Origin of the sequence: Bradyrhizobium sp. 186 (assembly GCF_023101685.1) — a bacterium.
Taxonomy (GTDB): Bacteria; Pseudomonadota; Alphaproteobacteria; order Rhizobiales; family Xanthobacteraceae; genus Bradyrhizobium.
In genome coordinates this window covers 915,806-973,476 of sequence record NZ_CP082164.1, presented here as the reverse complement: position 1 = coordinate 973,476, position 57,671 = coordinate 915,806, and the positions used below count along the sequence as shown (strand labels likewise).

General features: G+C 64.3%; 50 protein-coding genes and 1 pseudogene (1 of these 51 cut by a window edge). 24 read left to right on the top strand and 27 right to left on the bottom strand.

What is annotated here, in order from left to right:
* Window positions 1-269 precede the first annotated feature (269 nt).
* The 8 genes from tkt (at window position 270) to IVB18_RS04340 (ending at window position 9,818) form a co-directional block, all read left to right on the top strand.
* Window positions 270-2,255, top strand: coding sequence for a transketolase (gene tkt / locus IVB18_RS04375; RefSeq protein WP_247988109.1), 1,986 nt, complete (start codon window positions 270-272; stop codon window positions 2,253-2,255).
* Window positions 2,256-2,428: 173 nt separating this feature from the next.
* Window positions 2,429-3,436 (top strand): type I glyceraldehyde-3-phosphate dehydrogenase, encoded by a 1,008-nt coding sequence (gap, locus tag IVB18_RS04370; RefSeq protein WP_247988108.1) that lies wholly within the window; start codon window positions 2,429-2,431, stop codon window positions 3,434-3,436.
* Window positions 3,437-3,572: 136 nt separating this feature from the next.
* On the top strand, window positions 3,573-4,769 hold the full coding sequence (locus tag IVB18_RS04365) for a phosphoglycerate kinase (protein WP_247988107.1): 1,197 nt from the start codon (window positions 3,573-3,575) through the stop codon (window positions 4,767-4,769).
* A 53-nt stretch (window positions 4,770-4,822) separates the two neighbouring features.
* Window positions 4,823-5,890 (top strand): class II fructose-bisphosphate aldolase, encoded by a 1,068-nt coding sequence (gene fba / locus IVB18_RS04360; RefSeq protein ID WP_247988106.1) that lies wholly within the window; start codon window positions 4,823-4,825, stop codon window positions 5,888-5,890.
* A gap of 244 nt (window positions 5,891-6,134) precedes the next feature.
* Complete coding sequence (locus IVB18_RS04355) at window positions 6,135-7,160, top strand: class I fructose-bisphosphate aldolase (protein ID WP_247988105.1); 1,026 nt, start codon at window positions 6,135-6,137, stop codon at window positions 7,158-7,160.
* A gap of 3 nt (window positions 7,161-7,163) precedes the next feature.
* Window positions 7,164-7,832 (top strand): thiamine phosphate synthase, encoded by a 669-nt coding sequence (locus IVB18_RS04350; protein WP_247988104.1) that lies wholly within the window; start codon window positions 7,164-7,166, stop codon window positions 7,830-7,832.
* Between the two features lie 8 nt (window positions 7,833-7,840).
* Complete coding sequence (locus IVB18_RS04345) at window positions 7,841-8,929, top strand: tetratricopeptide repeat protein (RefSeq protein ID WP_247988103.1); 1,089 nt, start codon at window positions 7,841-7,843, stop codon at window positions 8,927-8,929.
* 97 nt (window positions 8,930-9,026) lie between these two features.
* Window positions 9,027-9,818: an inositol monophosphatase family protein gene (locus IVB18_RS04340; RefSeq protein ID WP_148738721.1), complete on the top strand. Its 792-nt coding sequence runs from the start codon at window positions 9,027-9,029 to the stop codon at window positions 9,816-9,818.
* 133 nt (window positions 9,819-9,951) lie between these two features.
* Here IVB18_RS04340 and IVB18_RS04335 read toward each other — a convergent pair whose 3' ends face one another.
* The 4 genes and pseudogenes from IVB18_RS04335 to IVB18_RS51545 all read right to left on the bottom strand — a co-directional run bounded on the left by IVB18_RS04335 (window position 9,952) and on the right by IVB18_RS51545 (window position 15,916).
* A complete protein-coding gene (locus tag IVB18_RS04335) occupies window positions 9,952-13,101 on the bottom strand; it encodes a multidrug efflux RND transporter permease subunit (RefSeq protein WP_247988102.1) in 3,150 nt (1,049 codons plus the stop codon).
* A gap of 6 nt (window positions 13,102-13,107) precedes the next feature.
* Window positions 13,108-14,301, bottom strand: a complete 1,194-nt coding sequence (locus IVB18_RS04330; RefSeq protein WP_247988101.1) for an efflux RND transporter periplasmic adaptor subunit — start codon at window positions 14,299-14,301, stop codon at window positions 13,108-13,110.
* Between the two features lie 232 nt (window positions 14,302-14,533).
* Window positions 14,534-15,561 (bottom strand): annotated as a pseudogene (locus IVB18_RS04325) (cyclopropane-fatty-acyl-phospholipid synthase family protein).
* Between the two features lie 226 nt (window positions 15,562-15,787).
* Window positions 15,788-15,916: a hypothetical protein gene (locus tag IVB18_RS51545; RefSeq protein WP_256476703.1), complete on the bottom strand. Its 129-nt coding sequence runs from the start codon at window positions 15,914-15,916 to the stop codon at window positions 15,788-15,790.
* Here IVB18_RS51545 and IVB18_RS04320 point away from each other — a divergent pair.
* From IVB18_RS04320 to IVB18_RS04310, 3 genes are all read left to right on the top strand, one after another.
* Complete coding sequence (locus IVB18_RS04320) at window positions 15,915-16,937, top strand: flagellar motor protein MotA (protein WP_247988100.1); 1,023 nt, start codon at window positions 15,915-15,917, stop codon at window positions 16,935-16,937. The genes IVB18_RS51545 and IVB18_RS04320 overlap by 2 nt on opposite strands.
* A gap of 23 nt (window positions 16,938-16,960) precedes the next feature.
* Window positions 16,961-17,989, top strand: coding sequence for a peptidoglycan -binding protein (locus IVB18_RS04315; protein WP_247988099.1), 1,029 nt, complete (start codon window positions 16,961-16,963; stop codon window positions 17,987-17,989).
* A gap of 166 nt (window positions 17,990-18,155) precedes the next feature.
* Entirely contained in the window at window positions 18,156-18,596 is a 441-nt protein-coding gene (locus IVB18_RS04310) for a GNAT family N-acetyltransferase (protein WP_247988098.1), read from the top strand.
* Window positions 18,597-18,795: 199 nt separating this feature from the next.
* Here the strand turns inward: IVB18_RS04310 and IVB18_RS04305 are convergent, their stop codons facing one another.
* From IVB18_RS04305 to IVB18_RS04290, 4 genes are all read right to left on the bottom strand, one after another.
* Window positions 18,796-19,386 carry a hypothetical protein gene (locus tag IVB18_RS04305; protein ID WP_247988097.1) on the bottom strand — a complete coding sequence of 197 codons (591 nt, stop codon included), beginning with the start codon at window positions 19,384-19,386 and terminating at the stop codon, window positions 18,796-18,798.
* A gap of 140 nt (window positions 19,387-19,526) precedes the next feature.
* On the bottom strand, window positions 19,527-20,444 hold the full coding sequence (locus IVB18_RS04300; RefSeq protein ID WP_247988096.1) for a hypothetical protein: 918 nt from the start codon (window positions 20,442-20,444) through the stop codon (window positions 19,527-19,529).
* Between the two features lie 227 nt (window positions 20,445-20,671).
* Entirely contained in the window at window positions 20,672-21,790 is a 1,119-nt protein-coding gene (locus tag IVB18_RS04295) for a hypothetical protein (RefSeq protein WP_247988095.1), read from the bottom strand.
* A gap of 694 nt (window positions 21,791-22,484) precedes the next feature.
* Window positions 22,485-24,329: an ABC transporter ATP-binding protein/permease gene (locus IVB18_RS04290; RefSeq protein ID WP_247988094.1), complete on the bottom strand. Its 1,845-nt coding sequence runs from the start codon at window positions 24,327-24,329 to the stop codon at window positions 22,485-22,487.
* Between the two features lie 201 nt (window positions 24,330-24,530).
* Between IVB18_RS04290 and rpmE the strand changes: the two genes are divergently transcribed.
* Entirely contained in the window at window positions 24,531-24,758 is a 228-nt protein-coding gene (gene rpmE, locus IVB18_RS04285; RefSeq protein ID WP_247988093.1) for a 50S ribosomal protein L31, read from the top strand.
* Between the two features lie 160 nt (window positions 24,759-24,918).
* On the opposite strand, the gene IVB18_RS04280 is transcribed toward rpmE, so the two are convergent.
* A complete protein-coding gene (locus IVB18_RS04280) occupies window positions 24,919-25,428 on the bottom strand; it encodes a DUF1465 family protein (protein ID WP_247988092.1) in 510 nt (169 codons plus the stop codon).
* A 551-nt stretch (window positions 25,429-25,979) separates the two neighbouring features.
* Entirely contained in the window at window positions 25,980-26,171 is a 192-nt protein-coding gene (locus IVB18_RS04275) for a DUF1192 domain-containing protein (RefSeq protein ID WP_247988091.1), read from the bottom strand.
* Between the two features lie 114 nt (window positions 26,172-26,285).
* Between IVB18_RS04275 and IVB18_RS04270 the strand changes: the two genes are divergently transcribed.
* Both IVB18_RS04270 and IVB18_RS04265 read left to right on the top strand, forming a co-directional pair.
* Window positions 26,286-27,284, top strand: coding sequence for an NAD(P)H-quinone oxidoreductase (locus tag IVB18_RS04270; protein ID WP_247988090.1), 999 nt, complete (start codon window positions 26,286-26,288; stop codon window positions 27,282-27,284).
* A gap of 139 nt (window positions 27,285-27,423) precedes the next feature.
* Window positions 27,424-30,300: an EAL domain-containing protein gene (locus IVB18_RS04265; protein ID WP_247988089.1), complete on the top strand. Its 2,877-nt coding sequence runs from the start codon at window positions 27,424-27,426 to the stop codon at window positions 30,298-30,300.
* Between the two features lie 117 nt (window positions 30,301-30,417).
* Here IVB18_RS04265 and IVB18_RS04260 read toward each other — a convergent pair whose 3' ends face one another.
* Window positions 30,418-30,681: a hypothetical protein gene (locus IVB18_RS04260; RefSeq protein ID WP_247988088.1), complete on the bottom strand. Its 264-nt coding sequence runs from the start codon at window positions 30,679-30,681 to the stop codon at window positions 30,418-30,420.
* A gap of 140 nt (window positions 30,682-30,821) precedes the next feature.
* Between IVB18_RS04260 and IVB18_RS04255 the strand changes: the two genes are divergently transcribed.
* Complete coding sequence (locus IVB18_RS04255) at window positions 30,822-32,318, top strand: sensor domain-containing diguanylate cyclase (RefSeq protein WP_247988087.1); 1,497 nt, start codon at window positions 30,822-30,824, stop codon at window positions 32,316-32,318.
* Between the two features lie 183 nt (window positions 32,319-32,501).
* Here IVB18_RS04255 and IVB18_RS04250 read toward each other — a convergent pair whose 3' ends face one another.
* The gene (locus tag IVB18_RS04250) at window positions 32,502-33,377 is read right to left on the bottom strand and encodes a UTP--glucose-1-phosphate uridylyltransferase (RefSeq protein ID WP_247988086.1); all 876 of its coding nucleotides are present in this window, start codon (window positions 33,375-33,377) and stop codon (window positions 32,502-32,504) included.
* 204 nt (window positions 33,378-33,581) lie between these two features.
* On the opposite strand from IVB18_RS04250, the gene IVB18_RS04245 reads away from it, so the two are divergent.
* Window positions 33,582-34,967: a lytic murein transglycosylase gene (locus tag IVB18_RS04245; protein WP_247988085.1), complete on the top strand. Its 1,386-nt coding sequence runs from the start codon at window positions 33,582-33,584 to the stop codon at window positions 34,965-34,967.
* A gap of 170 nt (window positions 34,968-35,137) precedes the next feature.
* Window positions 35,138-36,853, top strand: coding sequence for an SGNH family hydrolase (locus IVB18_RS04240; RefSeq protein WP_247988084.1), 1,716 nt, complete (start codon window positions 35,138-35,140; stop codon window positions 36,851-36,853).
* 72 nt (window positions 36,854-36,925) lie between these two features.
* On the opposite strand, the gene IVB18_RS04235 is transcribed toward IVB18_RS04240, so the two are convergent.
* Window positions 36,926-37,300, bottom strand: coding sequence for a CsbD family protein (locus IVB18_RS04235; RefSeq protein ID WP_247988083.1), 375 nt, complete (start codon window positions 37,298-37,300; stop codon window positions 36,926-36,928).
* 137 nt (window positions 37,301-37,437) lie between these two features.
* Window positions 37,438-38,175 (bottom strand): SDR family oxidoreductase, encoded by a 738-nt coding sequence (locus tag IVB18_RS04230; RefSeq protein WP_247988082.1) that lies wholly within the window; start codon window positions 38,173-38,175, stop codon window positions 37,438-37,440.
* A gap of 99 nt (window positions 38,176-38,274) precedes the next feature.
* Here IVB18_RS04230 and IVB18_RS04225 point away from each other — a divergent pair, with 99 nt between their 5' ends.
* The gene (locus IVB18_RS04225) at window positions 38,275-39,054 is read left to right on the top strand and encodes an SDR family NAD(P)-dependent oxidoreductase (protein ID WP_247988081.1); all 780 of its coding nucleotides are present in this window, start codon (window positions 38,275-38,277) and stop codon (window positions 39,052-39,054) included.
* A gap of 96 nt (window positions 39,055-39,150) precedes the next feature.
* Window positions 39,151-40,038 carry a TauD/TfdA family dioxygenase gene (locus IVB18_RS04220; RefSeq protein ID WP_247988080.1) on the top strand — a complete coding sequence of 296 codons (888 nt, stop codon included), beginning with the start codon at window positions 39,151-39,153 and terminating at the stop codon, window positions 40,036-40,038.
* 155 nt (window positions 40,039-40,193) lie between these two features.
* On the opposite strand, the gene IVB18_RS04215 is transcribed toward IVB18_RS04220, so the two are convergent.
* Window positions 40,194-40,838: a YqgE/AlgH family protein gene (locus tag IVB18_RS04215; RefSeq protein WP_247988079.1), complete on the bottom strand. Its 645-nt coding sequence runs from the start codon at window positions 40,836-40,838 to the stop codon at window positions 40,194-40,196.
* 142 nt (window positions 40,839-40,980) lie between these two features.
* On the opposite strand from IVB18_RS04215, the gene IVB18_RS04210 reads away from it, so the two are divergent.
* The 3 genes from IVB18_RS04210 (at window position 40,981) to IVB18_RS04200 (ending at window position 44,410) form a co-directional block, all read left to right on the top strand.
* Window positions 40,981-41,820 carry a protein-disulfide reductase DsbD domain-containing protein gene (locus IVB18_RS04210; RefSeq protein WP_247988078.1) on the top strand — a complete coding sequence of 280 codons (840 nt, stop codon included), beginning with the start codon at window positions 40,981-40,983 and terminating at the stop codon, window positions 41,818-41,820.
* A gap of 212 nt (window positions 41,821-42,032) precedes the next feature.
* Window positions 42,033-43,400 carry a flippase gene (locus IVB18_RS04205; RefSeq protein WP_247991957.1) on the top strand — a complete coding sequence of 456 codons (1,368 nt, stop codon included), beginning with the start codon at window positions 42,033-42,035 and terminating at the stop codon, window positions 43,398-43,400.
* A 185-nt stretch (window positions 43,401-43,585) separates the two neighbouring features.
* Complete coding sequence (locus IVB18_RS04200; protein ID WP_247988077.1) at window positions 43,586-44,410, top strand: sulfite exporter TauE/SafE family protein; 825 nt, start codon at window positions 43,586-43,588, stop codon at window positions 44,408-44,410.
* A gap of 251 nt (window positions 44,411-44,661) precedes the next feature.
* Here IVB18_RS04200 and IVB18_RS04195 read toward each other — a convergent pair whose 3' ends face one another.
* From IVB18_RS04195 to cysG, 12 genes are all read right to left on the bottom strand, one after another.
* Window positions 44,662-45,450, bottom strand: coding sequence for a 3-hydroxybutyrate dehydrogenase (locus IVB18_RS04195; protein ID WP_247988076.1), 789 nt, complete (start codon window positions 45,448-45,450; stop codon window positions 44,662-44,664).
* A gap of 4 nt (window positions 45,451-45,454) precedes the next feature.
* Window positions 45,455-46,630: a patatin-like phospholipase family protein gene (locus IVB18_RS04190; RefSeq protein ID WP_247988075.1), complete on the bottom strand. Its 1,176-nt coding sequence runs from the start codon at window positions 46,628-46,630 to the stop codon at window positions 45,455-45,457.
* A gap of 78 nt (window positions 46,631-46,708) precedes the next feature.
* Complete coding sequence (locus IVB18_RS04185) at window positions 46,709-47,212, bottom strand: CAP domain-containing protein (RefSeq protein WP_247988074.1); 504 nt, start codon at window positions 47,210-47,212, stop codon at window positions 46,709-46,711.
* Between the two features lie 168 nt (window positions 47,213-47,380).
* A complete protein-coding gene (locus IVB18_RS04180; RefSeq protein ID WP_247988073.1) occupies window positions 47,381-48,415 on the bottom strand; it encodes a sulfate ABC transporter ATP-binding protein in 1,035 nt (344 codons plus the stop codon).
* Entirely contained in the window at window positions 48,405-49,316 is a 912-nt protein-coding gene (cysW, locus tag IVB18_RS04175) for a sulfate ABC transporter permease subunit CysW (RefSeq protein ID WP_247988072.1), read from the bottom strand. The genes IVB18_RS04180 and cysW overlap by 11 nt, the downstream gene beginning before the upstream one ends.
* 11 nt (window positions 49,317-49,327) lie before the next feature.
* On the bottom strand, window positions 49,328-50,164 hold the full coding sequence (gene cysT, locus IVB18_RS04170) for a sulfate ABC transporter permease subunit CysT (RefSeq protein ID WP_256476702.1): 837 nt from the start codon (window positions 50,162-50,164) through the stop codon (window positions 49,328-49,330).
* 36 nt (window positions 50,165-50,200) lie between these two features.
* On the bottom strand, window positions 50,201-51,202 hold the full coding sequence (locus IVB18_RS04165; protein WP_247988071.1) for a sulfate ABC transporter substrate-binding protein: 1,002 nt from the start codon (window positions 51,200-51,202) through the stop codon (window positions 50,201-50,203).
* A gap of 124 nt (window positions 51,203-51,326) precedes the next feature.
* Window positions 51,327-52,052: a phosphoadenylyl-sulfate reductase gene (locus IVB18_RS04160; protein WP_247988070.1), complete on the bottom strand. Its 726-nt coding sequence runs from the start codon at window positions 52,050-52,052 to the stop codon at window positions 51,327-51,329.
* Window positions 52,049-52,564, bottom strand: coding sequence for a DUF934 domain-containing protein (locus tag IVB18_RS04155; RefSeq protein WP_247988069.1), 516 nt, complete (start codon window positions 52,562-52,564; stop codon window positions 52,049-52,051). The genes IVB18_RS04160 and IVB18_RS04155 overlap by 4 nt, the downstream gene beginning before the upstream one ends.
* On the bottom strand, window positions 52,551-54,206 hold the full coding sequence (locus tag IVB18_RS04150; protein WP_247988068.1) for a nitrite/sulfite reductase: 1,656 nt from the start codon (window positions 54,204-54,206) through the stop codon (window positions 52,551-52,553). Before IVB18_RS04150 ends, IVB18_RS04155 begins: the two co-directional genes overlap by 14 nt.
* Before the next feature lie 11 nt (window positions 54,207-54,217).
* Window positions 54,218-54,535: a DUF2849 domain-containing protein gene (locus tag IVB18_RS04145; RefSeq protein WP_247988067.1), complete on the bottom strand. Its 318-nt coding sequence runs from the start codon at window positions 54,533-54,535 to the stop codon at window positions 54,218-54,220.
* Window positions 54,532-55,971 carry a siroheme synthase CysG gene (gene cysG, locus IVB18_RS04140; protein ID WP_247988066.1) on the bottom strand — a complete coding sequence of 480 codons (1,440 nt, stop codon included), beginning with the start codon at window positions 55,969-55,971 and terminating at the stop codon, window positions 54,532-54,534. Before cysG ends, IVB18_RS04145 begins: the two co-directional genes overlap by 4 nt.
* A gap of 235 nt (window positions 55,972-56,206) precedes the next feature.
* Here cysG and cysD point away from each other — a divergent pair, with 235 nt between their 5' ends.
* Both cysD and cysC read left to right on the top strand, forming a co-directional pair.
* Complete coding sequence (gene cysD, locus IVB18_RS04135; protein WP_247988065.1) at window positions 56,207-57,001, top strand: sulfate adenylyltransferase subunit CysD; 795 nt, start codon at window positions 56,207-56,209, stop codon at window positions 56,999-57,001.
* A 17-nt stretch (window positions 57,002-57,018) separates the two neighbouring features.
* Window positions 57,019-57,671, top strand: partial view of an adenylyl-sulfate kinase gene (gene cysC / locus IVB18_RS04130; protein ID WP_247988064.1) — the 5' portion only. Its footprint extends 1,264 nt past the window's final position; the window shows 653 of its 1,917 coding nt (coding positions 1-653); its start codon is at window positions 57,019-57,021; the stop codon falls past the right edge of the window.

Below are 57,671 nucleotides of genomic sequence, written 5' to 3'. Positions count from 1 at the left end.
AGCTAGCAAATCGCAACGCCGCCGCGAAACTATGCACCGATAGATCGGCCGCAAGCATACCGACCAGCTGGTTCCGGTCTGCGCCATCTCCGGCTGCAGCTTTTCCGGAGCACACGGCGCGCAACTTTTCGCCCGGGGATGGCGTTTGATTGCCTTGGACTCCCGGAACCGAGATGCTATCCAGCCTCGACTTTAAAAGCGGCCGAAAGGCTCCTTCCCGCGCGGGCGTCCACCGCCATCAAGCGCCTCATTTCAGACGGATTTCAGACATGACGCAGGTCGACCACACCCGTATGGCCAACGCGATCCGCGGCCTCGCCATGGATGCCGTCGAGAAGGCCAAATCGGGTCATCCCGGCCTGCCGATGGGCGCGGCAGACATGGCCACGGTGCTGTTCACGCAGTTCCTGAAATTCGATGCGGCCGCAATCGCCTGGCCCGACCGCGACCGCTTCGTGCTCTCGGCCGGCCACGGCTCGATGCTGCTCTATGCGCTGCTTTATCTGACCGGCAATACCGAGATGACGCTGGACCAGATCAAGCAGTTCCGACAGGTCGATTCGCTGACGCCGGGGCACCCCGAAAATTTCCGCACCAAGGGCATCGAGACCACGACGGGCCCGCTCGGCCAGGGCATCTCGACCGCGGTCGGCATGGCGCTCGCCGAGAAGATGCTTGCGGCCGAGTTCGGCAAGAAGATCGTCGACCACCACACCTATGTGATCGCCTCCGACGGCGACCTCATGGAAGGCGTGTCGCAGGAAGCGATCGCAATGGCCGGGCACTGGAAGCTCAACAAGATGATCGTCCTCTACGACGACAACGGCATCTCGATCGACGGACCGACCTCGATCTCCGATTCCGTCGACCAGGTGAAGCGCTTCAAGTCGGCGGGCTGGGCCGCCGAGAGGATCGACGGCCACGACCAGGCCGCGATATCAGCCGCGATCACGCGCGCCAAGAAATCCAGCAAGCCGACGCTGATCGCCTGCCGCACCACCATCGGCTTCGGCGCGCCGCATAAGGCCGGCACGGCGAAGGCGCATGGCGAAGCGCTCGGCGCCGAAGAGCTCAAGGCCGCCAAGGAAAATCTCGGCATCTCGCTCGAGCCGTTCTCGGTGCCCGACGACGTGCTGAAGGCCTGGCGTGAAGCCGGCAGCCGCGGTGCTGTCGCGCGCCAGGAATGGGAAGGAAGGCTCGGTGAGCTTGGCAGCCGCAAGCGCGCCGAGTTCGAGCGCCGCGTGCGCCATGAGCGTCCGGCGTCGCTCGCGAAGGCAGTGCGAGCCTACAAGAAGGAGCTGCTGGAAAAGCCGATGCTGGCGGCGACGCGCAAATCCTCGGAAGCCGTGATTGAAGTCATCGCCGCCGCCATGCCGATGGAATTCCTGGCGGGCTCGGCCGACCTCACCGGCTCCAACAACAACAAGGCGAAGTCGGCAACCGCCTTCTCCGCCAAGACGCCGAAGGGCCGCTTCATTCATTACGGCGTCCGTGAGCACGGCATGGCCGCCGCCATGAATGGCATCTTCCTGCACGGCGGCTTCGCGCCGAACGGCGCAACATTCCTGGTGTTCACCGATTACGCGCGGCCGGCGATGCGCCTTGCCGCGTTGATGGGCGCCGGTGTCGTCTACGTGATGACCCACGATTCCATCGGCCTCGGCGAAGATGGCCCGACCCATCAGCCGGTCGAGCACCTCGCCGCGCTCCGGGCCATTCCCAACATGCGCGTGTTCCGCCCCTGCGACTCCATCGAGGTCGCCGAGTGCTGGGAGCTTGCGCTGAACCGCATCGACGGCCCGACCGTGCTGGCGCTGACGCGGCAGAACCTGCCGCAACTCCGCACCACCGCGCCGAACGAACCCTCCTGCCAGCAGGGCGCTTACGAGCTGGTTGCCGCCCAGAGCGAAGCCAAGGCGACGCTGTTTGCTTCCGGCTCCGAGGTCGAGATCGCGGTCGCCGCCCAGAAGCAGCTCGTGGAACGCGGCATCCCGTCGCGGGTGGTCTCGGTCCCCTCGCTCGAGCTGTTGTTAGCGCAACCAGAGGCCAAGCGCGCCGCGATCATCGGCGACGCGCCGGTGAAGGTCGCGATCGAGGCCGCGGTACGCTGGGGCTGGGATGCCGTGATCGGCCAGGACGGCGAATTTATCGGCATGCATTCCTTCGGCGAAAGCGGGCCGGCAAAGGACCTTTACAAGCACTTCGGCATTACCGCCGAGGCTGCGGTTAACGCTGTGCTGAAGCGCGTATCCTGAGAGTTGAGCTTGCCAAAAAAAAGGATTACCTAACTTCCTATATGATCAAGCACCGCCCGGCCGAACCGGGCGTCCGCCCTAAAAAAACCCTCGCAGGCGCGCTAAGCGCGTTGTGCGGGATGAACAGACGTTATGGAAACAGACGTCATTGAACGGTCATAAGGAGACGAAACATGGTAGTCCGCGTCGGAATTAACGGTTTTGGCCGCATCGGCCGCAACGTTTTGCGGGCTATCGCGGAGTCCGGCCGCAAGGACATCGAGGTCGTCGGCATCAACGACCTCGGCCCGGTCGAGACCAACGCCCATCTGCTCCGCTTCGATAGCGTCCATGGTCGCTTCCCCGGCACCGTGACCGTCGATGGTGACTCGATCAGCCTCGGTGGCAGCAAGATCAGGGTGACCGCCGAGCGCGATCCCTCGAAGCTGCCCTGGAAGGATCTCGGCGTCGACATCGCGCTGGAATGCACCGGCATCTTCACCTCGAAGGACAAGGCCTCCGCGCATCTGACCGCCGGCGCCAAGCGCGTGCTGGTCTCCGCGCCCGCCGACAGCGCCGACGCCACCATCGTCTACGGCGTCAACCACGACACGCTGACCAAGGATCATCTGGTCGTCTCCAACGGCTCCTGCACGACCAACTGCCTCGCGCCGGTAGCCAAGGTGCTGAACGACCTCGTCGGCATCGAGACCGGCTTCATGACGACCATCCACGCCTACACCGGCGACCAGCCGACGCTCGACACCATGCACAAGGATCTCTATCGCGGCCGCGCGGCGGCGATGTCGATGATCCCGACCTCGACCGGTGCCGCCAAGGCGATCGGCCTCGTGCTGCCGGAGTTGAAGGGCAAGCTCGACGGCGTCGCGATCCGCGTGCCGACACCGAACGTCTCTGTCATCGACCTCAAGATCATCGCCAAGCGCGCCACCGATCCGAAGGAGATCAACGCGGCGATGAAGCGCGCCTCCGAGCAGCAGCTCAAGGGAATTCTCGGCTACACCACGGCGCCGAACGTCTCGATCGACTTCAACCACGACCCGCACTCCTCCACGTTCCACGAGGACCAGACCAAGGTGCAGAACGGCACGCTGGTGCGCGTGATGTCCTGGTACGACAACGAGTGGGGTTTCTCGAACCGCATGGCGGACACCGCCGTCGCCATGGCCAAGGTGATCTAACAGCGCAGGTCTCGTGTCCCGGACGCGGTGCAGCGCGCTTGCGCTGCTCCGCAGAGCCGGGACCCATGCCACACCGTAGGTCCCGGTTCTCGGCGGCACTTCGCGCCGCAGTGCGCCCGGGACAAGAGAGCCAAAGATGACCAAAACATTCCGCACCCTCGACGACGTCGACGTGAAGGGCAAGCGCGTGCTGCTGCGCGTCGATCTCAACGTACCCATGGAGAATGGGCGCGTCAGCGACGCAACCCGGCTCGAGCGCGTCGCGCCGACCATCACCGAAATCTCGGACAAGGGCGGCAAGGTCATCCTGCTCGCGCATTTCGGCCGGCCGAAGGGACGCGATCCCAAGGAGTCGCTCAAGCCCGTTGCCGAGGCGCTGTCGACGGTCGTCAAGAAGCCCGTCGCCTTCGCCGACGACTGCATCGGCGAGCCCGCGGCCACGGCTGTGGCGGCGCTGAAGGATGGCGACATCCTGTGCCTGGAAAACACCCGCTTCCACAAGGAAGAGGAAAAGAACGATCCGGCCTTCGTCGCGGAGCTGGCCAAGCTCGGCGACATCTGGGTCAATGACGCGTTCTCGGCGGCACATCGCGCCCACGCCTCGACCGAAGGCCTCGGCCACAAGCTGCCGGCCTATGCCGGCCGCACCATGCAGGCCGAGCTGGTTGCGCTGGAGAAAGCGCTGGGTTCACCGACCAAGCCCGTCATCGCGATCATCGGCGGCGCAAAAGTCTCGACCAAGATCGACTTGCTCGAAAACCTCGTCAACAAGGTCGACGCGCTGGTGATCGGCGGCGGCATGGCCAACACCTTCCTGCACGCCCAGGGCGTCGGGATCGGCAAATCGCTGGCCGAGAAGGATCTCGCGCCCACTGCGCTCCGCATCATGGAGAAGGCCGAGGCCGCGAACTGCGCGATCATCCTGCCTGTAGACGCCACCGTCGCCTTTCACTTCGCGGCCAATGCGCCGGCCCACGCCTACGGGCTCGATGCAATCCCCGCCGACGGCATGATCCTCGACGTCGGCCCGCAATCGATCGTCCGCGTCCATGCGGCGATCGACGACGCGGCGACGCTGGTCTGGAACGGACCGCTCGGTGCCTTCGAGATGCAGCCGTTCGACCGCGGCACGGTCGCGGCCGCCAAGCACGCTGCCGAGCGTACCAAGGCCAAAAAACTGATCTCGATCGCGGGCGGCGGCGACACCGTCGCGGCCCTCAACCAGGCCCAGGTGGCCGGCAATTTCACCTATGTCTCGACCGCAGGTGGCGCATTTCTTGAATGGATGGAAGGCAAGCCCCTGCCCGGCGTCGAGGTTTTACGCGTCAAGTAATCAGTCGGCCAGTACTTAGCGGCCCTGCAGGCCCAAACGGGAGAAAAAGACAGATGGCTCGGATCACGTTGCGTCAATTGCTCGACCATGCTGCGGAGAACGATTACGGCGTACCGGCCTTCAATATCAACAACATGGAGCAGGCGCTGGCGATCATGGACGCGGCCAACACGGTCGACGCGCCCGTCATCATCCAGGCCTCGCGCGGCGCGCGCTCCTACGCCAACGACGTCATGCTCAAGCACATGATGGACGCGGTGACCGAGATCTATCCGCACATCCCGGTCTGCGTGCATCTCGACCACGGCAACGAGCCGGCGACCTGCATGACCGCGATCCAGGCCGGCTTCACCTCGGTCATGATGGACGGTTCGCTCAAGGCTGACGGCAAAACCCCCGGCGACTGGGGCTACAATGTCGGCGTCACCAAGACCGTGACCGACATGGCCCATCTCGGCGGCATCTCGGTCGAGGGTGAGCTCGGCGTGCTCGGCTCGCTCGAGACCGGCATGGGCGACAAGGAGGACGGTCACGGCGCCGAAGGCAAGCTGTCGCACGACCAGCTCCTGACCAATCCGGAAGAGGCCGTGAAGTTCGTCCAGGAGACCCAGGTCGACGCGCTCGCGATCGCGATGGGCACCTCGCACGGCGCCTACAAATTCACCCGCAAGCCGGACGGCGACATCCTCGCCATGAACGTGATCGAGGAGATCCACCGCAAGCTGCCGAACACGCATCTTGTGATGCACGGCTCCTCCTCGGTGCCGCAGGACCTCCAGGACATCATCAACGAGTTCGGCGGCAAGATGAAGCCGACCTGGGGCGTGCCGGTGTCCGAGATCCAGCGCGGCATCAAGCATGGCGTCCGCAAGATCAATATCGACACCGACAACCGCATGGCGATGACCGGTCAGATCCGCAAGGTGTTCAAGGAGCACCCGGAAGAGTTCGACCCGCGCAAGTACCTGAAGCCCGCCATGGAGGCCATGACCAAGCTGTGCGAGCAGCGCCTTCAGGAGTTCAACACCGCAGGGCAAGCCTCCAAGTTCAAGAAGGTCCTGACCCCGGCCGAAATGGCCAAGCGCTACGCCAAGGGCGAGCTCGCCCCGAAGGTGGCGTAAGGCCTTCAGGCACACCCTCCCGTCATTCCGGGGCACGCGAAGCGTGAGCCCGGAATCCATAACCACAGCCCGGGGTTATGGATTCCGGGCCTGCGCCTTACGGCGCATCCCGGAATGACAGCGAGTTATTGCCCGGACTGCGCTCCCTCCCCCCTTTACCCTGCGACGAACGTTAACTCGGCAATTGCCCGAGAACGGTCTATTTTCACCGGCAAGGGCAGAATCGTTTTGGGAGGACATCTCGATGAATCTGACTGAGCTCAACAGGATCGCAACCGCCATGGTCGCCTCCGGCAAGGGCATCCTTGCCGCCGACGAATCCTCTGGCACCATCAAGAAGCGGTTCGACACGATCGGCGTGGAATCGAACGAAAGCAATCGCCGCGACTATCGCGAGATGCTGTTCCGATCGAACGAGGCCATGAACCAGTACATCTCCGGCGTCATCCTTTATGACGAGACGATCTGGCAGGATGCGAAGGACGGCACGCCGCTGGTCAAGGTGATCGAGCAGAGTGGCGCCATTCCCGGCATCAAGGTCGACGAGGGCACGCAGGCCTTGCCGATGTGCCCGGGCGAGCTCGTCGCCGTCGGGCTCGACAAGCTCGCCGAGCGGCTGAAGAAATATTATGAGCGCGGCGCCCGCTTCGCCAAATGGCGTGCGGTGATCGACATCGGCAGCGGCATTCCCTCGATGACCGCGATCAGCGTCAACGCCCATGTGCTGGCCCGCTACGCCGCGCTGTGCCAAGCCGCGCAGATCGTGCCGATCGTCGAGCCGGAAGTGCTGATGGACGGCGATCATGACATCGACCGCTGCTATGATGTGACGAGCCGCGTGCTCAACAAGACCTTTCAGGAATTGTGCGTGCAGCGCGTCGCACTCGAGGGCATGGTGCTCAAGCCGAACATGGCGATCTCCGGCAAGAAGTGCGCAAAGCAGGCGTCCGTCGAGGAAGTCGCAGAGAAGACGCTACGGCTGCTCAAGGCCTGCGTGCCGGCGGCGGTGCCGGGCATCGCCTTCCTCTCCGGCGGCCAGTCGGACGAGGAGGCAACCGCGCATCTCAACGCCATGCACAAGCTCGGCCCGCTGCCATGGGGCCTGACCTTCTCCTATGGCCGCGCGTTGCAGGCCGCGCCGCAGAAGGCCTGGTCCGGCAAGGCCGAGAACGTCGCGGCCGGGCAGCGCGCATTCAGTCATCGCGCGCAGATGAACGGCCTCGCCTCGAAGGGCGAGTGGCACAACAGCCTGGAAAAGAAGGCAGCCTAGATCTTGTCGAACAAATCGCCTCCGCCGCGACCGGCGCCGCGCCTCTATCTCGTGACGCCGGTCGTCGATCATCCCGCTTCGCTCGTGACCGAGTTGCCGGGTCTGCTCGCATCGGCCGACGTCGCGGCCGTGCTGGTGCGGCTGAAGGAGACCGACCAGCGCAGCATGATCTCGCGCATCAAGGCGCTCGCGCCGATCGTGCAGAACGCTGGCGCTGCGCTGCTCGTCGACGGGCATGCCGAGCTGGTCGCACGCGGCGGCGCCGACGGCGCCCACCTCTCCGGCATTGCCGCGCTGGAAGAGGCGATGCCGTCGCTGAAGCCCGATCGCATCGCCGGTGTCGGCGGGCTTGAGACGCGCCACGACTCCATGGCTGCAGGCGAGATGGGCGCGGATTACGTGCTGTTCGGCGAGCCCGACGCGACGGGACAGCGGCCGTCGGCGCAAGCCATCGCCGAGCGACTGGACTGGTGGGCCGAGCTGTTCGAGCCGCCCTGCGTCGGCTTTGCCACGTCGATCGAGGAAGCCCACGACTTCGCCGCCAACGGCGCCGATTTCGTGCTGGTCGGCGATTTCATCTGGGCCGATCCGCGCGGGCCCAAGGCCGCGCTGATCGAAGCCGATACTGCGATCAAGAAGGCCCATGCGGCTCTCCTCATGGGCCAGGGCTAGCGCCCGACATGAAGCTCCCGCGCATCACCATCCTGGCCACGCTGCTGCTGACGGCGCCCGCGGCCGCGCAGCTCCAGATCACTCCGCCGGCCGCAACGCCGAGCCCGTCGGCCACCAAGGAAAAAGCCAAGGACAAGCCCAAGGAAGAGCCGAAGACCAAGCCGCACACCATCACCAAGAAGAAGGATGCCGCGCCAAAACCATCGGCCTCGCCGAGCCCGGCGCCCGCTGCGACCGTGATCCCCGCGCCCCCGAACGACAATTCCAATGTCGATTTGGTGTTCGGCGCCTATCAGCGCGGCCAGTACAAGACCGCGTTCGATCTCGCCACCGCCCGCGCGCAAGCAGGCGATCCCAAGGCGATGACCATGCTGGGCGAGCTCTATTCCAACGCGATGGGCATCAGGCGCGACTACGCCAAGGCGCTCCAGTGGTACAAGCGCGCCTCCGACGCCGGCGACCGCGAGGCCATGTTCGCGCTCGCCATGCTGCGGATTTCCGGCCGCGGCGGCCCGGTCGACAAGGGCGAGGCGGTCAAGCTGATGGCCTCCGCCGCCAAGCTCGGCGAGCCCAAGGCGGCCTATAACCTCGCTTTGCTCTATCTGGACGGCCAGACCCTGCCGCAGGACGTCAAGCGCTCCGCCGAGCTGCTGCGCCAGGCGGCGGACGCGGGGCTGCCCGAGGCGCAATACGCGCTCGCGACCTTCTACAAGGAAGGCACCGGCGTGCCCAAGGACCCCGAAAGGGCGGTGCGTCTGCTCCAGGCCGCCACGCTGACCGACAATGTCGATGCCGAGGTCGAATACGCCATCGCACTTTTCAATGGCTCCGGCACGCCGAAGAACCAACCGGCGGCGGTCGCGTTACTTCGCAAGGCGTCCCGCCAAGGCAGCGCGATCGCGCAGAACCGGCTGGCCTGGGTGCTGATCAACGGCATGGGCGCGACGGTGGACAAGGTCGAGGGGTTCAAATGGCACCTGGTTGCAAAAACCGCCGGCAAGGGCGACCCGGAGCTCGACAAGCAATTGTCCGATCTGCCTCCCGACGACCGGGCCAAAGCCGAGGCCGCCGCCAGGAAATGGCTCGGGACCAAATGACTTGACGCAATGACTTGACGTTGGGCCCCTCGCAGGGCACCCAATCCCTCAAACGGGCGCGATTTTGCGCCATTTCCCCCGATCAAGACCAGAGCTCATGCTGTATTCCGCCACTATCAACGTCATGGTCAAGGCTGCGCGTCGCGCCGGCCGTAGCCTCAAGCGCGATCTCGGTGAGATCGAGCATCTCCAGGTCTCGCTGAAGGGCCCGGCGAATTTCGTCTCGCTCGCCGACAAGCGCGCCGAGGAGATCCTCTACCAGGACCTCGCCAAGGCCCGGCCCGGCTACGGCTTCATCGGCGAGGAAGGCGGCACGCGAGAAGGCCCCGACAAGAGCCACACCTGGATCGTCGATCCGCTCGACGGCACCACCAACTTCCTGCACGGCATCCCGCAATTCGCGATCTCGATCGGGCTTTCGCGCGAGGGCACGATCATCGCGGGCGTGATCTACAACCCCGCCAATGACGAGCTCTACATCGCCGAGCGCGGCAAGGGCGCCTTCCTCAACGACCAGCGCCTGCGCGTGGCCGGCCGCCGCCAGCTCAACGAATGCGTGGTGGCCTGCGGCCTGCCCCATATCGGCCGCGGCGACCACGAGGAATTCCGCCGCGAGATGACCGCGATCCAGGACCGCGTCGCCGGCCTGCGCCGCTTCGGCGCCGCCTCCCTCGACCTCGCCTTCGTCGCCGCCGGCCGTCTCGACGGCTACTGGGAACGCAACCTCCAGCCCTGGGACATCGCCGCCGGCCAGATCATGCTGCGCGAAGCAGGCGGCACGATCAGCGACATCGACACTCCCGGCGATGCGCTGGTGACGGGACACGTGGTGTGCGGGAATGAGTTCGTGCACGGGGAGCTGGTGAAGATTTTGCGGAAGGCGGCGTAGCGCGAAGGCCGCGCCTCACATACCGCCGTCATCACCCGCGAAAGCGGGTGATCCAGTATTCCAGAGACTTTCGTTGGATACCGAGAAGCCGCGGCGTACTGGATGCCCGCCTTCGCGGGCATGACAGTGTGCCTTACGATTTGACCGGCGCCGGCGGCCCATACATCTCCGCCTCCACCACCTTCTCCCGTTCCCCGCCCAACACGCGCTGCACAGAGACGAAGAACACCGGCACCATCAGCAGCGCCAGGATGACCACCGCGATCATGCCGCCCATCACGACGCTGCCGAGCGATTGCTGGCTGGCGCCGCCGGCGCCGTGGGCGATCGCCATCGGCAGCACGCCGCAGATGAAGGCGAGGCCGGTCATCAGGATCGGGCGGAAGCGCAGGCGGCAGGCTTCGATGGTGGCTTCCACCAGCGGCTTGCCCTCTTTCCGCAGGTCCTTGGCGAACTCGATGATCAGGATCGCGTCCTTTGCGGCAAGTCCGATGATGGTGATCAGGCCGACGGTGAAATAGACGTCGTTGGGCAGGCCGCGCAGCATCGCCGCGATCACCGCGCCGACGATGCCGAGCGGCACGGTCAGCAGCACCGCGAGCGGAATGGTCCAGCTCTCGTAGAGCGCGGCCAGGCACAGGAACACCACGAACACCGACAGCGCCAGCAGGAACGGCGCCTGCGAGCCCGACAGCTTTTCCTGGAGCGACTGGCCGGTCCATTCATAGCCGAAGCCGCGCGGCAGCTTGCCGGAGAGCCGCTCCATCTCGGCGATGGCGTCGCCCGAGGTGAAGCCGGGTTTCGCTTCGCCGGAGATGCGCACCGCCGGATAGTAATTGAAGCCGGCGATCTGCGTCGGTCCGCGCGCCCATTCGATCGTGGCAAAGGACGAGAACGGCACGAGCTGGCCGCGGCTGTTCTTGACGTTGTAGTTGAGGATGTCCTCGGTCCGCATACGGTCGCGGGCGTCGGCCTGCACCACGACGCGCTGCATGCGGCCGCGGTTCGGGAAGTCGTTGATGTAGTTCGAGCCGAGATTGGTCGAGATCGTGTTGTTGATGTCCTCGAAGGTGACGCCGAAGGCACCGGCCTTCTCGCGGTCGATCACGAGATTGACCACGCCCGCCTCGGGCAGGCCCTCGACATAGACCTTCTGAAGCACCGAACTTGCATTGGCCTCCGCGATCAACTGGTCGGCGGCGCGCATCAAGGCCGGATAGCCCTTCTGGCCGCGGTCCTGGAGACGGAACGAGAAGCCCGAGGAATTGCCGAGATTGTCGATCGGCGGCGGCTGCAGCGCAGAGATCTTTGCATCGCGGATTGAAGACGACAAATCGCGGTTGATGTCGGCGACGATCGCAGCAGCGGAGTCCTTCGGCCCGCGCTCGGACCAGTCCTTCAGCGTGATGAAGGCCTGCGCGGTGTTCATGCCCTGGCCCGAGAAGCTGAAGCCGGTGAGGAAGGTGACGTTGTCGACGCCTTGCCGCTGCGCCAGATATTTTTCGACCTTCTCGATCACGGCCTCCGTCCGCGCGTAGGACGAATCCGACGGCGTCTGCACGTCAGTGGTGACGAAGCCCTGGTCGTCGACCGGCAAGAAGCCGCCGGGCAGCCTGACGAAGGCCCAGGACAGCCCGGCGAGCAGCGCGACATAGACCAGCATCAGCCGTCCCGTGCGCTTCAGCGAGAAGCCGACGGTGCGGGAATAGCCTTCCTTGCCGCCCTCGAGCACGCGGTTGAACCAGCCGAACACGCCCCTCTTCGCATGGCCGTGACCGGCCGCGACGGGCTTGAGCAGCGTCGCGCACAGCGCCGGTGTCAGCGACAGCGCCAGGAAGGCGGAGAAGCCGATCGCGGCGACCATGGTGACGGAGAACTGGCGGTAGATGATGCCGACCGAGCCCGGGAAGAACGCCATCGGCACGAACACCGCCATCAGCACCAGCGTGATGCCGATGATGGCGCCGGTGATCTGCGACATGGCTTTCCGCGTCGCTTCCTTCGGCGGCAGGCCCTCCTCGGCCATGATGCGCTCGACGTTCTCGACCACGACGATGGCGTCGTCGACGAGGATGCCGACCGCGAGCACCATGCCGAACATCGAGAGCATGTTGATGGAGTAGCCGGCGAGCAACAGCGTGGTACAGGCGCCCAAGAGCGCCACCGGCACCACGATGGTCGGAATGATGGTGTAGCGGATGTTCTGGAGGAACAGGAACATCACCACGAACACCAGCACCACGGCTTCGACCAGCGTTGTCAGCACTTTCTTGATCGAGGCCTCGACGACAGGCGTGATGTTGTAGGGAATTTCGTAACCGATATTGGCCGGGAAGAAGCGCGACAGCTCCTTCATCTTCTCTTCGACGGCGCTCGCGGTCGCCAGCGCATTGCCGGTCGGCGACATCAGCACGGAAAGACCCGCGGTCGGCTTGCCGTCGAGGCGGGTGTTGAACTGGTAGCTGAGGCCGCCGACCTCGATGCGTGCGACGTCGCGCAGGCGCACGGTCGAACCGTCAGCGTTGGCGCGCAGGATGATGGCACCGAATTCGTCAGGCGAGGAGAGCTGACCCTTGACCAGCACCAGCGAGGAGGTGCGCTGGGTCGCGGTCGCCGGTTCGGCGCCAAGGCTGCCCGAGGCGACCTGCGCGTTCTGTGCGGTGATCGCCTTGTTGACGTCGTCGGCGGTGAGCCCATAGCCGACCAGCTTTGCCGGATCGACCCAGACGCGCAAGCTGCGTTCGGTCGAATAGAGCGTGGCGCGGCCGACGCCGGGGATGCGGCGGATCTCGCCGAGCACGTTGCGGATCATGAAGTCGCCGAGGCCGACCTCATCGAGGCTGCCGTCGGTCGAGTTCAGCGTGATGATCTGGAGCACCGCGCTGGAGGCTTCCTCGATCAGGATGCCCTGCTGGATCACCGCGCGCGGCAGGCGCGCTTCGACGCGCTTGATGCGGTTCTGCACTTCGACGGACGCCGCGCTCGTATCGGTACCCGGCACGAAATTGGCGATGATCTCGACCTGGCCGAGCGAGTCGCTGGTCGATTCGAAGTTGAGGATGCCGGAGGCGCCGTTGAGCTCCTCCTCGATCAGCCGGGTGACGCTGTTGTAGAGGTTTTCGGGCGAGGCGCCGGGATAGCTGGTCGAGATCGAGATCGAGGGCGGCGCGATGATCGGATATTGTGCGATCGGCAACAGCGGGATCGAGATCGCGCCGACCAGGCAGATGAACAGCGCGACGACCCAGGCGAAGATCGGCCTGTCGATGAAGAAGCTGGCCATGGCGCGTTACCGCGTGAGCTTCTGAGCGTGCCGGTTGTCCGCGGTCGCATCCGCCTCGGACCAGGATTGCGGCTTGACCTTGTCGCCGGCCGCGAACTTCTGGAAGCCTTCGACCACGACCTTGTCGCCGGTCTTCAGGCCGTCGGTGACGAACCAGATTCCGTCCTGCACCGAGCCGGCGCGGACCGGCTGCACCGCGATGCGGTTGTCGTCCTTGACGACGAACACCTCGCTGCCGCCGCCGCCATTGCGCTGGATCGCCTGCTGCGGCACCGCGATCGCGTCGGAGTCGAGGCCCTGGTCGATGCGCACGCGGACATACATGCCCGGCAAGAGCTCGCGCTTGGGATTGGGAAACTCGCCACGCAACGTCACCTGACCGGTCTGGGCGTCGACCTTGGCGTCGGAGAACAGCAGCTTGCCGTCGAGCGAATAGATGGTGTTGTCGTCGAGCACGAGGCGCACCTTGGCGGCATCGGCCGCGATGCGCTCGAGATCGCCGCTCTCGAAGGCGCGGCGGAGCTGGTTGAGCTCGTTCACCGACTGGGTGAAGTCGGCATAGATCGGGTCAAGCTGCTGGATGGTGGCAAGATTGGTCTCGTTCTGAACGGCGAGCGCGCCTTCGCTGACCAGCGCCGCACCGACGACGCCGTCGATCGGTGCGCGCACGGTGGCGTAGTCGAGATTGAGCTTTGCGCGTGCGAGCTCGGCCTTGCGTCCTTCGACCTCGGCGTGGGCCTGGCGCTCGGCCGCGAACGCCTTCTCGTTCTCGGCCTCGGGCGCGGCGCGCTGACTGGTGAGCGTGGCGATACGGTGCGCCTGTTGCCTGGCCTGCATCAACGCAGCCTCGGCCTTGGCGACCGCGGCGTCGTTGGCCATGACTTCGACCTCGAACGGACGCGGATCGATGCGATAGAGCGCATCGCCCGCCTTCACCTCGCTGCCTTGGCGGAACAGGCGCTCGACCACGATGCCGGAGATGCGCGGCCGCACGTCGGAGACGCGGGTCGGCGCAATGCGGCCCGGCAGTTCGCGCACCACGGCGCGCGGTTGCGGCTTGACGACGACGATGCTGACATCAGGGTCAACGGGCTGGGCGGCGGAGACGGCGGAGCTGGATTCATTGCAGCCCGCGAGCAGCGGCGCAAAGGCCGCGAGCATCATTGCAACGCATGCCGATCGCGCGCGAAGTCCTGACATGAAGTGGGGTGCCTCGATGTTGTTGAAACTTGGTCACGCTCCACACGGCGCCCGTTCTGGGCGATTCCGCGCAGCTGATGCCGTCAAAATAGAACGGACTTGCTGCAATGCAACGCATTGCGCGGGCGGCTCAATGTCACATGACCCATCGTGCTGAGTTCAGGGCGCTTTTCTCGGCTCACCGGATTGTGAGTCGGGTTCCATCGCAGCGTGCTGCGACAGAAGATCGCAATTACTCGGCGGCCTTCATCCGGTAGTGGCTGACGCCCCATTCGGTCCCATCGGCGTAGCCGAACAGGCCGGCAGTGGCGAGGAAGAACCAGCGCCAGCGCCGCATCCACAGAGCGGTATCCTCGCCATAGACGTTGCGCAAGCTCGCCTCGATCGCGGCGCGATGCGCATCGAAATTGGCGAGCCAGTCGTTCGCGGTGCGCTGATAATGCGTGCCGCTCCAGCACCATTCCTTTTCGATGCGAAGATGTCGTCATATTGCCGGACCAGATGATGGCTCGGCATCACGCCGCCGGTGAAAAAATGCTGCGCGATCCAGTCCTCGCGATTGGCCCGATCGAACAGATAGGAGCCGGAGCGATGGGTGAAGACGTGCATGAAGAAGCGGCCTTCTGGCGCCAGCCATGAGCGCGCGCGCGTCATCAGCTTGCGCCAGTTCATCATGTGCTCGAACATCTCGACCGAGACGATGCGGTCGAACTGGCCGTCAGGCGCGAACACGTTCATGTCGGCGGCGACGACGCGCAGGTTCAGCAAGCCGCGCAACCGCGCCTCCTCCTCGACATAGGCGCGCTGCGACTGCGCGTTCGACACCGCCGTCACCTTGGCATGCGGAAACTGCCGCGCCATCCACAGCGACAGCGAGCCCCAGCCGCAGCCGAGCTCGAGGATGGTCTGGCCGTCGGCGAGACCGGCATGCTCGGCGGTCTGGCGCAGCGCCTCCTCCTCGGCCTCCCGCAAGGTGGTTGCGTCGGTCTTGTAGAAGCAGGACGAATATTTGCGGTTGGGGCCGAGCACTTGCGCGAAGAAGCTCGGAGGCACGTCGTCATGCTGGGTGTTGGCGGCGTCCGCGTGCTCGGTGATCGGCAGTAGCATCATCCGCCCGGCGAAGGCTGCGTCATCGGCCGCATTGAGCGCAGCGAGCCGAGTCGCGGTGCGCGAGCACAGGCGCTGGATCGCGGCGCGGATCACGACGTCCGGCAGCGGTACACGTTCGGCAGTCCCGATGATCGTGGAAACAAAGCTCATGCGACCGCTCCCTTGGCCACGACGTCTTTGGGGACGAAAGAAAAGACAGGGGTTGGGATGGGTTCATCCTGGTCCAAATGGCCGGTGCGCCGTTGCACCCCCGGGCGAACGCCGTCAGGACCGCGAGCCAGAGCGGAATGACGGCTAGTCCCCCCAAGAAAAAACGCCATGCAAAAAATCCGAGCTAAGCCTGTGGAGCGCCGAAATTTTACAAAATACGTGGGTATCAAAGCGCAGTTTCAGCATTGAGTTCCGTGACCCGCCGCGAAATCGGCGCATCGGGCGCTTTTTTTGGGCTGGCGCTGTGCCATAGTGCGGCTGCAAGCAAGCTTTCGTAACGGATGATACTGGCCATGCCGTCAGGCACCTCGCCTCGTTCCACCCTTGACATCGAATATACAAAGCTATCCTCGCCCAGCGTCTTCCTGGTGCGGATGCTGGTCTTCCTGGTGCTCTGCGCGCTGGTGAGCGTGGTGCTCTACAAGCAGATCATCCAGGCCTTCTTCGCCAATCCCGGGCTCAATGCCCTGATCGGCGGCGTGCTGTTCATCGGCATTATCCTGGCCTTCCGCCAGGTCATCCGGCTCTACCCCGAAGTCTCCTGGGTCAACAATTTCCGCATCGCCGATCCCGGTTTGGCGCCGGCCCGACATCCCAAACTGCTGGCGCCGATGGCTGCGATCCTCGGCGGCGAGCGCTCCGGCCGCATGACCATCAGCCAGACCACCATGCGGCACCTGCTCGATTCGATCGCGACCCGCCTCGACGAGGCCCGCGACATCTCGCGTTACATGACCGGCCTGCTGGTCTTCCTCGGCCTGCTCGGCACCTTCTGGGGCCTGATCGAGACGGTCGGGTCGGTCGGCAAGGTGATCGACGGGCTCAAGGTCGGCGGCGATTCCGGCGCACTGTTCGACACGCTGAAGGAGGGACTGGCCGCCCCGCTCGGCGGCATGGGCATCTCGTTCTCGAGCTCGTTGTTCGGCCTCGCCGGCTCGCTGATCCTCGGCTTCCTCGACCTGCAATCGAGCCAGGCGCAGAACCGTTTCTATACCGACCTCGAAGACTGGCTCGCCACCACCGTGCGCGAATACGGCAGCGGCGAGCTTGCCGGCGTTTCCGGCGGTGGCGGCGGGGTTGCCAGCGGCGAGCTTCAGGCCGCCGTCGAGCGGCTGCGCTCCGTGCTCGAGGAAGGCAGCGCCAGCCGCGGCACCACGGCGGCGATGGCGAGCCTCGCCGAAGCCATCCAGGCGCTGGTCTCGCACATGCGGACCGAGCAGCAGATGATCCGCGAATGGGCCGATGGCCAGGGCGAGCAGAACCGCGAGATCCGGCGCTTGCTGGAACGCATCGCGCGCCAGCCCGAGAAGAGTTGAGCATCTAACATCGAGAGACGATCATGGCTCTAGCCCGCGGCCGCCGCAGCGACGGCGCCTTCAACTACTGGCCCGGCTTCGTCGACGCGCTGTCGACGCTGGTGCTGTCGATCGTGTTCCTGCTGTCGGTGTTTTTGGTCGTGCAGTTCTTCCTGTCGCAGGAGGTCACCGGCAAGGACAAGGCACTGGAGCAGCTCAACGCCAAGATCGCCCAGCTCAACGAACTGCTGTCGCTGGAAAAGCTCGGCAAGCTCACGCTCGACGACCAGGTTTCGCAATTGAAGGCCGGGCTCGCCTCGGCCGAGACCGAGCGCGACCGCATCAAGGGCCTCTATGATGGCCTCGCCAGTGCCGGCAATGACGCGCAGGGCAAGACCACCGAGCTCGGCAAGGCGCTGGACTCGGAGAAGGCGGTTTCGTCGCGCGCGCTGGCCCAGATCGAGGTGCTGAACCAGCAGATCAGCGCGCTGCGGCGGCAATTGGCGGCGCTGGAAGAAGCGCTCGACGCCTCCGAGAAGCGCGACAAGGAATCGCAGAACCGGATCGCCGATCTCGGCTCGCGCCTGAATGTCGCACTGGCGCAGCGCGTGCAGGAATTGTCGCGCTACCGCTCCGAATTCTTCGGCCGCCTGCGCGCCATCCTCGGCAACCGCCCCGACATCCGCATCGTCGGCGACCGCTTCGTGTTCCAGTCCGAGGTGTTCTTCGACACCGGACAGGCGACGTTGCTGCCGGAGGGCCGCGCCGAGCTCGACACCTTGGCGGCCGCGCTGATCGAGCTCGACAAGAAGATTCCGAACGAGATCGCCTGGGTGCTGCGCGTCGACGGCCATACCGACGTGCGGCCGGTCAACGGCCCGAACTTCAAGTCCAACTGGGACCTGTCGGCGGCCCGCGCGATCTCGGTGGTGCAGTACCTGATCTCGCTCGGTGTCCCGGCCCAACGCCTGGTCGCAGCCGGCTTCGGCGAATTCCAGCCGCTCGACATCGCCAACACCGAGGAAGCCTACAAGCGCAACCGCCGCATCGAGCTGAAGCTGACGGAGCGGTAGTGATGAGGGTCGCACAACACTCGCCGCATCGTCATGGCCGGGCATGTCCCGGCCATCCACGTCTTTGCTTCCGCGCGTGCGGCCTTTCGTGGATGCCCGGGCATAGGCGAGCGGAAGCGACGCCGTCCTTCGGACGGCTATGCCCGGGCATGACGACCTTCGCAAGATGACCCACCTCCGCCCCTATCGCCCTGAGGACGAAGCGGCCACGATCGATCTCTGGCATCGCACCTGGCAGCAGGCCTATCCGCAGATCGACTTCGCGACACGGCTCGAATGGTGGCGGGAGCGCTGGCGCAAGGACCTTGTGCCGAAGGCCTCGATCGTCGTCGCCGAGCAGAACGGCGCACTGACCGGCTTCGTCACCATCGACGGCGACGGCTATCTCGACCAGCTCGTGGTCGATCCCGCGCATTGGGGCTCGGACGCGGCAAGGCTGCTGGTCGACGAAGCCAAGCGCCTGTCGCCGACCGGCGTCACCCTGCTCGTCAACAAGGACAACGCCCGCGCCATCCGCTTCTACGAGCGCAACGGCTTTGCCCATGCTGGCGACGATTTGAACCCGACCTCGGGACGGCCGGTGCTGAAGATGATTTGGCGGGCGTAAGGCGCTTCCAAAACCAAAATCTCGAAAACAACCCCATGCACAGTAGCCGATGATAGCGAAATCAACGGCTTACGCAGGGGCCGTTTGACACGTCGGGCAAAACAGGAGCATCGGATTTGCAAGGTTTTGGGGGCGGGGATGGCGGATTTCTGAGGCGTCGTTGGCTTGAGTTCGACGGAGGTCAATCAGAAGCCAGGATTCATTTCTGAAGCGAGGGGAGCGAGTATCCCCATCCCTTCTCGATCGATTCCCTAATCTGATGCGCAAGCTGGATGGACGGTCCCTTCAGGGCGTTCTGCGTCTCATCGCAGCTACCTCCCTTGTCGATGCACTTTTCGAGTTCATTCAGGCCATTGCCGAATTGCACCATAGCCCTCGCCACTTCGGGACTCTCTACAGCTGCGAGCTCACCCCAATAGAGCTCCCAGAACCTTCTGCGTGCCCAGTCCCAATCCTCAGGAGGCGGTTGGTCTTGATTGGCTGAAGATTTGGCGGGGGTGGAAGTAGCCAGCTTGGCCGTCACCTTCGCGGCCTCGAAGTAGAATGCCAATTGCCGTTCCAGGAACGGCTTCTGCGACTCCCGTATCGCGATTTGGGTAGCCTGCTCCCTCCGGGATGTCTCAGCGGCGGCCGCATCCGACGCCTGCTGGTGCTGAATGTAAAGCCAGGTCCCGGCCGTCCAAAGGCCGGCAATGATCACTGCGATGCCGGCTCCATGCGTTATAACGAAGCGCCACGCCCGACGGAGCGCATCATTTCGTTCAGTGGCTATTTGATGTTCGTCCACCATGGATGGTCTCCTTCGAAAGACCGCCGTCGAGAACATCGTAAGTGACCAAACTGACCCACCTTAACGCGATGATCTGGCCCCACAGGTGAGGCAATTCACAAATCGCTTCTTGGCGGGCCGCCAACTTTCCTCAGCCGCCGCTACAATTCGAACGGGTCGCCGCCAGGAAGCGGATCGACGACGCGGCCTTGACGACCGCGTCTGGCCAACTCAAATGGATCATCGCCGGGCAGCGGGTCTACCATTGCCGCCAGCTCCGACAGAAGTCGCCCGGCGTGATGGAGAACAGCCGCGCGGGGCCTTCTCGTGTCGGCCGCCGCCCCGCTTTCGCCAGGATATGTTGTGGTGCCCGCCCGCTTACCTGCGATTTCCTTGCGATACTCGCTGCGATGCATGGTGCGGACTTCGACCTCACGGAAGTGGCGTTCCTTGCGGCGCGAGCCGAAGATCTCCCGCGCTGATGAGCCGTTGCTCACAATTTGATAGCCGTTCGCCAAGGTCTGGAACGGCCGAGCCACCTTTCCGAGGTGGTCGAACCGCACCGACCGCGGCTTGTGCCAAGATTCAAAGAACGACGGATAGACGAAGTTGCTTACCGCGATGCTATCGATTTCATACTCCCCGTCCTCCACTGCATCACACATCTCGTAAGCGTAAAACACGCCCTTGCTGTCTTGGGCCCACATCTGCGCACCGGGATCGATCAGCATTTCGAGCAACTCATGCGAGGTGGTCACACTTATCTTCTCGCCGGCTCCAATAGTGCTCTTGACGAAGACCTTCGATACAGGTTGCCCGTCCTTGGTTAAGTCATGATAACCAAGGGCATTGGCTTCATCGGTATCATCCAGGAACACAATTTGCCATTCGTCGGGCTTTGGCTTGTCGCTTATACGCAATTTTGCCGGGTACCCCCATATGGGTACAAAATCGCGCTCCAGTTGCTTCTCCAGGGCCGACACCAGTTTGCGGAGATCGACGCCGAGAGACTCCTTCGCCAGATTCGTGAAAGCGATGGTCGGAAATTTTCCCTGGTTGAAAGCAGCTGCCCTAATCATCACGAAGCTCCTTCGGTTTTAAAATGTGATGTGAATGCCGTGGAAGTCACAATTCAAATGGATCGTTGCCGGGCAGTGGATCCATCGTCCTGCTCGTCCGATTGCTCTTTGCTGGCCGCTTTTTGGCTCTTGTTGTCTTGGCTTTCTTTGCCGACCTGCCAGTACGGGGTGACGACCGCTTTTGGGCCTGTCGTGAGGCGGATTTTGCCATGCGGAGCACTCCTTGATCATGGAGAACGTATGAGCTGAAGCTCTCGACTTTTCAGCTGATCGACTGCGTTGGCAGCCAGCTCCTCAGCCGAGGTGCGAGCCTGCGCAGTAAGGGTGTTTCCAATGAAAATACCACTTGGGGGCACCCGTGCCGTGCGCACAGTCCGGCTCGCGGGCACCCTCGCCGAGCGTACTGGGGGCGAAGCGACGGAAAAGCCAGCGCTTCGTTCCCTTGAGAATAGGTAACCGCGAAGCGAACCGAGAGACGCTACAACCTCCTTATCTAGCGCAAGGCCTACGGTGACTTTGTGTGTGTCCGTCCGGGTTGCCGAGCCTGTAACCGAAGCATCTGCGAGCTGGAAGCCGGCGCCGACAGGGGTGAAAATGATTTTGGGCGTCAACGTCGCGTCGATGGTTGTGGTGAATGTCAGCTTGTCGGCTATGGTCGGAGGGCCGATCGCGCCGGGGTCGCCGTCCTTAACGGACAAGCCCCCGAGATAGACCAGTTGAAAGAAGGTCATCACGAGTTCGTCGACGCCGATATGACCCGCGATAGGATAGACATAATTGGCTTGAACAATCTGGCCGTCGCAGTACCGACGACCGCGAACCGGCGTATTGACGGTCATCAAGAGGTCACCGAATGTGTCCGTCACCGTAAATGACCGTTCGTTGGTTCGTGCCCGGTTCACATCCCCGGTTACTCCAAGCGTAAATTTCCGCGCCCACGGACCCAGCAGGTTGATGGTGGTGCCGAGGTCGTTGTTTTCGGTCATGGTGAGATCAAAATTGTAAGCGATTGCGGTGGAATAGATCACTCGATAAAAGTTGCGGACCTGTTCGTATTTCGGACCACGAAACCGCTCGGGCGTGAACTTGCTGATCGAGTCCGGGTTGGCTTCGTATTCATCCAACACTTGCCGTGCGATCGGGACCGCGAGTTGGTCTTCATGGTCCGTGGCAAGCCGCCTGAGTTCCCTCAGCAGAAACTGCAAGGCGGCCTCGCGCGTCTCACAGCGGATTTGCCGTGCAATATGGTATGTGTTCACACCGGTGACGTCTTCCGGCACCGGGTGGATTGCGCAATTCGATAATAAGAATGCAGCCGCGCTTGCGGCAATTAATCGAACAAACATCGGATGCCCCCGCACCGAAAATAACCTAAGATTGTATGCACATTTAGGTTGCTGCGTATGTGACATTCACGCCACACGGCCGAATATTCTGTTCCCTGGAGCGAGCGAGTAAAATGCAGTTGCGACTTGTTGCACGTCCGTGGCTTTGGTCGTTCACTGGTGAAACCCACGTGAAACGAGCGCCGGGGAAGAGCAGCAGTCGCCGCGACGTTACTTCTTGTCCAGGCGCTGGCGGATTTCGCAGAGGCGTGCGCGGGTGATCCTTCCACCACGGCTGCCGGTGTGTGGCCCAGCTCTTCGAATTTCGCTGCCAAGCTGGTGTATTCGGTGATGCCTTGCTTCATCAGCTTGCGCATTGCTGCGTAGATGACGCGAGCGTGCTGTCGCCTTTGCGCGGTTCGTCCTGATTCCTTTTCTTTGACGCTTTCGGCTTGACGGTGGGGTGGGTGATGGTGGTGGTGGTGGTCGGTGTGGCGTCGCCGCGCCCCTTCTCTGCGCGCGAGTCGGGCCGGGGTGCATCGACCGACTAGCGCATCCCGGCGCGTTGTTTCAGCGCGTCGATGTCGACGTTGCCGGGTACGCCGCGCTTATCGATTGATTACTAAGTCTCGGAGTACTGGATCACCCGCCCCAGTGCGCAAATGCGCACAAGGCGGGGTGATGACACCGCGAAGGGGGCGACAGCCGAAACGCCTCACGCCCCCTCGAACTGCAACCTCGCCAGCCTCGCGTAAAGCCCGTTCACAGCAACCAGCTCGGCATGCGTGCCCTGCTCGACGATCCTGCCCTGGTCCATCACCAGGATGCGGTCGCAGGACAAGACGGTGGCGAGGCGATGCGCGATCACCAGCGTGGTGCGGTGGCGCATCAACTCCTCCAGCGCGGTCTGCACCAAGGTCTCGCTTTCAGCATCGAGCGCGGAGGTTGCTTCATCGAGCAGCAGCAGCGGCGCATCGCGCAGGATCGCGCGCGCAATCGCGATGCGCTGGCGCTGGCCGCCGGAGAGCGTCACGCCGCGCTCGCCGAGCGGGGTCTCAAAACCTTCAGGCATGCGGCGGATGAACTCGGCGGCGTGCGCGAGCTCGGCGGCGCGCTCGACCTCGGCATCGGTCGCGCCGGGCCGGCCGAAGCGGATGTTCTCGCGGGCGGTGGCGGCGAACACGGTCGATTCCTGCGGCACCAGCGCGATGCGCGCGCGGAAGTCGCGCGGATCGGCCGATCTGACCGGTACGCCGTCGAGCGAGATCGCGCCGTTGCGCGGATCGTAGAAGCGCAGCAGCAGATGAAAGATCGTGCTCTTGCCGGCGCCGGACGGACCGACGATCGCAACCTTCTCGCCGGGACGCACGGTGAACGACACGGCGTCGAGCACGTTGGCGTCGGGCCGCGCCGGATAGGAGAAGCTGACGTGATCAAATCCGACCTCGCCGCGCGCCGGCACCGGCAACGCACGCGGAGACGCAGGCGCGCTGATCTCGGGCTCCACATGCAGGATCTCGAACAGGCGCTCGGCGGCGCCCGAGGCGGCCGAGACCTCGCCCCAGACCTCGCTGAGCTGGCCAAGGCCAGCCGCGGCGAAGGCCGCATACAGCACGAACTGGCCGAGCCGGCCCGGCGTGATGGTGCCGATGAGCACGTCATGCGAACCGATCCAGAGGATCGCGACCACGCTTGCGAACACGATGAAGATGATGATGGCGGTGAGCACCGCGCGCGCTTGTGTCGAGGTGCGCGCGGCCTCATAGGCCTGCTCGACCTCGCCGCCGAAACGCTTCGCGGCGAACCCTTCGCTGGTATAGGCTTGCACGGTGCGGATCGAACCGACCAGCTCGCCCGCATAGGCGGAAGCGTCGGCAAGCGTGTCCTGCGCATTGCGGGACAGCCGACGCACCCAGCGCCCGAACGCAACCAGCGGCAGCACGATCAGGGGAATGGCCAGCAGCACGAAGCCGGAGAGGCGCGGGCTCGTGATCACCATCATCGCGGCGGCGCCGAAGAACATCATCAGGTTGCGCAGCGCGATCGACACGGATGCGCCGACGGCGGATTTGATCTGGGTGGTGTCGGCCGTGAGCCGCGACACCAGCTCGCCGCTGCGCGCGGAATCGAAGAAGGCCGGCGAGAGCGACAGCAGATGCGCGAAGACGTCGCGCCTGAGATCTGCGACGATGCGCTCGCCGATCGTCATCACGAGGTAGTAGCGCGCAGCGCTGGCCAGCGCGAGCACGGCGACGACCGCGATCATCACCGAGAAGTAGCTGTTGATCAGCGCGATGCCTTCCGGCGTGAGGCCGAAATCGATCATCCGCCGTACTGCGATCGGCACCAGCAGCGTGGTCAGCGCAGCGATCGTCAGCGCGACGAAGGCGAGCGCCGCACGGCCGCGATAGCGGGCCACATAAGGCGCGAGCGCCAGCAGCGGCCGCAACCGCGCACGGCTCTTCGCCGGCGCCTCGATCAGCGCGGCTTCGATCGACTCGGCGGGCACGTTTTGGCCCTCGTCGCGGTATTGGTCGTCAAGCCGTTCCACAGCGCTCATGAGATTGGACCCAATGGGACAAGTGTCCACCAGATAGGCCGGGGGAGCGGGCGTGGCAAATCCGGGATGTCCCTTAGGGGATCGCCCGGTTCTCAAGGCCCGCAATGACTTGTTTTACGCGGTCCCGTGGGGTATAGACCCGGCCAAATCCGTCATCGATCATCACTCAAGCGAGCGGCGCCGGTCGCCCTAGGAATTGCCATGAAAGCCGAGATTCATCCGAATTATCATATGATTAAGGTCGTGATGACCGACGGAACCGAGTACCAGACCCGCTCCACCTGGGGCAAGGAAGGCGACACGCTGAACCTCGACATCGACCCGAAGTCGCACCCGGCCTGGACCGGCGGCAACGCGCAGCTGATGGATCGCGGCGGCCGCGTCTCGCGCTTCCAGAAAAAGTTTTCGGGCTTTCTCAAAAAGGATTGATCCGGCCGTATCGGTCGCGAACGAAAAACGCCTCCGGGAGACCGGGGGCGTTTTTGTTTTTTCGGCCGTCATTCCGGGGCGATGCGTGAGCATCGAACCCGGAATCTCGAGATTCCGGGTTCGGTCCTACGGACCGCGCCGGAATGACAGCGAGTAAACCTTACCGCTCGAACGCCGCCTTCAGCGCGTTGAGGTGCGGCACCAGCGGGTTGCCGATCGCGGGGAGATCGGCCGGCGGGGTGTGGATGGTGGTGTCCAGTCGGCGCACGCGGGTCTGGAGGCTCATCGAGCGATGGATCAGGTCCTGCAGCTGCGAGGGCAGCTTCTCGATGATGTCGCTGGATCCGGGATCCGCGGCCGAGAGCTTGACCTTGGTCTTTTCGCGACTGGCCTGGCCCAGCGTCATCTCGCCTTCCTTCACCGCGCGATGCAGCAGCAGCCACGAAGCGAGCTGCATCAGGCGGGTGGTAAGACGCATGCTTTCGGTCGCATAGGTGAGGCTGACGGCACGATCGAGCGCCTTGGCCTCGGTACGGCCGGCGCCGTCGAGATAGGCGGCGGTCTCTTCGACGAGATCCATGCCCTCGCGGAACAGGGTGCCGAATGCCGCAGAATTGGTGAACCGTTCGCTGAGTTGAACGAGAGCGCCGTCGGCCTGCAAACGTTCCATGGTTAACGCCCCTTACGCAACTGTTTACCGATCCGGCTTTGGCGCCGGCTTATGATGAACAAATCATTGCGCGGGCGGGACGCGGAGTCCAGCGACAAGCGCGGATATGGTTTCCGCGCGTCTTTCCTCGGAATTCAACCGGAATGAGAGGCAAAAAAGAGCCGCCGGAAAACCGGCGGCTTTGAAAGTTGATAACAGGGAGGCGTCAAACAGAGTGGACAGGAGCCACTCGGTGTCCAAACGAGGACAGTTCCAGTCATAAACCCGAAAGCTTAATCGGGAGTAAACGAGCGATTATTTTGAGGGTTCGTTAGCCATGTCGGTCAGTGGCCGAGTGCGTTGCGGCGCGTTTCTCTATCCCGTCGTCATTCCGGGGCGCGACGAAGTCGCGAGCCCGGAATCCATAGCCACGAGCGGATGCAATGGCCCGGTGCTGCCAGCCTGCCCGCTTCAACGGCTTGTGGTTATGGGTTCCGGGCTCGGCGCTGCCGCGCCGCCCCGGAATGACGCGGGGAAAGTTCGGCGCCACATGTCCGGGACACGACCGCGGTCTACGACTTGAACACGCTGTTCGCCGCGTCGCGCGAGGCGCGCTTCTTTGTTGCGGCTTCCTCCAGCCGCGCGATCTCGGTCTTGAGCAGAGCGATGCGCTCGCTCAGTTCCTCGACCGACAACAGTGAGAGGTCCTGTCCAATCTCGTGGCTGACCTTCTTGCGCGGGCGGTCGTCGTCTTCCATTGGCATGGTCGATCCTCCTGCGTTCGCACGGCCAAACGAGGCCGAAGTGGTTGCCAGCTTGGACCGCGCTGGCTAATCAATGGCCCCGTTCCAGCTCTTACCCCTGCTCAAGGACAAATCATGGAAAAGCTGCCCGCGCAAATGACCGTGGTCGCCATCTCCAAGCCCGGCGGACCGGAGGTGCTGGTGCCGGAACAGCGGGCGCTGCCGCAGCCCGGCCCCGACGAGATCCTGGTCAAGGTGCAGGCCGCGGGCGTCAACCGGCCCGACGTGGCGCAGCGCTCCGGCGCCTATCCGCCGCCGCCCGGCGCCAGCGACCTGCCGGGCCTCGAGATCGCGGGCGAAGTGGTGGCGGTGGGCAGCAACGCCAAGCGGCACAAGATCGGCGACAAGGTCATGTCGCTCGTCGCCGGCGGCGGCTATGCGCAATACTGCATCGCCCAGGACGCCCAGGCGATGAGCGTGCCGCCGGCACTGTCGATGAAGGAAGCCGGCGCGCTGCCGGAAACGCTGATGACGGTCTGGCACAATGTGTTCGAGCGCGGCGGCCTGAAGGCCGGCGAGACGCTCTTGATCCACGGCGGCTCCTCCGGCATCGGCACCATGGCGATCCAGCTCGCCAAGGCGTTCGGCGCGAAGGTGATCGTCACCGTCGGCTCGCAGGACAAGATCGACGCCTGCCTCAAGCTCGGCGCCGACCGCGCGATCAACTACAAGAACGAAGACTTCGTCGCCGTGGTCAAGGCGGAGACCAGCAATGCCGGCGCCAACCTGATCCTCGACATGGTCGCCGGCGACTATGTCGACCGCAACTACGATGCAGCCGCGGTCGACGGCCGTATCGTCCAGATCGCAACCCTCAACGGCCCCAAGGTCAGCGTCAACATCGCCAAGGTGATGGTGAAGCGGCTGACCCATACGGGGTCCACGCTGCGCCCCCGTACTAATGCGGATAAGGCGGCGATGGTCGCGGCGATCGAGGACAAGGTCATGCCCCTTTTGCGCGAAGGACGCGTAAAACCGCTGATGGACAGCTCATTCCCGCTGGAAAAAGCCGTCGACGCGCACCGGCGGATGGAGACCAGCGCCCATATTGGCAAAATTGTGTTGGAAGTCTAGGCCTCTGGCCCACAGGGCAAGCCGGAAACCCTTTGATTTTCCTCGCTTTCGTGGCATCTATCGCGACGCACCGAACCACTTCCGTCCGGTCTGAAATCGCCTTGCACTCAGAGTTTGCGTCGAACGCGGAGAACTGACCTTGGGTCTGATCAGGTGCCTCGCGCCCTTCGCGCTGGGCCTCATGATTCTTGTCGCCGTGTCGCCTGCACGCGCGCTTGACGCTGTCAGCGTCCGCGGCGACGCGCCCGCGATCGACCTCACCGGCGTGCTCGAGCACCAGCGCAGCGATGCCGACCGCATCCAGGTCTCCACCGCGCCCGGAACCGATGGCATCGTCCGCCGCATCGAGGTGCGCGCCCGCGAGGGCGGCCAGAACTGGGTGGTGTTCGCGCTCGCCAACAACACCGACGACCAGCTCGACCGCCTGATCGTCGCCCCGCACTACCGCATCGTCTCCTCCGGCCTGTTGTGGCCCGACCTCGGGCTGTCGCGGATCGCGACCATCACGCCCTCGACCGGCGACCGGCCCGAGCGGCAGGAAAGCCCGACCGCCGACGTCTTCCGCATCACGCTCGACCCCGGCGCCGTCATCACCTTCGTCGCGGAACTGCGCACCGACAAGCTGCCGCAGCTCTATCTGTGGGAGCCGGAGTCCTACAAGGACAAGGTCAACTCCTTCACGCTCTACCAGGGCATCGTGATCGGCATCTCCGGGCTTTTGGCTCTCGTTCTCACAATCCTGTTCGTCGTCAAGGGAAGCATCATGTTCCCGGCGGCCGCGGCGCTGGCCTGGGCGGTGCTGGTCTATATCGGTGTCGATTTCGGCTTCTGGGGCAAGGTGCTCGACATGTCGAACAACGCCGAGCGCATCTGGCGCGCGGCGGGTGAAGCGATCCTGGCGGCGACGCTGCTGGTGTTCCTGTTCGCCTATCTCAACCTAAGCCGCTGGCACGTGCGCTATTCGCACATCACGGTGGGCTGGCTCGCGTTCCTGGGCTCGCTGGTGGCGCTCGCCTTGTTCGACCCGGCCGTAGCCTCCGGCATCGCACGCATATCGCTGGTGTTGATCGCCTTCGCCGGCTTTGGGCTGATCGTCTATCTCTCGACCCACGGTTTCGACCGCGCGGTGCTGCTGATCCCGACCTGGTTCCTGCTGGTGGTCTGGGTGGTCGCGGCCGGCATGGCGGTCGCGGGCTCCGTCACCAACGACATCGTCGGCCCCGCGCTGCTCGGCGGCCTGGTGCTGATCGTGATGCTGATCGGTTTCACGGTGATGCAGCACGCTTTCGCGGGCGGCGGCGCCACCACCGGCGTCGTCTCCGACATCGAGCGCCGCGCGCTGGCGCTGGCCGGCTCCGGCGATTTGATCTGGGACTGGGACGTCTCCGCCGACAAGGTTTTCACCAGCCCCGAGACCGAAGCCCTGCTCGGCCTGAAGCGCGGCACGCTGGAAGGCCCAGCCGCATCATGGCTCGAAGTGCTGCATCCGCTCGACCAGGACCGCTTCCGCGCCGCGCTCGACAGCGTGCTCGATCAGCGCCGCGGCCGACTGGTGCAAGACTTCCGCCTGCGCACGCCCGACGGTCATTTCATGTGGTTCGCGCTGAAGGCGCGCCCCGTGGTCGGCTCGGACGGCGAGGTCTCGCGCGTGGTCGGCACGCTCACCGACGTCACCGAGCTGCGTAACGCCGAGGAGCGCCTGCTGCACGATTCCGTGCACGACAACCTCACCGGCCTGCCCAACCGAAAACTGTTCATGGACCGGCTCGGCGCGGTCGCGCATTTCGCCAAGACCATGCCGACGCTGCGGCCGACGCTGATGGTGATCGACCTCGACCGCTTCAAGCAGGTCAACGATTCCGTCGGCATCGCGGTCGGCGATTCCATCCTCTTGACGCTCGCCCGCCGCCTCACCCGCATCCTGAAGCCGCAGGACACGCTGGCGCGGCTCGCCGGCGACCAGTTCGGCCTGATCCTGCTCTCGGAGCAGGACCCCGCCCGCATCACCGCCTTCGCCGAGACCATCCGCAAGACCATCCGCGCGCCGATCGCCTTCAACGACCGGGAGATCTTCCTGACCGCCTCGATCGGTCTCGCCCTCTCCGATCCGCAGACCCAGCTCACCGACGAGATCATCAAGGACGCCGAGCTGGCGATGTATCATTCCAAGCGCATCGGCGGCGACCGCATCGACGTCTACAAGCCGGCGATGCGCGCGCGGAAGACCGACCGCCTGACGCTGGAAAGCGAGCTGCGCCGCGCCATCGAGCGCCAGGAGCTCACGATCCTGTACCAGCCGATCGTGCGGCTGGAAGATCGGTCGATCGCCGGCTTCGAGGCGCTATCGCGCTGGGATCATCCCAAACTCGGGCGCATGGCGCCGTCGGAATTCATCACCATTGCAGAAGAGACCGGGCTGATCATCGACCTCGGCATGTTCGTGCTCGACCAGACCGCCAAGCAGCTGTCGATCTGGCAGCGTGCGATGCGCTCGCGCGAGCCGATCTTTGCCTCCGTCAACGTCTCGTCGCGGCAATTGCTGCGCCACGATCTGATCCACGACATCCGCACCGTGCTGTCGCGCTCGTCGGTGGCGCGCGGCACGTTGAAGCTTGAATTGACGGAATCGCTGGTGATGGAGAACCCCGAGCACGCGGCGCAGATGCTGACGCGGATCCGCGAACTCGGTACCGGGCTCTCGCTCGACGATTTCGGCACCGGCCATTCGTCGCTGGCCTATCTCCAGCGCTTCCCGTTCGACACCATCAAGATCGACCAGTCCTTCGTGCGCACCACCAACCGCGGCACCCGTCCGGTGATCCTGAAGTCGATCATCGCGCTTGCGCACGACCTCGGCATGGACGTGGTGGCGGAAGGCGCCGAGACCGATTCCGACGCGGTCGAGCTCTACCAGATGGGCTGCGAATACGCGCAGGGTTTTGCCTTCGGCGAGCCGATGGACGCCGACGCGGCGATGCGGCTGCTTACGGAAGTGCGGCTGGAGGCGGCGAGCTAGTCTCGCTTATGCCCTCTCCCCTTGTGGACTCCATTTCCATTTGAATGCGCGGAGACAGACCCCTCATCCGGCGCTTCGCGCCACCTTCTCCCACAAGGGGAGAAGGAAGAAAGAGCGCTAACGCCGCCGCTCACTGGGCTTCCGCCTGAATCTTACGCTCCGGCCGTCGGGCATCCGGGTCGCCACGAAGCCCGCGGCGAGGCAGGCCTCGCGCTGCGGCATCTGGATGTCGGGGCTGCGCAGGCTGTCCCACCACGAGGCACGATGCGCCGCGCGCGGCAGGGCAGCGCCGATGATCTCCTCGATCTGTTCATAGCTCAGCACGAATTCCGTCTGCTTCTGCCGCATCAGATAGTCGCGCAACGCGTCGTAATCGTTCACCGTCGTCCTCTCGTCCGAAGCCCTGGTTTGCTGAAAACCGGGAGCTCTATAAACCGTTTCTTAACTCATTGCGGCAACGCCGTCCCGGCTTAAACACTACTCAAGTTTTCGGGCGCATCCACTCATGTCGGGAGCAACCGATGTTGTCTGGATGGCGCGAAGTCACGGCCCGGCGGCCGTGGCGGATTTCGGCGAAGCTGCTGATCATCTCGTCCGTGGTGACGGTGATCGGCTTTTCCGCCATTTGCGTCAACGTCATGCTGGACATGCGTCGCGGCGAGGAGGCGCTCGCCCGCCAGACGCTCGAGAACCTGGCAACGACGATCGAAGCCGACATCAGCCGCAATATCGAGATCTACGATCTGTCGCTGAAGGCGGTCGCCAGCAACATGCTGCTGTCCGAGATCGGGACGGTTTCGAAGCCTATCCGCCACCTCATCCTGTTCGATCATTCGACCACGGCGAGGCATTTCGGCGCCATCCAGGTGTTCGATGCCGACGGCAGGCTAACCATCGACGCCTCTTCGCTCGATCCGCTGCCGGAAACCCGCGGCGACGAGGACTATTTCAAGGTTCATCGCGACAACGCGGCCGCAGGATTGTTCATCAGCCGCCCGATGCTGTTCCGCGGCGCCTATTCCATCGTGCTGAGCCGTCGCATCAGCGACACCGACGGCGGCTTTCTCGGCGTCGTCGCCGGCTCGATCCGCTTCAGCTATTTCCACGAATTGTTCGAGCGGCTGAGCCTCGATCCCGAGGACACCATCACCGTGCTCAAGCGCGACCGCACCGTCATGATGCGGCGGCCGTTCGATCTCGACGTGATCGGCAAGAACCTCGACGAACGGCCGGTCTGGAAGGCCGACAATCTGAAGGTCGGCAGCGCGTTCGCCGGACAGGGGCCGATCGACGGCACACCGCGGCTCTATGTCCGCAGCGGCGGCACCAATCCGCTGTTCGTGGTGGCGGGCAAGCCGCTGAGCGCGGTGTTCGCGTTGTGGCAGAAGGAGGCGCTCCGCATCGGCGCGGTGGTCCTGGTGCTCGCGCTGTTCGTGCTGGGGACGGCGATCGTGCTCGCCCGCGAGATCGGCCGGCGCGCCGCAGCCGAAAGCAAGCTCGAGGAGATGGCGACGACGGACGCGCTCACGGGCTTACGCAACCGCCGCAAGTTCGACCATGCGATCGAGATCGAGTGGCGGCGCGCGATGCGCCAGAAGACGCCGGTTGCGCTGCTCATGATCGATGCCGATCACTTCAAGGCCTATAACGATACGTTCGGCCACCAGGCCGGCGACCAGGTGTTGGTCGGCATCGCCATCTGCATCTCGGATTCCGTGCGTCGCGCCGGCGACTGCGCCGCGCGCTATGGCGGCGAGGAATTCGCGGTGCTGCTGCCGGACACCTCGGCCACCGACGCTTTCAAGATCGCCGAGACGATCCGCGGCAAGGTGCAGGGCTGGTCCGACGATCAGGCGACGTCGACCGTCTCCTGCGGCATCGCCAGCCTCGTCCCTACGGCAGGTATGGACTGGTCGATCCTGGTCGCCGCCGCCGACAAGGCGCTCTATGCGGCCAAATCCGGCGGCCGCAACCAGTCCGTGCTCGCGAGCCTTCCGAAGCTGTCGCTGGTGGCGTGAGCGGCTGTCGTTTGAAACGACGCAATCACCACATCCTCGTGTCGTCCCGGCGAAGGCCGGGACCCATACCGCGGAATCCATCGACAGTTGAGGGTAGGAGTACCGAACGACGAACCTTCGCCAAACTACTCCCTGTGATTATGGGTCCCGGCCTTCGCCGGGACGACATCGGGGGAGAAGGCTCTACTGCCCCAGATATTTCTTCATCTCTGCGATCAGCCCGTCGCGCAGCTCGGGGCGCTTCAGGCCGTAGGCGATGTTGGCGCGGAGGAAGCCGGGCTTGGAGCCGCAATCATGGCGCTCGCCCTCGAACTCGACGCCGTAGAATTTCTGCGATTTGGCGAGCCCGATCATGGCGTCGGTGAGCTGGATTTCGCCGCCGGCGCCGCGCTCCTGGGTCTCCAGGATCTTGAAGATTTCCGGCTGGAGGATGTAGCGCCCGGTGATCGAGAGGTTGGAGGGCGCGGTGCCCTTGGCCGGCTTCTCCACCATGCCGTCGACCTCGAACGTCCTGCCGGTGCGCTTGCCTACGCCGCAGATGCCGTATTGGTGGGTCAGATGGTCGGGCACGGCCTCGACCGCGATGACATTGGATTTTTCGCCAAGCTTGCCGGCAGTCTCGATCATCTGCTTCAGGCAGCCGGGCGAGTTGAGCACGAGCTCGTCGGGCAGCACCACCGCGAACGGCTCGTCGCCGACAATGTCGCGCGCGCACCAGACCGCATGGCCGAGGCCGAGCGGCGCCTGCTGGCGGGTGAAGCTGACGGCGCCGGCTTCGGGCTGGTTCTGCGCGAGAACTTCCTGTTCGGCCTTCTTGCCGCGCGCGGCAAGCGTGGCGTCAAGCTCGAACATCCGGTCGAAATGATCTTCGATGACATTTTTGTTGCGGCCGGTGACGAAGATGAAATGCTCGATGCCGGCTTCCCTGGCCTCGTCATAGACGTACTGGATCAGCGGCTTGTCGACGATGGTCAGCATTTCCTTCGGCATCGCCTTGGTGGCGGGCAGGACGCGGGTGCCGAGGCCGGCGACGGGAAATACGGCTTTGCGGATTTTCATGGGATTGATCGAATACCTTGAGAGGCGCGTGAATGAAGCAATGGCAGCTTGCTAACCGGTTTGCAGCCGGTAACAAAGGCGGATGTAGGGCCCTGCCCCTTGGGAATGAGAAAAAGGCCGCCCACAAAATTTCACCTTTGTTAAGCTATTGGCAACCGTAACGAGGCCTCCTGAAGGCGGATTTTTGGCCAGACAGGTGGGGACATGATGCAATCAGTGGCAGGGCTGGCAAAACGCGCTGGATCTCTGACCGGCGCAACGATGATTGCGGCCGTCCTGTTGCTCCCTGTCGCCGCGCGCGCCCAGGCGCAAAACGGCCTGTCGAACTTATTCGGCGGTATTTTCTCCGGCTCGAGCCAGGCCCCCTCGCAGCCTGCGCCCGGCCCCGGCGGCGCGCAACCTTGGAGCGGCGAGGACGGCGCGTCCGGCCATCCGCTGATGACCGCATCGGCAATCCGCGAGGCGGCTTCCAATTTCAGCAATTGCGTCGCGGCGATGTGGCCCGATGCCGCACGGCGCGGCATCACCCAGGAGAACTTTCAGCGTTTCACCGCAGGGCTCGCACCCGATCTGCGCATCATGGATCTGATGGATTCGCAGCCGGAGTTCACCAAGTCGATCTGGGACTATCTCGACATCCTCGTGAACGACAACCGTCTCGCCAAGGGCCGCGAGGTCCTCGCCAAGTACAAGGCGCAGTTCGACGCCACCGAAAAGGCCTATGGCGTCGATCGCTACATCATCGCTTCGATCTGGGGCATCGAGTCCAACTACTCGACGCAGATGGGCGACCGCAGCGTGCTGCAATCAACCGCGACGCTCGCCTGCATCGGCCGCCGCCAAGCCTATTTCAAGGACGAATTCCTCTCAGGCCTGGAAATCCTCAACCGCGGCGATTTGCAGCCCGAGCAGATGCGCGGCTCCTGGGCCGGCGCCTTCGGCCCGACGCAGTTCATGCCGACCGCGTTCAAGCGCTTCGCCGTGGACGGCGACGGCGACGGCCGGCGTGACGTCGTCGACAATCCCACCGACCTGATCGCGTCCACCGCCAACAATTTGAAGAAGGACGGTTGGCAGACCGGCCAGACCTGGGGCTACGAGGTCGTGATGCCCCAAGGCTTCAATTACATGCTGGCCGATCGCGCCAAGGCGATGACGATCGCGCAGTGGGAGAAGCTCGGCCTCAAGCGCCCAGCCAACCAGCCCTTCCCGCAGCCGGCGGAGAAAGCCTACCTGCTGGCGCCGGCGGGCGCGCAGGGACCGGGCTTCCTGATGCTGCAGAATTACCGGGTCATCATGAAGTACAATCCGGCGGAAGCCTATGCGCTGGCGATCGGGCATTTCGCCGACCGCCTGCGCGGCGGCCAACCCTTCGTTCAGCCCTGGCCGCGGCAGGAACGGGAACTGTCCCGCACCGAGCGGCTGGAATTGCAGCAACTGCTGGCCCAGCGCGGCTTCTACAAGGGCACCCCGGACGGCCAGTTCGGCGGCCAGACCCGGGAGGCGCTGCGCAACTTCCAGGCCTCGATCGGGGTGCCGGCGGATGGTTTTGCCTCCTCCGACGCACTGGAACGGCTGCGCGGACGGTAAAATCGCGCCGAAAGTAACCCTGAACATGGATTTTGCCTGATGGCCTTGACGGGGGTGACTGATCCTCGATGTATGGGTCAAGAATCTGCAAGAGAATTTGCCCGTTTGCGGCCGGATTCCGTTATTATATTGAGCCTGTTCCGATCCCTGTTGCGCGTGCCCGAGATCGCATGTCGAAGCCAAAGTCCCTGTTCAAGGTGCTGACCGAGACCGGCCCGTTGATCGCGCTGGGGACGGCGCTTGCGATCCTGGTGTCGGTCGCGGGGCCCGCCTCGGCGCAGTTCTTCAACTTCCCCGGCTTCGGCGGCCCGCCGCAGCGCGCGGCCCCACCACCACCATCCCGGGGCGGCGGAGGCGGCGGCGGATGGTTCGGCGGCGACTTCTTCGCGCCGTTCCAGCAGCAGCAGCCGCAAGCGCCGCGGCAGGATTTTTCGCGCGCGCCTGCGCCGGCCAAGCGTGATGCGATCCCGGACAAGAACGTGCTGGTGATCGGCGACGCCATGGCCGACTGGCTCGCCTACGGCCTGGAAGACGCCTACACCGAGCAGCCCGACATGGGCGTGATCCGCAAGCACAAGACCACGTCCGGCCTGATCAAGTATCAGCCGCGCGGCGAGCCCTCGGACTGGGCGACTGCTGCGAAGGGCATCCTCGAGACCGAAAAGCCGGACGTCATCGTCGTCATGCTCGGCCTCAACGACCGCATCGCGATCCGCGAGGCCATGCCCGACAAGGCCGCGGACAAGGACAAGAAGAACGACAAGGGCGCGCGCGCCAAGCCGCAAGGAAAGCCCGGCGAGGCCAAGTCCGGTGACGCCAAGCCCGGTGATGCCAAACCGAACGGCACCGACACCGCCGCCAAGCCGGATGACAAGCCGGCCGACAGCGACCTGCCGCAGGATGATGCCGACAACGCCGATGCGCCGCCGATCGCAGCGCCCGAAAAGAGCGCGCGCTCGCCGAACGGCCTCTACGAATTCCGCGACGACCGCTGGGTCGAGCTCTACAGCAAGAAGATCGAGGAGCTGACCAACGTCCTCAAGAGCAAGGGCGTGCCGGTGCTCTGGGTCGGCCTGCCCGCCATCCGCGGACCGAAGGGGACGGCGGACATGCTGTTCCTGGATTCGCTCTATCGCGAAGGCGCGGCCAAGGCCGGCATCACCTATGTCGATGTCTGGGACGGTTTTGTCGACGAGGCCGGCCGCTTCCTCCAGAAGGGCCCGGACTTCGAGGGCCAGATCCGCCAGCTGCGCAGCTATGACGGCGTCTATTTCACCAAGCCCGGCGCCCGCAAGCTCGCGCACTATGTCGAGCGCGAGATCACCCGCCTGCTCGCGGGACGCTCCGGCCCGATCGCACTGCCGAGCGAGCCGGCCACCCCCGATACCAGCGCCGAGCCCGGCAAGCCCGCGCCGCGGCCGTTGGCGGGCCCGATTGTGCCGCTGGTTGCGGCCTCGATCTCGACCGATAAATTGCTGGGGGGCCCGGGCTCGCGTCCCGCCGCCGTCGATGCGCTCGCTGCGAAGACAATGGTGAAGGGCGAGCCACTGGCAGCGCCCGCGGGCCGCGCCGACGATTATGCCTGGCCGCGCCGCGAAGTCGGCCGCGAGCAAGCCAAGGGCGATACGCCGATGGCGGCGACCACGCCTGACGGCAATGCATCCGGTGCAGCCGCAGCGAGCGCGCCGCCAAAGCTCGCGCCGAAGAGGCCTCCGGTGCAGCAGCAACCGGCACAGGCGACGCCATCAATGCGCGATTTCTTCGGCTTCGGCTCTCCGCCGCCACCGCCACGTCAATTGGCGCCGGCGCCGCGCAATCCGAACCCCAACCCCGCGATCCCGCGTCCGCCGGGCAATGTCGGGCGATCGGCGGAAGTGTTCCGGTAATTTTTTCTGCGTTGAATTGAAGTGTCATTCCGGGGCGCGCGAAGCGCGAACCCGGAATGACACGTTGGGCTGCTAACCGTAATAGCGCCAGCGCGGCGGCGGGCGGCGCGAAGGCCGCGACATCAGCAGGGCGAGCGCGAAGCCGATGCCGCCCGCAACGAGCAGCGCGCCGAGCGGGTTGTCCTGCACCTTCCGGGCGATCGCCTGCGTACCGTCGCGGAATGTATCTTCGCCCGCTTCGTAAGCATCCTTGGCGTAGCTCGCGGCAGTGTCAGTGGCATCGCGCGCGGCATCCTTGGCCTGGCCGTAGAGATTCTGCACCGTGCCTGCGGCTTCCCGCGCCTTGCCTGACGCCTGCGTCTTCGCATCGTCCGCGAGATCGCCGATAGCGCCTTCCGCGCGTCCGGCGAATTCCTTGGCTGATCCGACAATCCGATCGTTGTCCATGATGGTCCTCCTCAGGGATCAGCCCAAGTAACCGATCAGGCGCGGCGCAGTTCCCTTGGCATATTGGTTGAGCATGATCTTTTCGGAAAACCGCTGCACACTTTGCGCTGACGCAGCCCTTCGGTCCGGATCATGCTCTACAGAATGAGCCCGCCATCGACCACGAGGGTCTGGCCGACGATGTAGGACGACAGCGGAGACGCCAGGAACAGCGCCGCACCCGCCATGTCAGCCGGCGTGCCCAATCGCCGCAGCGGAATGCGCGACAGCGCGCCTTCGAGCCGCTTGGGATTGTCGGTCGTCACCTTCGTCATCTTGGTATCGACGAGGCCGGGCGCGATGCCGTTGACACGGATGCCGTCCTCGGCCCAGGCCTCGCCCAGCGTCCGCGTCAATCCGACCGCGCCGGTCTTCGACGCGTTGTAGGCGGGATTGCCCATGGTCGAATGATAGGCTGCGGTCGAGGACACCATGATCAGCGCGCCCTTCGCATCCCGCAGCATGGAATGAAAACGCGTCGCGCAGGCCATCAGGCTCATGAGGTTGATCTCGACCACCTTGCGAAAGCCCGCCATCTCGAATTCGCCGCGGCGGTAGAGCACCGCGCCTTGCGCGAGCACTAAGATATCGAGGCGGTCGAAGGACGGCGTGAATGCCTCGATCGCACCGGCATTGCTGACATCGAGCTGGGCATAGGAAAGACCGGTGAGGTCAGAACCTTCCTCCGGCGAATAGTCCTCGGCGTGAGCACGCGTGCCGCAAACTGCGACATGCGCGCCCTTGGCGTGAAAGGCTTGCGCAATGCCGTTGCCGATGCCGCTCGAACCGCCGACGACCAGCACCTGCTTGCCTGAGAAATCGAGTTCGTTCGCCATCGCGGCCTCCCGTTTTGTTTTGCTTGTTTGACCTGTCTGCGGATCGATGCCAGCCTTGTCAATCTCACAACAAGAAAAAAAAAGCCCTGAGGAAACTGCATGTCCGAGTTCAAACAGCTCAGCCGATCCGTGAAGGGCCTGACCGTTCTCGTCACCGGCGCGGCCAGCGGCATGGGCCGCGCGACCGCCTGTGTGTTCGCGGCCGAAGGTGCGAACGTCGCCGTCACCGACTATGACGAGCAAGGTGCGCAAGCGGTCGCGAACGAGATCGTCGCAAGCAACGGTTCGGCAAAAGCCTGGAAGCTCGACGTCGCCGACGGCGGCGAGATCAAGCGTGTGGTCGGCGATGTCGCGGCGCATTTCGGCGGGCTCGACATCATCGTCAACAATGCCGGGATCTCCGTGCGCGTTGCGATTGACGATGACGCCTACGAGGACGCCTGGGCCAAGGGCATCGCCGTGATGCTGACGGCGCATCCGCGCATCATCCGTGCCGCGCTGCCTCATCTGCGCAAGTCGAAGAGCCCGCGCATCGTCAACATCGCCTCGACCGAGGCGCTCGGCGCCACCGCGCTGCATAGCCCCTATTCGGCGGCGAAGGGCGGCGTGGCTAGCTTCACCCGCTCGCTCGCGGTGGAGCTCGGCCGCGAGGGCATCACCGTCAACTGCATTTGCCCGGGCCCGATCCGCACCGGGATCACCGACCGCATCTCCGAAGAGCACAAGACCATCTACGCCAAGCGCCGCACCGCACTGGGCCGCTACGGCGATCCCGAAGAGGTTGCGCATATGACGCTCAGCCTGTGCCTGCCCGCGGCCTCGTTCCTCACCGGCGCGGTGATCCCGGTCGATGGCGGCCTGATGGCCCGCAACGCGTAAGAGCCATGCGCGCCCAGCGTTGACATCGGCGAGTGCGGGCGTAGCCTTTTCGTCAACAGAGCGGACCAATCGCTCGCGGTTCGCGGGAGAAATGCCATGACGGTCGCCATCCGGCAGCTTCACAAACATTTTGTCGGCGAGGTTTCCGGCCTCGACCTGCGAAAGCCTCTCACCGAGGGCGAGGCGCGCGAGATCGAGGCCGCCATGGACAAATATGCGGTGCTGGTGTTCCACGACCAGGACATCACCGACGACCAGCAGATGGCCTTCGCGCTCAATTTCGGCCAGCGCGAGGACGCGCGCGGCGGCACCGTCACCAAGGAGAAGGACTACCGGCTCGCCTCAGGGCTCAACGACGTCTCCAATCTCGGCAAGGACGGCAAGCCGCTGGCGAAGGACAGCCGCGCGCATCTGTTCAATCTCGGCAACTGCCTTTGGCACTCCGACAGCTCGTTCCGCCCCATCCCGGCAAAATTCTCGCTGCTGTCGGCGCGCGTGGTGAACCCGAAGGGCGGCAACACCGAATTCGCCGACATGCGCGCGGCCTATGACGCGCTCGACGACGAGACCAAGACGGAGCTCGAGGATCTCGTCTGCGAGCACTCATTGATGTATTCGCGCGGCTCGCTCGGCTTCACCGAATATACCGATGACGAGAAGGAGATGTTCAAGCCGGTGCTGCAACGTCTGGTCCGCACCCATCCCGTCCATCGCCGCAAGTCGCTCTATCTCTCATCGCATGCCGGCAGGATCGTCAGCATGAGCGTGCCGGAGGGACGGCTGCTGCTGCGCGATCTCAACGAGCACGCGACAAATGCAGAGTTCGTCTACGTCCACAAATGGAAGCTGCATGATCTCGTGATGTGGGACAACCGCCAGACCATGCACCGCGTCCGCCGCTACGACCAGTCCCAGCCCCGCGACATGCGCCGCGCCACGGTGGCGGGGACGGAGCCAACAGTGCAGCAGCAGGCGGCGGAGTAGGCTTCATCCTCCGCTGTCGTCCCGGACAAGCGCAGCGCAGATCCGGGACCCATAACCACAGGATCATGTTTGGCGAAGACTGGCGGTTACCAGCCTGCCTCAAACCACTCCCTGGGGTAATGGGTCCTGGCCTTCGCCAGGACGACGGCCAAGCGCTACGCGTGCCCTGCCTCGTTCGAGAGCATGCCGGGATCGATGCCGATCTTGCGCAGGGCGCGCGAATATTTGTCGTCGACGTCGTCGCCGAAGATCAAATCCACGTCCGCATCGCAATGCAGCCAGCCATTGCTCTGGATCTCGGTCTCCAGCTGGCCCGGCGCCCAGCCGGCATAGCCCAGCGCAAGGATGGCGTGCTTCGGCCCGGAGCCCTTGGCAATCGCCCGCAAGATGTCGACGGTCGCGGTCAGGCAGACGCCGTCGTCGATCCTGAGCGTCGCGTTCTCGATGTAGAAATCGCTGGAATGCAGCACGAAGCCGCGCCCGGTATCGACCGGGCCGCCGCGCAGCACCTTCATGCTTTCGGCGTTTTCCGGCAGCTTGATGTGCTCGCCCTTATTGATGATGCCGAGCTGCATGAGGAGCTCGGGAAAGTCGATGCTGCCGGCCGGATGATTGACGATGATACCCATCGCGCCTTCCGCCGAATGGGCGCAGAGATAGATCACCGAGCGTTCGAAGCGGGAATCACCCATCACGGGCATCGCGATCAGGAGCCGGCCGTCGAGATATCCGGCCGAGCTGGGTGGCGCCGGGCCCGCGCTCCGGGTGCTGTCGCCAGTCGTCTTGCCTGCGGAAGCCATCGCTGAAGCACTCCGGTTTCAATTCCTATCCTGATGTCGGGCCTGGCCGCTGTCAAATCAAGGCTTGCGGCGACCCGATTCCAGTGCATCCATCACAAGCAATTCAATGGTTTGCCCTCGGGGGACCCTGTAAAGACGTACCATGCTCACCAGAGTTCCAATGCGTGCGGCGATTGGCGTCGCGACAACCCTGCTTGCGTCGTCGCTGGCGATGGCGGCCCGTGCCGGCGACTCTTCGCCCTGGCAGCGCGACGGACATTCCGCAGTGCAGCTGCTGGCCGGTTCGCGGAGCGGCGCGGTCCTGCTCGGCGGCATCGCCTTCGAGCTGCAGCAGGGATGGAAGACCTACTGGCGGACGCCCGGCGATTCCGGCGTTCCACCGCGGTTCGACTTCTCGAAGTCGGACAATGTCGAGGCAGTGACGGTATTGTGGCCGGCGCCGCTGAAATTCGACGACGGCGCGGGCGGCCATTCGATCGGCTATCACAACAAGATCGTGCTGCCCCTGCGCATCGTCGCCAAGGCGGCCGACAAGCCGGTGACACTGCGCGCCGAGATCAACTACGCGGTGTGTGAAAAACTCTGCATTCCCGTCGAGGCCAGCGCCGAGCTCGGCTTCAACAGCGTCGCCTCGACCGAGGACGCCAATTTGTTTGCGGCACTCGACACCGTGCCCAAGCCCGCCAATGTCGGCGATCCCAATCCGCTGACCATCCGCGACGTCAAGCGCGACGGCGCCAAAAAGGTGATCGTCGACGTGGTCGCGCCGGATAGCCGCAACGTCAATTTGTTCGTGGAAGGGCCGACACTCGATTGGTCGCTGCCGATCCCCGCGCCGGTCGAGCACAGCCCGCCCGGCGTCAAGCGTTTCTCCTTCGAGCTCGACGGACTGCCGCCGGGCGCCAAGCCCGACGGCGCGGCGCTGAAGTTCACGCTGGTCGGGCCGGAGAAGTCGTACGAGTTCAATACGAATTTGGAGTGACCGGTCGTCGTCGTCCCGGCGAAAGTAGACGACGGCGAGTAGGTTGCATTGGTGTCGCCTACTCTCAGCTGTCGTCCCGGACAAGTGCGCCACAGGCGCGCGCAGATCCGGGACGACAGCGCGATTGGGGCAAACACCCAACCGAATCTTAACGAATGGTTGCTAATCCCGAACGCTGCCGCTGCATGCGGGACGCCCTGGGGTTTTTCGACGTGGCCGTGATGGATTCAGAACCCGCAACGACCGTACCGGCCGGGCTGATCGCGCGGCTGCGCGGCAAGTTGACGGGCGGGTCGAGCGAAGCGTCGCTGACGCGGCGGCTGGCCGGCACCATCTTCATCATCCGCGTGATCAGTGCAGGCCTTGCCTATTTCTCGCAGGTTCTGCTCGCACGCTGGATGGGCACGTCCGACTACGGCATTTATGTCTATGTCTGGACCTGGGTGCTGCTGCTCGGCAGCATGATGGATTTCGGCATCTCGGCTTCCGCGCAGAAGATCATCCCGGAGTACCGCGCCAGCGGCGAGCATGCGCTGCTGCGGGGCTTTCTCTCCGGCAGCCGCTGGCTGACCTTTGCAGTTTCCACGCTGGTGTCGCTCGCCCTCGCCGGCATCGTCAAGCTGCTGTCGCCGTGGATCGATCCGGCCGAGGAGCTGCCGCTCTATATCGGCTGCATGACGCTGCCCGCCTTCGTCGTCGCCAACACCCAGGACGGCATCGCCCGCTCGCACGACTGGATGCAGCTCGGACTGATGCCGCAATTCATCATCCGCCAGGCGCTGATTATCGGCATTACGGCCTGCGCCTTCCTGCTCGGCTACCATCTCGGCGCTGTCGCTGCGATGGTGGCGAGCGCTGGCGCAGTCTGGATCGCGATGACAGGCCAGATGGTGGTGCTGAACCGCAAGCTCGCCGACCACATCGAGCCCGGCCCCAAGGCTTATGACGTCAGCGGCTGGCTCGCCGTCTCGCTACCGATCCTGTTGGTCGAGAGTTTTTACCTGCTGCTCTCCTACACCGACGTGCTGGTGCTTCAGCAATTTCGCCCGTCCGACGAGGTCGGCGTCTACTTCGCAGTGGTCAAGACGCTGGCGCTGGTCTCGTTCATACACTACGCGATGTCGGCGACGACGGCGCACCGCTTTGCCGAATACAACGCGCTCGGCGACAAGGCGCGCCTGTCCGCCTATGTGGCGCACGCCATCAACTGGACGTTCTGGCCGTCGCTGGCCGCGACCATGGTGCTGCTTGCGCTCGGCAAGCCGCTGCTCTGGCTGTTCGGGCCGCAATTCGTGGTCGGCTACGACATCATGTTCGTCGCCGCCATCGGGCTCGTGGTGCGCGCCGCGATCGGCCCGGTCGAACGCCTGCTCAACATGCTGGGCCAGCAGAAGATCTGCGCGCTGGCCTATGCACTGGCCTTCCTGATGAACCTCGTGCTCTGCATCGCGCTGGTGCCGCGCTTCGGCGGCCACGGCGCCGCGGCCGCGACCTCGATCTCGCTCAGCTTCGAGACGGTGCTGCTGTTCTGGATCGTGCGACAGCGGCTGGGATTGCACGTGCTGGCGTTTGGCAAATAGGCCGTGCGGCCGGCCTGCGGGGAACAGCGATCTCGCGGACGGCTCGCGAAAGCAGAAAATCGGCTATCTAGGCCCACTTCTACAGCATGATTTTTCTTATTTGGTTCAAACGGTTGCGCCGCAGGGAAATTTTATTCTACGTCGTATTGTCTGACTGACAAGATGAACCTAAGATTTCCGCTGACATGATTGATCCGCTCTACGTCGCCTCGGGATTCGGCGTCGGCCTGCTTGTGGGCATGACCGGCGTGGGTGGCGGGTCACTGATGACGCCGCTCCTGATCCTGCTGTTCGGCGTCCATCCATCGACGGCCGTCGGGACTGACTTGCTCTATGCCGCCGCGACCAAGACCGGTGGCAGCATGGTCCATGGCTGGTCGCGTAGCGTGCACTGGCCAGCGGTACTGCGGCTTGCCTGCGGCAGCATTCCGGCAAGCGCTCTGACGCTGCTCGTGCTCTGGAAGCTCGATCTCCAGAGCGATGCCGAGCGCAGCCTGATCAATCTGGTGTTGTGCTTTGCGCTGATACTGACCGCGACCTCGCTGATCTTCCGCAAGGCGATCATGGAGCGCTACCGCAGCAAACTGGAGCGCGTGGACGACCGTACAACCGCGATTGCGACCGTGGCCACAGGCGCCGTGCTCGGTGTGCTGGTGTCAATTTCGTCCGTCGGTGCCGGCGCGGTCGGCGTGACCGTGCTGCTGCTGCTCTACCCGCGCCTGCCGATGGCGACCATCGTGGGCTCCGACATCGCGCACGCGGTGCCGCTGACGCTGCTCGCAGGGACCGGACATTGGGCGCTTGGCGACGTGGATTGGGCTCTGATGGGCGTGCTGCTGCTGGGCTCGCTGCCAGGCATCATCGTCGGCAGCTACAGCGCCACGCGCGTTCCCGAAACGGTGCTGCGCCTGACGCTCGCCAGCGTCCTCTTCGTGGTCGCCGGCAAGATCATGTTCACGGAATTGAACCTGTCATCCGCCATCGTGACGGCTCTGGCCTGGAGCCATTGAACGAAAGCCCGCACCTTCTCTCAGTCATCGCCCGGCTTGCCGCCTTCGCTAAAGCTTCGGCGGCCGAGCACCCTTGTGGCCCGGCGTAGCCTTGGCAGCGCCGGGACCGGGCGATCCAGTACTCCGAGGCGGCTGTGTTTGAATCGATGGGCCGCGGCATACTGGATGCCCCGCCGGAGCCAGTCATCGGGCTCGCCGAAGGCGAGACCCGGTGGCGGGGCATGACAAAGAGCCAGTTGAAATAACGTCGACTACTCCGCGGTCCAGCCGCCGTCGATCGACAGGTTGGTGCCGGTGATCTGCGCGGCATCGTCGCTGCACAGGAACAGCGCCAGCGCGGCGACCTGCTCGGAGGTGACGAACTCCTTGGTCGGCTGCGCGTCGAGCAGCACGTCGTTGATGACCTGCTCACGCGTGAGGCTGCGCGCCTTCATCGTATCGGGGATCTGCTTCTCCACCAGCGGCGTCCAGACATAGCCCGGGCTGATGCAGTTGCAGGTGATCTTGTTGGTGGCCACTTCCAGCGCCACGGTCTTGGTCAGACCGGCGATGCCGTGCTTGGCCGAGACGTAGGCCGACTTGAAGGGCGAGGCGACCAGCGAGTGCGCCGACGCCGTGTTGATGATGCGGCCCCAGCCCCTCTTCTTCATACCGGGGACCGCGGCGCGGATGGCATGGAAGGCCGAGGACAGGTTGATCGCGATGATCTGGTCCCACTTTTCCAGCGGAAATTCCTCGATCGGCGAGACGAACTGGATGCCGGCGTTATTGACGAGAACATCGACCGAGCCGAAGGTCTTCTCGCCAAGCGCGATCATCCCGGCGATTTCCGCAGGCTTGGTCATGTCGGCGGGCGAGTAGATCGCCTTCACCTTGAAGTCGGACTCGATTTTCGCGCGTTCCTTCTCGATGTCTTCAGGAGAGCCGAAGCCGTTGATGACGACGTTGGCGCCGGCGCCGGCGAAGGCGCGCGCATAGGCGAGCCCGATGCCGCTGGTCGAACCGGTCACGACGGCGTTCTTGCCTGACAGACTACCCATATTATCAGCTCCTTTTTGGCGGGGGCGCGGTGACGTCCCCCGTGAGATCGTAGGTCACCATGGTCTCGCCGGACTGCGGCCGCTCGAGCCAGTCCTTGTGGCGCATCGACAGGTGGACGTCGTGCACCCCGGCTTCCCAATGCTCGACCATGCCGACATGCGAGAAATCGTAATCCTTGGACGAGGATTCGTAGTTCTTGCTGCGATAGATCAGGTGCACCACGGTCACGGTGCTTTCGCGCGATGCCTTGGCGAGGTATTCGACGGACGGATCGTTCTTCAGATAATCCGGCAATTTACCGATCAGGTCGCGCACGGCCCTGCGGGCATTGTGCAACTGCTTGTTCTTGTCGGTGTTCATCCGCGTGCGGCTGGAAAAACGGATGTCCTTCTCGCGCTCGGCGGCCTCGAGCAGCGATGTCGGTAAATCGCCGCGCGCGCTGAACAGATCGACCTGGAAGATCAACAGGTCGCGGTCGAGCTCCGCATCCAGCACGTAGTCGAGCGGCGTGTTGGAGGCGATGCCGCCGTCCCAATAATGCTCGCCGTCGATGACGACGGACGGAAAGCCGGGCGGCAGCGCGCCGGAGGCCATGATGTGCTCGGGGCCGATCTTCTTGCCGAGCTTCTTGAACTCGAAATTGTCGAAATATTTGAAGTTGCCCGAGGTGACGCCGACGGCGCCGACGGACAGGCGTGTCTTCAGATCGTTGATGCGGTCGAAATCAACCAGCCGCTCCAGCGTCTTCTTCAGCGGCGCGGTGTCGTAATAGCTTTCCGCTTCCGGATGGCCGGGCGGCCAGAGCGGCGCGGGCGGAATGCGCGGCGTGAAGAAGCCGGGCACGCCGAAGGTCGCAATCAGCGCGGCGCTGGTTGAATTGAACAGCTCGCGGCTGTGTTCGCTCTTGCCGATCGGCTTCCAGGGCACCGGCGCCGAGACCATCTCCCAGAATTCTTTGAGCCGCTTGACGCGGGTGTGGCCCTCATTGCCGGCGATGATGGCGGCGTTGACCGCGCCGATCGAGATGCCGGCGACCCATTCGGGCTCGAAGCCATAGCCGCACAGGGCCTGATAGCCGCCGGCCTGATAGGAGCCGAGCGCGCCGCCGCCCTGCAACACCAGGACACGTTGCGCATTCGCGGGGACGCTGGCGGATTCCGGACTGGTGTGATCGGTCATGCGGGAACAATAGCAGATGGCGAGCAACCGTGGCGACAGTTCGCCGCGGCGTCAATGCATCCCGGGATCAAGTCTGGCTTATCGAGGGTCCGTCGACGCCAGGATCATGGTCCAGAACACCTTGTACTTGGTGCCTGGAGCATAGCCCGCCGCTATGCCCAATTTTGTGACACCGCTCTTGAGCATGTTGGCCCGGTGCGGGGGCGAGTCGCGCCAGCCGGAAAACGCTTCCGCCAGCGTATGATAGCCGGCCGAGACGTTCTCGACCGCCACGCTCGCCGGATAGCCGCCGGCACTGAGCCGCTTGGCCAAGGGCGCGCGGACGTCATGGTCCATCTTGTTGGCGGCTGCCATGGCCTGGGACTGGGATTCCGCGAGCAACATCAACTCGGGATCGATGACGACGGTGCCGAGGCTGTTGTTCTGGCGGTATTGCGAGATCATCACCGCGGCGGCCTGCGCATCAAGCTTCGAGCCCGGGACCGCCATGTCGGCATACATGGACGGCTGCTGGACCGGCGCTTCGTTGCCGGCACAGCCGGCAAGCAGCAAAGTGATGAGTATCGCGGCCGCAGCGCGCATGAATCGGAGCCCCCAAATGAGGGGCCGTTGTTGCATACCAACCGTGGCTGAAAGGTGAATTTTGCGGAAAATCGACGCAAGTCGTTCCGGGGCAGTGCGCAGCACTGAACCCGGAATCTCGAGATTCCGGGTCTGGTCCTTTGGACCATCCCGGAATGACAGCCTCCCCTAGCCCGCAAATATCCGGTAGCGCCGCGGCTGGAGCCCGACCGTGTCGCCGGCGCGCAGTTCCTTGTTGCGGGGGGCGTCGATCTCAATGGTTTCGCCGCCGGACAACGCGACCTCGGCCCGCTGCACCGGCCCGAAATTCCGGACGTGCTGCACGGAGCCCTCGAAGGCGCCGCTGCCGGGCGGGCCGACCAGCATGTCATGTCGCCGCACGAATAGTTTTGACGCGCCAGGCGTAAGCCCATCTACCGCAAGAGCGAGCGGCCGGTCACCGAGCCGGACCGCGCCGTCGGCAACATGGACCGGAAGCTCGATGGATTCGCCGATGAAGCCGTGGACGAAGGCCGTCGCCGGGCTTTCATAGACGTCCTCGGGCGAGCCGATCTGCTCGATCTTGCCCTTGTCCATCACCACGACACGGTTGGCGACTTCCAGCGCCTCCTCCTGGTCATGGGTGACGAAGATCGAGGTGACGTTGATCTCGTGATGCAGTGAGCGCAGCCATTTACGCAGCTCTTTTCGCACCTTGGCATCGAGCGCGCCGAACGGCTCGTCGAGCAGCAGGATGCGCGGCTCGATCGCGAGCGCACGGGCCAGCGCGATGCGCTGGCGCTGACCGCCGGAGAGCTGGCTTGGATAGCGGTCGGCGAGCCAGTCGAGCTGCACGAGATCGAGCAACTCCTTGACCCGCGCGCGGATCGCCGCCTCTTCCTTCCGGACCGCGCGCGGCTGCACGCGGAGGCCGAAGGCGACGTTCTCGAACACCGTCATATGACGGAACAACGCGTAGTGCTGGAACACGAAGCCGACATGACGCTCGCGCGCGCCTTGCGCCAGCGCATCCTCGCCATTGAAGGCGACCTCACCGGAATCGGGCCAGTCGAGCCCCGCGATGATCCGCAGCAGCGTGGTCTTGCCCGAGCCGGACGGCCCGAGCAGCGCCAGCAGTTCGCCGTTGTCGACCTTGAGGTCGACGCCGTCGAGGGCTGCAAAGCTGCCGAATTTCTTGACAAGATTCCTGACTTCAATGGTCACGGGCGTCGTGTCCTTCGTCGAGATGACGTTCGAGAACGGTCTTTGCGATCAGCGTGATCAGCGCCAGCGTCGCGAGCAGCGAGGCGATCGCGAATGCGGCGACGAACTGGTATTCGTTGTAGAGGATCTCGACCAGCAGCGGCATGGTGTTGGTCTCGCCGCGGATGTGGCCGGAGACGACGGAGACCGCGCCGAACTCGCCCATGGCGCGCGCGTTGCAGAGCAGCACGCCGTAGAGCACGCCCCATTTGATGTTGGGCAGCGTGACGCGGAAGAAGGTCTGAAGTCCGGAGGCGCCGAGCGAGATCGCGGCCTCCTCTTCCTGCGTCCCCTGCTCCTGCATCAGGGGAATCAGCGCGCGCGCGACGAAGGGAAAGGTCACGAAGGTGGTTGCCAGCGCAATGCCGGGCACCGCGAACAGGATCTGGATGTCGTGATCGCGCAGCCAGCCGCCAAAGTAACCCTGCGCGCCGAACAGCAACACGAAGACGAGGCCCGAGATCACCGGGCTCACCGAGAACGGCAGGTCGATCAGCGTGATCAGGAAGGTCTTGCCCTTGAACTCGAACTTGGCGATAGCCCAGGCCGCGACCAGGCCGAACACGAGATTGAGGCCGACCGAGATCGCCGCCACCAGCAGCGTCAGCTTGATCGCGGACAACGCCTCCGGCTCGGCGAGCGCCGCGAGATAGGCAAGGACGCCCTTCGAGAAGGCTTGCGCGAACACGACCACCAACGGCAGCACGACAAAGACGCTGAGGAACAGCACCGCCAGCGCGATGATGGTGATACGCACCGCCCTCGGCTCGGTGCGAAGGTTGTCGCGCGCGGCCGCCGCATGCGCGCGCGCCTTCGCATCCGGCGACGAGAGCGAAACGGAATCTGCGATCTGCATCGTCATCGCATCCGACCTCAACGCGCCGGGATCCGGCTCTGCGCCCAGCGCTGGAGCCGATTGACCGCGAAGATGATCACGAACGACACGACGAGCATGACGACCGCGATCGCGGTCGCGTCGGCATAGCGGAATTCGGAGAGCCGGATCACGATCAGGAGTGGCGCGATCTCGGAAACGTTCGGCAAATTACCGGCGATAAAGATCACCGAACCGTATTCACCGACCGCGCGGGCGAAGGCGAGCGCGAGTCCCGTGAGCAGCGCCGGCGCGAGCGAAGGCAGGATCACGCGAATGATGGTCTGCCAGCGGCTGGCGCCGAGACTGCCAGCGGCTTCTTCAATCTCGGGATCGAGGTCTTGCAGCACGGGCTGCACCGTGCGCACAACGAAGGGGATGCCGATAAAGATCATGGCGACGAAGATGCCGAGCGGCGTGAACGCCACCTTGATGCCGAGCGCCGCCAGCGGCGCGCCGAGCCAGCCCTTCTCGGCGAACAGCGCGGTCAGCGCGACGCCGGCAACGGCGGTCGGCAGCGCAAAAGGTACGTCGACAATGGCATCGAACATGCGGCGGCCGGGGAAGCGGTAGCGCACCAGAGCCCAGACGATGATGCTGCCCATCACCAAATTGACGCAGGCCGCCGCGAAGGCGAGGCCGAAGGAGACCCTGAGCGCGTTCAAGGTGCGGCGACTGGAGAGGATGGCCCAGAACTGTTCGGGGCTCAGCTCAAACGATTTCAGGAACAGGCCGGCGAGCGGAATCAGGATGATGACGGACAGCCAGGAAAGCGTCAGTCCCATCGTGAGACCGAAGCCCGGCAATGTCCGGCGTCGTGCTGCGATTGCGCTCACCACGCCCCCTGCTAAAGCCCCTCCGACAGCGCCCGATCAGTTCTTGTAGATCTGATCAAAGACGCCGCCGTCGGCAAAATGTTCCTTCTGCGCCTTTGTCCAGCCCCCGAACAATTCGTCGATCGTGAACAGCTCGACCTTGGCGAAGGAGTTTGCATATTTCTTGGCGATCTCGGGATCGCGCGGACGGTAGAAATTGCGCGCGGCGATCTCCTGACCTTCCTTGGTATACCAATATTGAAGGTAGGCATCGGCGGCGTTGCGGGTGCCCTTTTTATCGGCAACCTTGTCGACGATCGTCACCGGCGGCTCGGCCAAAATCGATTGCGGCGGCGCCACGATCTCGAATTTCTCCGGTCCGAACTCCTTCAGGGCGAGGAACGCCTCATTCTCCCAGGCGAGCAGGACGTCGCCGACGCCGCGCTCGACGAAGGTCACGGTCGCACCGCGCGCACCGGTGTCGAGCACCGGCACCTGCTGATAGAGTTTTGCGATGAAGTCCTTGGCCTTGTCGGCCGAGCCGAGCTTCTTCTGGGCATAGCCCCAGGCGGCCAGATAGTTCCAGCGCGCACCGCCCGAGGTCTTCGGGTTCGGCGTGATCACCGCGACGCCGGGCTTGAGCAGGTCGTCCCAATCCTTGATGCCCTTGGGATTGCCCTTGCGCACCAGGAACACGATGGTCGAGGTATAGGGCGATGAATTCTGCGGCAGCCGCTTCTGCCAGTCGGCCGTGGTGAGGCCCTTCGCGGCGATGGCATCGATGTCATAGGCAAGCGCGAGCGTCACCACATCGGCCTGCAATCCGTCGATCACCGCACGCGCCTGCGAGCCACTGCCGCCATGCGACTGCTTGATCTCGACGCTCTTGCCGGTCTCCTTCTGATAGGCGCTCGCGAACGCCTTGTTGAACTCGGCATAGAGTTCGCGGGTCGGATCGTACGACACGTTCAGAAGATTGATATCAGCAGCGAAAACCGAGCTTGCCCAGAAGCCCGCCCAGAGCAGGCCTGCCGCGAGCGGGACGATACGGCGCATCATGTCCATCTCCATTCACCTCGACGACATCGGCGTCATCGATGGCATGCGGGCATAACTCGGGTCGAAACGCTCCTAAGTCAACGGAACCGGATTTTCTTGTTCGCGGCGCGACAGCCTGACTGTGCTACGAAGTCTTCATCGTGTGAATGCCGCATTCTGTCTTGGCCCGGCCGCGCCACCGACCGGCGCGCTCATCCTCGCCTTCGGCCGTTCTGCTCGTGCAAGGCATACACCCAACCGACAGGAAACCAGACTCCGTCAGTGGATGACGCGGCAATTTGGCGCGGACGAAAATCGCCTCGATCTCCTCGCGCGAGACATTGGCGAAGGGATTGAATTTCAATCGCACGCCGTCGTCCTCGACGACCGGAATGTCGGCGCGCGCGTTACCCTGGAAGCGTTTACGGCCGTTGATCCAGGCCGCGAACGGCTTGAGCGCGCGCGCCAGCGGCTCCACTTTACGGATGCGACAGCAGGCGTCGGGATCGGAGAACCACAGATCGCGGTCGGGATCTTCGCGCGACAGCGTCTGCTCGGCCGGCTTGATTGAGCGGACGTCCTTCAACCCCAGCGTCGCGATCAGCGTGTCGCGATAGGCCAGCGTCTCCTCGAACAGCCAGCCGGTGTCGAGGAACACCACGGGGATCGCCGGATCGACATCCGCCATGACCTTGAGCAGCGTCGCCGATTCCGTGCCGAAGGACGACACCAGTGCAAGCTTGTCGCGGCCGACCGCCTTCAGGGCCGCAGCGATGACTTCCGCGGGCGAGGCATCGCGCAACGCGTGGTCGAGCTCCTCCGCCGAGGGCAGCTCAGAGACCGATGAAACCTGAGGTGCGATTGCGTTCACGTGCCGACACCTTCGGAGTGACGCAACTGCATGCGCCGGTGCAGCGCCGTGATGCGGCCGTCGCCGGTCGGCTGGTAGAACACCGAATAGCGCTTCGCGGTCTGCATGAACGCTTCCGCATCGGCCTGCTTCTTGACCTCGAAGGAATCGAAGCCGGCGCGCAGCATGAACACGAACTGGTCACGCAGCACCTGGCCGGTGGCACGCAAATCGCCGCGATAATTGTAGCGCTCGCGCAGCAGCCGCGCCTGACTATAGGCGCGCCCATCGCGGAAGGTCGGGAACACCAGCGCGACGGCGGCGAGTTTTCCGAGATACGGCGCCAGCTCGCCGATGTCGCGATTGTTCGGCCAGATCACGCCGACCTTGCCGCCGCGCGCGAGCAACGCTTCCGCATCGCTCAGGAAGCGCTCGGCCGGCACCAGGATGTCGCCGCCCTCGGGCAGCGGCGTATCGACGGCGAGCTTGACGAAGCTGTCGTCGACGATCTTTCCGCCATTAACGAGTGGCATAGACGCGCTCCTTGAAGGGCTCGACGCCGAGGCGCTTCACCGTGTCCATGAAAAGCTCTTCGGGCCGTTCGCGCAATGCCAGATAGGATTCCACGATGTCCTCGACGACGTCGGCAACCTCGTCGAACTTCACGCCGGGGCCGATCAGATTGCCGAGCGCAGCATTCTCGTCGGCGCGGCCGCCGATGGTGATCTGATAGACCTCCTCGCCGTTCTTCTCGACACCGAGAATGCCGATATGGCCGACATGGTGATGGCCGCAGGCATTGATGCAGCCGGAGATGTTGATGTGCAACCGGCCGATCAAATTGGCGAGCTCGTGATTGGCGAAGCGCCGCGTCAATTCCTGAGCGATCGGAATCGAGCGCGCATTTGCCAGCGAGCAGTAGTCGAGCCCCGGGCAGGCGATGATGTCCGTGATCAGATTGACGTTCGGCGTCGCAAGGCCGAGCTTGTCGAGCGCCTTCCACAGCGCCGGCAGGTCGCGCTTGGCAACATGCGGCAACGCCAAATTCTGCTCGTGGCCGACGCGGATCTCGCCGAAGGAGTATTTGTCGGCGAGATCGGCCAGCGCGTCCATCTGCTCGGCCGTGGCGTCGCCTGGAGGCGCACCGATCGGCTTCAGCGAGATCGTGACGATGGAATAACCCTGGTTCTTGTGCGGGGCCACCGAGTTCTTGCGCCACGCTTCGAAGTCGGCATCGGCCGCGGCCTGACGCAGCTCGTCCGGCATGTGCGGCAGCTTCTCGTAAGCCGGATAGGTGAAACGCGAGCGAATGTCCTCGATCACCTCGTCGTCGATCTGAAGCGAGGAGTTTTGGATATGCTGCCACTCATCCTCGACCTCGCGGGAGAATTTCTCGATGCCGAGCTCGTGCACCAGGATCTTGATGCGCGCCTTGTAGATGTTGTCGCGGCGGCCGTACTGGTTGTAGACGCGTAAGATAGCCTCGATATAGCTGAGGATGTCGCGGCCATGGACGAAATGCTTGATGGTCTTGGCGATGAACGGAGTACGGCCGAGGCCGCCGCCGACCAGCACCTCGAAGCCGGTTTCGGCCTTCTCGTTCTTGATCAGCCTGAGGCCAATGTCGTGGATCTTGATCGCGGCGCGATCGTGATCCGACGCGGTGATCGCGATCTTGAACTTGCGCGGCAGGAAGGAGAATTCCGGATGCAGCGTGGTGTGCTGGCGGATCAGCTCCGACCAGATGCGCGGGTCCTCGATCTCGCCGGGCGCGACGCCGGCCCACTGGTCCGAGGTGACGTTGCGCATGTTGTTGCCGGAGGTCTGCATTGCGTGGATGCCGACCTCGGCGAGATCGGCCAGCGCATCCGGCAGTTCGGCAAGCTTGATCCAGTTGAACTGGATGTTCTGCCGCGTGGTGAAATGGCCGTAGCCCCGATCGTATTTGCGCGCGACATGGGCAAGCTGCCGCAACTGGTTCGACGCCAGCGTGCCGTAGGGGATCGCGACACGGAACATGTAGGCGTGCAGCTGCAGATAGACGCCGTTCTGCAGGCGCAGGATCTTGAACTCGTCCTCGGTGAGCTCGCCGGAGAGGCGCCGCTTCACCTGGTCGCGGAACTCCGAGACGCGCTCGTTGACGAGCGTGCGGTCGATTTCGTCGTAAGCATACATGAGAGAGTGCCTTAAACCTGGACCGGCGACCCGATTGTCACGCCGGTGCGGCGGATCTGTTCGCGCAGATTGCCGGGTTCGATTCTGCCGTCCTCGCCGATCTGCACCGGCGCGATATAGGGGCCGATCGCACCGACGTCATCGGCCACGGACTCGGCAAGCAACGCTTTCGCCTCATCGGAGTTGCGCACGATCGCGGCTTCCGACAGGTCCGCGGACCAGCCCTTGGCGGCGGTCCGATAGACCACGATGCCGTCCCAGGTGCGGTTGGCGGTCACGACCGAGGGGCCGGCGATTTTGATCTTCTTCTGTTCAAGCGGGGAGGTCATTCGGCTGCATCCAGGAGGTCAGAGATAATTTGCTTTGGAGTTTTCTCGGCGGTTTCGCGGCGAAGGGAACCGGCATGCCGGACCACATCGCCGATGATGAGGATGGCAGGACCACCATTGGTCCGCCGCACGAGCTCGGGCAGGTCGCGAAGCATGCCGATGGCGCCTTGCGCATCGGGACGCGTGACGCGGGCGAACACGCCGACCGGCGTTTCCGGCGAGCGGCCGGCGGCAAACAGGCCGGCGCGCACGGCAGGCGCCGCCGTCATGCCCATGTAGACGACGACGGTCATTTTGGTGTCGGTCAGCGTCGACCAGTCGACCGTCTCGGCATCGCGCGCCTTGTGCGCGGTGAGGAAGGTGATGCGGGTCGCTTCGTGACGGTAAGTGAGCGGCACCTCGAAATCGGCGGCGCCGCCGAGCCCAGCGGTGATGCCGGGAATAATCGAGTAGGCGACGCCCGCCGCGCGCAAGGCTTCAATCTCTTCGCCGCCGCGGCCGAACACGAAGGGATCGCCGCCCTTCAGCCGCACCACGCGCTGGCCGGCTCGTGCCGCCTCGATCATCCGCCGGTTGATGGCGTCCTGGCCGATGCCGGGCTTGCCGACGCGGCGGCCGACCGGAACGCGCGTGGTGTCACGGCGGATGCGGTCGAGAATTTCCGGCGAAACCAACTCGTCATGAAAGACGATATCGGCATCCTGCAACGCGCGTAGCGCCTTGATGGTGAGAAGATCTGGATCGCCGGGGCCGGCACCGACCAGCGCGACGGAGCCTTCCGGCTTGCCGGCACGCGCGAAGGCGGACGGATCGGATATCTGCTTAAGCGCGGCTTCCGCCTCGCTCTTGCGGCCGGCGAGCACGGAGGCGCCGATCGAACCGTCGATGACGCGCTCCCAGAAGCGGCGGCGCAACGGAAACTCGGTGATGCGCTCGTTGATGGATTTGCGGAAGCCGCCGATGAACTCGGCGAGCTCGCCGATGCGCGACGGCAGCAGCGCCTCGATCTTCTCACGCACGCGCCGTGCCACCACCGGCGACGTTCCGCCCGTGCCGACCGCGACCACGACGTCGCCACGATCGACAATCGCCGGGAAAATGAAGCTGGAGTGTTCGAGATCGTCCATGACGTTGACGGGCAGGCCCAGCGCCTTTGCGCGAACCGACATCGCAACACCGATATCGCCCGCGCCCGCGCAGACGATGGCGATGACGCCGGCAAGATCGGCGGTCAGCGGATCGCTATCGGCGAATTCGACACGGGCAGCATCATCAGTGCCGAGTCCGCCAAGCTCCTGATCTCGGTCGATCGCATGCACGCGAATGCGCGCCCCGGCGGCGGCGAGCACGCGCAGCTTGGCGCGCAAAAGCTCGCCCGCGCCGATGAGGACCACCGGACCGGCCGTGAGATCGAGGAACACCGGCAGGAACCGCATGCGATACTCGCTTCCCCCACATACGGGGTTGACTGGAATTATTTTCTATATATGTGTCGTTTCGAGCGCGCAAAGAGAAAATTTTTCTTCTCTTCCGCGCTGCAACTATAGAATTTTCGCCTCCAAACGCAAAGTGGCAGAGATGCATATTCTTAGGACCGATTCCGGCGCAAATGGACGGAGCTTTGCGGCTCCCGTTTCCCAGCAAATTCCGGTCGAGCCAACCGCCCCCAGCATGGATCATCTCGACCAGCTCGAGGCGCAGAGCATCTACATCTTCCGCGAGGCCTTTGCCCGCCTGAAGAAGATCGCCCTGCTGTGGTCGCTCGGCAAGGACTCCAACGTCATGATCTGGTTGGCGCGCAAGGCGTTCTTCGGCCGATTGCCGTTCCCCGCCCTCCATGTCGACACCGGCAAGAAGTTTCCGGAGATGTATCGTTTCCGCGACCACTACGGGAAGGAATGGGAGCTCGACCTGCGCGTCGAACCCTGCCCGCCGATCGATGCCGTGGACCCAACGCTTCCCCCGGCCGCCCGTTCCGCCGCGCGCAAGACCGAAGGTCTGAAGATGGCGCTCGCCAAATTCGGCTTTGACGGCCTGATCGCCGGCATCCGCCGCGACGAAGAGGCGACGCGCGCCAAGGAGCGCGTGTTTTCGCCACGCGGACTCGAAGGCAATTGGGACGTGCGCGACCAGCCGCCGGAGTTTTGGGACCATTTCAACGCGTCGCCGCCGCAGGGCGCCCATTTGCGCATCCACCCGATCCTGCATTGGACCGAGGCCGATATCTGGGCCTACACCAAGCGCGAGAACATCCCGATCATCCCGCTTTATCTATCTCAAAACGGCAAGCGCTACCGCTCGCTGGGCGATCAGGACATCACCAACCCGGTGAATTCGACCGCGTCGAACATCGACGAGATCCTGATCGAGCTCGAACAGACCAAGGTGCCGGAGCGTGCGGGCCGCGCGCTCGACCACGAGACCGAGGACGCCTTCGAGCGCCTGCGCGTCGCCGGCTATCTCTGATCTAGGATGCACGCGGTATGAACATGATCGTCACCACGGCTTCGCCCGCCACCCCGAACGGCACGACGCGACCGCAAGTCCGCATCGTCATCGTCGGCCATGTCGACCACGGCAAGTCGACGCTGGTCGGCCGCCTTTTGCACGAGACCGGCAGCCTGCCCGACGGCAAGCTCGAAATGCTCAAGGCCGTCAGTGCGCGGCGCGGCATGGCCTTCGAATGGTCGTTCCTGCTCGATGCGCTCCAGACCGAGCGCGACCAGGGCATCACCATCGACACCACGCAGATCCGCTTCCGCACCAATTCGCGCGACATCGTGCTGATCGACGCGCCCGGCCACGCCGAATTCCTGCGCAACATGATCACTGGCGCTTCGCAGGCCGACGGCGCGGTGCTGATCATCGATGCGCTCGAAGGCGTGCGCGACCAGACCCGGCGGCACGGCTATCTCCTGCATCTGCTCGGCGTGAAGCAGGTCGCCATCGTCGTCAACAAGATGGACCGCGTCGACTTCTCCGCTGAACGTTTCAAGGCGATCAGCGACGAGATTTCCGCACATCTGCAAAGCCTCGGCGTGAAGCCGACGGCAGTGATCCCGATTTCCGCCCGCGACGGCGACGGGGTCGCCGAGCGAACCGATCGCATCGGCTGGTACAAGGGTCCGACCGTGGT

Bases quoted from the DNA above. Each gene is read 5' to 3' on its own strand.
- tkt (WP_247988109.1), top strand. From the start codon at position 270: ATGACGCAGGTCGACCACACCCGTATGGCCAACGCGATCCGCGGCCTC.
- gap (WP_247988108.1), top strand. From the start codon at position 2,429: ATGGTAGTCCGCGTCGGAATTAACGGTTTTGGCCGCATCGGCCGCAAC.
- IVB18_RS04365 (WP_247988107.1), top strand. From the start codon at position 3,573: ATGACCAAAACATTCCGCACCCTCGACGACGTCGACGTGAAGGGCAAG.
- fba (WP_247988106.1), top strand. From the start codon at position 4,823: ATGGCTCGGATCACGTTGCGTCAATTGCTCGACCATGCTGCGGAGAAC.
- IVB18_RS04355 (WP_247988105.1), top strand. From the start codon at position 6,135: ATGAATCTGACTGAGCTCAACAGGATCGCAACCGCCATGGTCGCCTCC.
- IVB18_RS04345 (WP_247988103.1), top strand. From the start codon at position 7,841: ATGAAGCTCCCGCGCATCACCATCCTGGCCACGCTGCTGCTGACGGCG.
- IVB18_RS04340 (WP_148738721.1), top strand. From the start codon at position 9,027: ATGCTGTATTCCGCCACTATCAACGTCATGGTCAAGGCTGCGCGTCGC.
- IVB18_RS04335 (WP_247988102.1), bottom strand. From the start codon at position 13,101: ATGGCCAGCTTCTTCATCGACAGGCCGATCTTCGCCTGGGTCGTCGCG.
- IVB18_RS04330 (WP_247988101.1), bottom strand. From the start codon at position 14,301: ATGTCAGGACTTCGCGCGCGATCGGCATGCGTTGCAATGATGCTCGCG.
- IVB18_RS04320 (WP_247988100.1), top strand. From the start codon at position 15,915: ATGCCGTCAGGCACCTCGCCTCGTTCCACCCTTGACATCGAATATACA.
- IVB18_RS51545 (WP_256476703.1), bottom strand. From the start codon at position 15,916: ATGGCCAGTATCATCCGTTACGAAAGCTTGCTTGCAGCCGCACTATGG.
- IVB18_RS04315 (WP_247988099.1), top strand. From the start codon at position 16,961: ATGGCTCTAGCCCGCGGCCGCCGCAGCGACGGCGCCTTCAACTACTGG.
- IVB18_RS04310 (WP_247988098.1), top strand. From the start codon at position 18,156: ATGACCCACCTCCGCCCCTATCGCCCTGAGGACGAAGCGGCCACGATC.
- IVB18_RS04305 (WP_247988097.1), bottom strand. From the start codon at position 19,386: ATGGTGGACGAACATCAAATAGCCACTGAACGAAATGATGCGCTCCGT.
- IVB18_RS04300 (WP_247988096.1), bottom strand. From the start codon at position 20,444: ATGATTAGGGCAGCTGCTTTCAACCAGGGAAAATTTCCGACCATCGCT.
- IVB18_RS04295 (WP_247988095.1), bottom strand. From the start codon at position 21,790: ATGTTTGTTCGATTAATTGCCGCAAGCGCGGCTGCATTCTTATTATCG.
- IVB18_RS04290 (WP_247988094.1), bottom strand. From the start codon at position 24,329: ATGAGCGCTGTGGAACGGCTTGACGACCAATACCGCGACGAGGGCCAA.
- rpmE (WP_247988093.1), top strand. From the start codon at position 24,531: ATGAAAGCCGAGATTCATCCGAATTATCATATGATTAAGGTCGTGATG.
- IVB18_RS04280 (WP_247988092.1), bottom strand. From the start codon at position 25,428: ATGGAACGTTTGCAGGCCGACGGCGCTCTCGTTCAACTCAGCGAACGG.
- IVB18_RS04275 (WP_247988091.1), bottom strand. From the start codon at position 26,171: ATGCCAATGGAAGACGACGACCGCCCGCGCAAGAAGGTCAGCCACGAG.
- IVB18_RS04270 (WP_247988090.1), top strand. From the start codon at position 26,286: ATGGAAAAGCTGCCCGCGCAAATGACCGTGGTCGCCATCTCCAAGCCC.
- IVB18_RS04255 (WP_247988087.1), top strand. From the start codon at position 30,822: ATGTTGTCTGGATGGCGCGAAGTCACGGCCCGGCGGCCGTGGCGGATT.
- IVB18_RS04250 (WP_247988086.1), bottom strand. From the start codon at position 33,377: ATGAAAATCCGCAAAGCCGTATTTCCCGTCGCCGGCCTCGGCACCCGC.
- IVB18_RS04245 (WP_247988085.1), top strand. From the start codon at position 33,582: ATGATGCAATCAGTGGCAGGGCTGGCAAAACGCGCTGGATCTCTGACC.
- IVB18_RS04240 (WP_247988084.1), top strand. From the start codon at position 35,138: ATGTCGAAGCCAAAGTCCCTGTTCAAGGTGCTGACCGAGACCGGCCCG.
- IVB18_RS04235 (WP_247988083.1), bottom strand. From the start codon at position 37,300: ATGGACAACGATCGGATTGTCGGATCAGCCAAGGAATTCGCCGGACGC.
- IVB18_RS04230 (WP_247988082.1), bottom strand. From the start codon at position 38,175: ATGGCGAACGAACTCGATTTCTCAGGCAAGCAGGTGCTGGTCGTCGGC.
- IVB18_RS04225 (WP_247988081.1), top strand. From the start codon at position 38,275: ATGTCCGAGTTCAAACAGCTCAGCCGATCCGTGAAGGGCCTGACCGTT.
- IVB18_RS04220 (WP_247988080.1), top strand. From the start codon at position 39,151: ATGACGGTCGCCATCCGGCAGCTTCACAAACATTTTGTCGGCGAGGTT.
- IVB18_RS04215 (WP_247988079.1), bottom strand. From the start codon at position 40,838: ATGGCTTCCGCAGGCAAGACGACTGGCGACAGCACCCGGAGCGCGGGC.
- IVB18_RS04210 (WP_247988078.1), top strand. From the start codon at position 40,981: ATGCTCACCAGAGTTCCAATGCGTGCGGCGATTGGCGTCGCGACAACC.
- IVB18_RS04200 (WP_247988077.1), top strand. From the start codon at position 43,586: ATGATTGATCCGCTCTACGTCGCCTCGGGATTCGGCGTCGGCCTGCTT.
- IVB18_RS04195 (WP_247988076.1), bottom strand. From the start codon at position 45,450: ATGGGTAGTCTGTCAGGCAAGAACGCCGTCGTGACCGGTTCGACCAGC.
- IVB18_RS04190 (WP_247988075.1), bottom strand. From the start codon at position 46,630: ATGACCGATCACACCAGTCCGGAATCCGCCAGCGTCCCCGCGAATGCG.
- IVB18_RS04185 (WP_247988074.1), bottom strand. From the start codon at position 47,212: ATGCGCGCTGCGGCCGCGATACTCATCACTTTGCTGCTTGCCGGCTGT.
- cysW (WP_247988072.1), bottom strand. From the start codon at position 49,316: ATGACGATGCAGATCGCAGATTCCGTTTCGCTCTCGTCGCCGGATGCG.
- IVB18_RS04165 (WP_247988071.1), bottom strand. From the start codon at position 51,202: ATGATGCGCCGTATCGTCCCGCTCGCGGCAGGCCTGCTCTGGGCGGGC.
- IVB18_RS04155 (WP_247988069.1), bottom strand. From the start codon at position 52,564: ATGCCACTCGTTAATGGCGGAAAGATCGTCGACGACAGCTTCGTCAAG.
- IVB18_RS04150 (WP_247988068.1), bottom strand. From the start codon at position 54,206: ATGTATGCTTACGACGAAATCGACCGCACGCTCGTCAACGAGCGCGTC.
- IVB18_RS04145 (WP_247988067.1), bottom strand. From the start codon at position 54,535: ATGACCTCCCCGCTTGAACAGAAGAAGATCAAAATCGCCGGCCCCTCG.
- cysG (WP_247988066.1), bottom strand. From the start codon at position 55,971: ATGCGGTTCCTGCCGGTGTTCCTCGATCTCACGGCCGGTCCGGTGGTC.
- cysD (WP_247988065.1), top strand. From the start codon at position 56,207: ATGGATCATCTCGACCAGCTCGAGGCGCAGAGCATCTACATCTTCCGC.